At 45.0% G+C, this 57,671-nt stretch carries 50 protein-coding genes and 1 tRNA gene (1 of these 51 running past the window's edge); 27 read left to right on the top strand and 24 right to left on the bottom strand.

What is annotated here, in order from left to right; all coding sequences use genetic code 11:
* Positions 1 to 846, top strand: partial view of a response regulator gene (locus ACX5J7_RS12225; RefSeq protein WP_498707289.1) — the 3' portion only. It extends 777 nt beyond the left edge of the window; only the last 846 of its 1,623 coding nucleotides appear in the window; the start codon falls outside the window, past its left edge; its stop codon occupies positions 844 to 846.
* A 45-nt stretch (positions 847 to 891) separates the two neighbouring features.
* Here ACX5J7_RS12225 and ACX5J7_RS12220 read toward each other — a convergent pair whose 3' ends face one another.
* Both ACX5J7_RS12220 and moaA read right to left on the bottom strand, forming a co-directional pair.
* Entirely contained in the window at positions 892 to 1,419 is a 528-nt protein-coding gene (locus ACX5J7_RS12220; RefSeq protein ID WP_020744717.1) for a GNAT family N-acetyltransferase, read from the bottom strand.
* A gap of 130 nt (positions 1,420 to 1,549) precedes the next feature.
* Positions 1,550 to 2,518, bottom strand: coding sequence for a GTP 3',8-cyclase MoaA (gene moaA / locus ACX5J7_RS12215; protein WP_278385302.1), 969 nt, complete (start codon positions 2,516 to 2,518; stop codon positions 1,550 to 1,552).
* A 381-nt stretch (positions 2,519 to 2,899) separates the two neighbouring features.
* On the opposite strand from moaA, the gene ACX5J7_RS12210 reads away from it, so the two are divergent.
* The 3 genes from ACX5J7_RS12210 (at position 2,900) to ACX5J7_RS12200 (ending at position 5,332) form a co-directional block, all read left to right on the top strand.
* Complete coding sequence (locus tag ACX5J7_RS12210; protein ID WP_141153654.1) at positions 2,900 to 4,708, top strand: ABCB family ABC transporter ATP-binding protein/permease; 1,809 nt, start codon at positions 2,900 to 2,902, stop codon at positions 4,706 to 4,708.
* Between the two features lie 16 nt (positions 4,709 to 4,724).
* Positions 4,725 to 4,940 (top strand): DUF3820 family protein, encoded by a 216-nt coding sequence (locus tag ACX5J7_RS12205; RefSeq protein ID WP_012517945.1) that lies wholly within the window; start codon positions 4,725 to 4,727, stop codon positions 4,938 to 4,940.
* Between the two features lie 68 nt (positions 4,941 to 5,008).
* Positions 5,009 to 5,332 carry an O-fucosyltransferase family protein gene (locus ACX5J7_RS12200; protein ID WP_020743221.1) on the top strand — a complete coding sequence of 108 codons (324 nt, stop codon included), beginning with the start codon at positions 5,009 to 5,011 and terminating at the stop codon, positions 5,330 to 5,332.
* Positions 5,333 to 5,455: 123 nt separating this feature from the next.
* Here the strand turns inward: ACX5J7_RS12200 and ACX5J7_RS12195 are convergent, their stop codons facing one another.
* From ACX5J7_RS12195 to ACX5J7_RS12180, 4 genes are all read right to left on the bottom strand, one after another.
* Positions 5,456 to 6,799, bottom strand: coding sequence for a class II 3-deoxy-7-phosphoheptulonate synthase (locus tag ACX5J7_RS12195; RefSeq protein WP_498707288.1), 1,344 nt, complete (start codon positions 6,797 to 6,799; stop codon positions 5,456 to 5,458).
* A gap of 170 nt (positions 6,800 to 6,969) precedes the next feature.
* The gene (locus ACX5J7_RS12190; protein ID WP_498707287.1) at positions 6,970 to 7,905 is read right to left on the bottom strand and encodes an ABC transporter ATP-binding protein; all 936 of its coding nucleotides are present in this window, start codon (positions 7,903 to 7,905) and stop codon (positions 6,970 to 6,972) included.
* A gap of 4 nt (positions 7,906 to 7,909) precedes the next feature.
* Complete coding sequence (locus ACX5J7_RS12185) at positions 7,910 to 8,881, bottom strand: FecCD family ABC transporter permease (RefSeq protein ID WP_498707286.1); 972 nt, start codon at positions 8,879 to 8,881, stop codon at positions 7,910 to 7,912.
* Positions 8,882 to 8,896: 15 nt separating this feature from the next.
* Complete coding sequence (locus ACX5J7_RS12180) at positions 8,897 to 9,370, bottom strand: low molecular weight protein-tyrosine-phosphatase (RefSeq protein ID WP_498707285.1); 474 nt, start codon at positions 9,368 to 9,370, stop codon at positions 8,897 to 8,899.
* A gap of 93 nt (positions 9,371 to 9,463) precedes the next feature.
* Here ACX5J7_RS12180 and pepE point away from each other — a divergent pair, with 93 nt between their 5' ends.
* Positions 9,464 to 10,186, top strand: coding sequence for a dipeptidase PepE (gene pepE, locus ACX5J7_RS12175; protein WP_020745655.1), 723 nt, complete (start codon positions 9,464 to 9,466; stop codon positions 10,184 to 10,186).
* Here the strand turns inward: pepE and bioD are convergent.
* From bioD to bioB, 4 genes are read right to left on the bottom strand one after another with little or no spacing between them, the layout of a single operon-like run.
* Positions 10,157 to 10,858, bottom strand: a complete 702-nt coding sequence (gene bioD / locus ACX5J7_RS12170) for a dethiobiotin synthase (RefSeq protein WP_278385277.1) — start codon at positions 10,856 to 10,858, stop codon at positions 10,157 to 10,159. The genes pepE and bioD overlap by 30 nt on opposite strands.
* A complete protein-coding gene (locus ACX5J7_RS12165; protein ID WP_498707284.1) occupies positions 10,855 to 11,832 on the bottom strand; it encodes a methyltransferase domain-containing protein in 978 nt (325 codons plus the stop codon). The genes bioD and ACX5J7_RS12165 overlap by 4 nt, the downstream gene beginning before the upstream one ends.
* Complete coding sequence (locus ACX5J7_RS12160; RefSeq protein WP_462835158.1) at positions 11,832 to 13,232, bottom strand: aminotransferase class I/II-fold pyridoxal phosphate-dependent enzyme; 1,401 nt, start codon at positions 13,230 to 13,232, stop codon at positions 11,832 to 11,834. Before ACX5J7_RS12160 ends, ACX5J7_RS12165 begins: the two co-directional genes overlap by 1 nt.
* The gene (gene bioB / locus ACX5J7_RS12155) at positions 13,232 to 14,356 is read right to left on the bottom strand and encodes a biotin synthase BioB (protein ID WP_071951143.1); all 1,125 of its coding nucleotides are present in this window, start codon (positions 14,354 to 14,356) and stop codon (positions 13,232 to 13,234) included. The genes ACX5J7_RS12160 and bioB overlap by 1 nt, the downstream gene beginning before the upstream one ends.
* A gap of 98 nt (positions 14,357 to 14,454) precedes the next feature.
* On the opposite strand from bioB, the gene bioA reads away from it, so the two are divergent.
* From bioA to ACX5J7_RS12140, 3 genes are all read left to right on the top strand, one after another.
* Entirely contained in the window at positions 14,455 to 15,720 is a 1,266-nt protein-coding gene (gene bioA / locus ACX5J7_RS12150) for an adenosylmethionine--8-amino-7-oxononanoate transaminase (protein WP_498707290.1), read from the top strand.
* A gap of 118 nt (positions 15,721 to 15,838) precedes the next feature.
* A complete protein-coding gene (locus tag ACX5J7_RS12145) occupies positions 15,839 to 16,360 on the top strand; it encodes a DUF2937 family protein (protein WP_012517933.1) in 522 nt (173 codons plus the stop codon).
* 369 nt (positions 16,361 to 16,729) lie between these two features.
* Positions 16,730 to 17,011: a hypothetical protein gene (locus ACX5J7_RS12140; protein ID WP_015066735.1), complete on the top strand. Its 282-nt coding sequence runs from the start codon at positions 16,730 to 16,732 to the stop codon at positions 17,009 to 17,011.
* Between the two features lie 43 nt (positions 17,012 to 17,054).
* Here ACX5J7_RS12140 and ACX5J7_RS12135 read toward each other — a convergent pair whose 3' ends face one another.
* Both ACX5J7_RS12135 and ACX5J7_RS12130 read right to left on the bottom strand, forming a co-directional pair.
* Positions 17,055 to 18,344: a GNAT family N-acetyltransferase/peptidase C39 family protein gene (locus tag ACX5J7_RS12135; RefSeq protein ID WP_278385265.1), complete on the bottom strand. Its 1,290-nt coding sequence runs from the start codon at positions 18,342 to 18,344 to the stop codon at positions 17,055 to 17,057.
* Entirely contained in the window at positions 18,341 to 19,828 is a 1,488-nt protein-coding gene (locus ACX5J7_RS12130) for a RimK family ATP-grasp domain-containing protein (RefSeq protein ID WP_278385264.1), read from the bottom strand. Before ACX5J7_RS12130 ends, ACX5J7_RS12135 begins: the two co-directional genes overlap by 4 nt.
* Before the next feature lie 251 nt (positions 19,829 to 20,079).
* Here ACX5J7_RS12130 and ACX5J7_RS12125 point away from each other — a divergent pair, with 251 nt between their 5' ends.
* Positions 20,080 to 21,048 (top strand): calcium/sodium antiporter, encoded by a 969-nt coding sequence (locus ACX5J7_RS12125; protein WP_015066732.1) that lies wholly within the window; start codon positions 20,080 to 20,082, stop codon positions 21,046 to 21,048.
* 124 nt (positions 21,049 to 21,172) lie between these two features.
* On the opposite strand, the gene ACX5J7_RS12120 is transcribed toward ACX5J7_RS12125, so the two are convergent.
* Positions 21,173 to 21,661, bottom strand: a complete 489-nt coding sequence (locus tag ACX5J7_RS12120; RefSeq protein ID WP_023559606.1) for a hypothetical protein — start codon at positions 21,659 to 21,661, stop codon at positions 21,173 to 21,175.
* 334 nt (positions 21,662 to 21,995) lie between these two features.
* Here ACX5J7_RS12120 and asnS point away from each other — a divergent pair, with 334 nt between their 5' ends.
* Positions 21,996 to 23,393 carry an asparagine--tRNA ligase gene (gene asnS, locus ACX5J7_RS12115; protein WP_071958878.1) on the top strand — a complete coding sequence of 466 codons (1,398 nt, stop codon included), beginning with the start codon at positions 21,996 to 21,998 and terminating at the stop codon, positions 23,391 to 23,393.
* A gap of 129 nt (positions 23,394 to 23,522) precedes the next feature.
* Positions 23,523 to 23,894 (top strand): SDR family NAD(P)-dependent oxidoreductase, encoded by a 372-nt coding sequence (locus tag ACX5J7_RS12110; RefSeq protein ID WP_015066729.1) that lies wholly within the window; start codon positions 23,523 to 23,525, stop codon positions 23,892 to 23,894.
* Between the two features lie 50 nt (positions 23,895 to 23,944).
* On the opposite strand, the gene ACX5J7_RS12105 is transcribed toward ACX5J7_RS12110, so the two are convergent.
* Positions 23,945 to 24,991 (bottom strand): hypothetical protein, encoded by a 1,047-nt coding sequence (locus tag ACX5J7_RS12105; protein WP_232363027.1) that lies wholly within the window; start codon positions 24,989 to 24,991, stop codon positions 23,945 to 23,947.
* A 151-nt stretch (positions 24,992 to 25,142) separates the two neighbouring features.
* Here ACX5J7_RS12105 and ACX5J7_RS12100 point away from each other — a divergent pair, with 151 nt between their 5' ends.
* The 7 genes from ACX5J7_RS12100 (at position 25,143) to ACX5J7_RS12070 (ending at position 34,927) form a co-directional block, all read left to right on the top strand.
* Positions 25,143 to 26,285 (top strand): paraquat-inducible protein A, encoded by a 1,143-nt coding sequence (locus ACX5J7_RS12100; RefSeq protein WP_015066727.1) that lies wholly within the window; start codon positions 25,143 to 25,145, stop codon positions 26,283 to 26,285.
* A complete protein-coding gene (pqiB, locus tag ACX5J7_RS12095) occupies positions 26,282 to 27,934 on the top strand; it encodes an intermembrane transport protein PqiB (protein WP_015066726.1) in 1,653 nt (550 codons plus the stop codon). The genes ACX5J7_RS12100 and pqiB overlap by 4 nt, the downstream gene beginning before the upstream one ends.
* A 176-nt stretch (positions 27,935 to 28,110) precedes the next feature.
* A complete protein-coding gene (locus ACX5J7_RS12090) occupies positions 28,111 to 28,722 on the top strand; it encodes a PqiC family protein (RefSeq protein ID WP_015066725.1) in 612 nt (203 codons plus the stop codon).
* A gap of 2 nt (positions 28,723 to 28,724) precedes the next feature.
* Complete coding sequence (locus tag ACX5J7_RS12085) at positions 28,725 to 29,825, top strand: sensor domain-containing diguanylate cyclase (protein ID WP_024016011.1); 1,101 nt, start codon at positions 28,725 to 28,727, stop codon at positions 29,823 to 29,825.
* Between the two features lie 152 nt (positions 29,826 to 29,977).
* The gene (locus ACX5J7_RS12080) at positions 29,978 to 31,126 is read left to right on the top strand and encodes an efflux RND transporter periplasmic adaptor subunit (protein ID WP_348681438.1); all 1,149 of its coding nucleotides are present in this window, start codon (positions 29,978 to 29,980) and stop codon (positions 31,124 to 31,126) included.
* Positions 31,127 to 31,135: 9 nt separating this feature from the next.
* Complete coding sequence (locus ACX5J7_RS12075) at positions 31,136 to 34,315, top strand: efflux RND transporter permease subunit (RefSeq protein ID WP_348681439.1); 3,180 nt, start codon at positions 31,136 to 31,138, stop codon at positions 34,313 to 34,315.
* A 123-nt stretch (positions 34,316 to 34,438) separates the two neighbouring features.
* The gene (locus ACX5J7_RS12070) at positions 34,439 to 34,927 is read left to right on the top strand and encodes a GNAT family N-acetyltransferase (protein ID WP_348681440.1); all 489 of its coding nucleotides are present in this window, start codon (positions 34,439 to 34,441) and stop codon (positions 34,925 to 34,927) included.
* Positions 34,928 to 35,312: 385 nt separating this feature from the next.
* Here the strand turns inward: ACX5J7_RS12070 and ACX5J7_RS12065 are convergent, their stop codons facing one another.
* Entirely contained in the window at positions 35,313 to 37,433 is a 2,121-nt protein-coding gene (locus ACX5J7_RS12065) for a TonB-dependent receptor (RefSeq protein ID WP_498707283.1), read from the bottom strand.
* 522 nt (positions 37,434 to 37,955) lie between these two features.
* A complete protein-coding gene (locus ACX5J7_RS12060) occupies positions 37,956 to 38,570 on the bottom strand; it encodes a TetR/AcrR family transcriptional regulator (RefSeq protein WP_071958867.1) in 615 nt (204 codons plus the stop codon).
* A gap of 138 nt (positions 38,571 to 38,708) precedes the next feature.
* On the opposite strand from ACX5J7_RS12060, the gene ACX5J7_RS12055 reads away from it, so the two are divergent.
* Together ACX5J7_RS12055 and ACX5J7_RS12050 are read left to right on the top strand one after the other, a co-directional pair.
* Positions 38,709 to 39,848 (top strand): efflux RND transporter periplasmic adaptor subunit, encoded by a 1,140-nt coding sequence (locus tag ACX5J7_RS12055; protein ID WP_023559597.1) that lies wholly within the window; start codon positions 38,709 to 38,711, stop codon positions 39,846 to 39,848.
* A gap of 3 nt (positions 39,849 to 39,851) precedes the next feature.
* Complete coding sequence (locus tag ACX5J7_RS12050; RefSeq protein ID WP_498707282.1) at positions 39,852 to 42,893, top strand: efflux RND transporter permease subunit; 3,042 nt, start codon at positions 39,852 to 39,854, stop codon at positions 42,891 to 42,893.
* A 103-nt stretch (positions 42,894 to 42,996) separates the two neighbouring features.
* On the opposite strand, the gene ACX5J7_RS12045 is transcribed toward ACX5J7_RS12050, so the two are convergent.
* Together ACX5J7_RS12045 and ACX5J7_RS12040 are read right to left on the bottom strand one after the other, a co-directional pair.
* Positions 42,997 to 43,416, bottom strand: coding sequence for a CBS domain-containing protein (locus ACX5J7_RS12045; protein WP_015066716.1), 420 nt, complete (start codon positions 43,414 to 43,416; stop codon positions 42,997 to 42,999).
* A gap of 130 nt (positions 43,417 to 43,546) precedes the next feature.
* A complete protein-coding gene (locus tag ACX5J7_RS12040; protein WP_278385245.1) occupies positions 43,547 to 44,044 on the bottom strand; it encodes a M48 metallopeptidase family protein in 498 nt (165 codons plus the stop codon).
* Positions 44,045 to 44,187: 143 nt separating this feature from the next.
* On the opposite strand from ACX5J7_RS12040, the gene ACX5J7_RS12035 reads away from it, so the two are divergent.
* The 4 genes from ACX5J7_RS12035 to ACX5J7_RS12020 all read left to right on the top strand — a co-directional run bounded on the left by ACX5J7_RS12035 (position 44,188) and on the right by ACX5J7_RS12020 (position 48,561).
* A complete protein-coding gene (locus tag ACX5J7_RS12035; RefSeq protein WP_278385243.1) occupies positions 44,188 to 45,102 on the top strand; it encodes a LysR family transcriptional regulator in 915 nt (304 codons plus the stop codon).
* Positions 45,103 to 45,275: 173 nt separating this feature from the next.
* The gene (locus ACX5J7_RS12030; protein WP_498707281.1) at positions 45,276 to 46,520 is read left to right on the top strand and encodes a hypothetical protein; all 1,245 of its coding nucleotides are present in this window, start codon (positions 45,276 to 45,278) and stop codon (positions 46,518 to 46,520) included.
* Between the two features lie 9 nt (positions 46,521 to 46,529).
* Positions 46,530 to 46,973 (top strand): type 2 periplasmic-binding domain-containing protein, encoded by a 444-nt coding sequence (locus ACX5J7_RS12025; RefSeq protein WP_015066712.1) that lies wholly within the window; start codon positions 46,530 to 46,532, stop codon positions 46,971 to 46,973.
* The gene (locus ACX5J7_RS12020) at positions 46,966 to 48,561 is read left to right on the top strand and encodes a sensor domain-containing diguanylate cyclase (RefSeq protein ID WP_348681787.1); all 1,596 of its coding nucleotides are present in this window, start codon (positions 46,966 to 46,968) and stop codon (positions 48,559 to 48,561) included. The genes ACX5J7_RS12025 and ACX5J7_RS12020 overlap by 8 nt, the downstream gene beginning before the upstream one ends.
* A gap of 151 nt (positions 48,562 to 48,712) precedes the next feature.
* Here the strand turns inward: ACX5J7_RS12020 and ACX5J7_RS12015 are convergent, their stop codons facing one another.
* Together ACX5J7_RS12015 and ACX5J7_RS12010 are read right to left on the bottom strand one after the other, a co-directional pair.
* Entirely contained in the window at positions 48,713 to 49,279 is a 567-nt protein-coding gene (locus ACX5J7_RS12015; RefSeq protein WP_498707280.1) for a cytochrome b, read from the bottom strand.
* Positions 49,280 to 49,632: 353 nt separating this feature from the next.
* On the bottom strand, positions 49,633 to 49,881 hold the full coding sequence (locus ACX5J7_RS12010; protein ID WP_483379845.1) for an SDR family NAD(P)-dependent oxidoreductase: 249 nt from the start codon (positions 49,879 to 49,881) through the stop codon (positions 49,633 to 49,635).
* A gap of 415 nt (positions 49,882 to 50,296) precedes the next feature.
* On the opposite strand from ACX5J7_RS12010, the gene asd reads away from it, so the two are divergent.
* Positions 50,297 to 51,421: an aspartate-semialdehyde dehydrogenase gene (gene asd, locus ACX5J7_RS12005; protein ID WP_020743195.1), complete on the top strand. Its 1,125-nt coding sequence runs from the start codon at positions 50,297 to 50,299 to the stop codon at positions 51,419 to 51,421.
* 107 nt (positions 51,422 to 51,528) lie between these two features.
* Here asd and ACX5J7_RS12000 read toward each other — a convergent pair whose 3' ends face one another.
* Together ACX5J7_RS12000 and ACX5J7_RS11995 are read right to left on the bottom strand one after the other, a co-directional pair.
* Positions 51,529 to 52,659, bottom strand: coding sequence for an OprO/OprP family phosphate-selective porin (locus ACX5J7_RS12000; RefSeq protein ID WP_498707279.1), 1,131 nt, complete (start codon positions 52,657 to 52,659; stop codon positions 51,529 to 51,531).
* A gap of 203 nt (positions 52,660 to 52,862) precedes the next feature.
* A complete protein-coding gene (locus ACX5J7_RS11995) occupies positions 52,863 to 53,882 on the bottom strand; it encodes a 2-dehydropantoate 2-reductase (RefSeq protein ID WP_498707278.1) in 1,020 nt (339 codons plus the stop codon).
* Positions 53,883 to 54,244: 362 nt separating this feature from the next.
* Between ACX5J7_RS11995 and ACX5J7_RS11990 the strand changes: the two genes are divergently transcribed.
* Both ACX5J7_RS11990 and ACX5J7_RS11985 read left to right on the top strand, forming a co-directional pair.
* On the top strand, positions 54,245 to 55,387 hold the full coding sequence (locus ACX5J7_RS11990) for a patatin-like phospholipase family protein (RefSeq protein ID WP_278385234.1): 1,143 nt from the start codon (positions 54,245 to 54,247) through the stop codon (positions 55,385 to 55,387).
* 191 nt (positions 55,388 to 55,578) lie between these two features.
* The gene (locus ACX5J7_RS11985) at positions 55,579 to 56,013 is read left to right on the top strand and encodes a hypothetical protein (RefSeq protein ID WP_015066702.1); all 435 of its coding nucleotides are present in this window, start codon (positions 55,579 to 55,581) and stop codon (positions 56,011 to 56,013) included.
* Positions 56,014 to 56,125: 112 nt separating this feature from the next.
* Here ACX5J7_RS11985 and ACX5J7_RS11980 read toward each other — a convergent pair.
* Together ACX5J7_RS11980 and nadA are read right to left on the bottom strand one after the other, a co-directional pair.
* Positions 56,126 to 56,216 (bottom strand) — tRNA-Ser (locus ACX5J7_RS11980).
* A gap of 121 nt (positions 56,217 to 56,337) precedes the next feature.
* Positions 56,338 to 57,393 (bottom strand): quinolinate synthase NadA, encoded by a 1,056-nt coding sequence (gene nadA / locus ACX5J7_RS11975; RefSeq protein ID WP_015066697.1) that lies wholly within the window; start codon positions 57,391 to 57,393, stop codon positions 56,338 to 56,340.
* Positions 57,394 to 57,671: the final 278 nt, after the last annotated feature.

The following is a 57,671-nucleotide window of genomic DNA, read 5'->3' as shown; positions in this document are numbered from 1 at the left end:
CTGGCTTGCACTATGTCTCCGCGCAATATTCCTCGCTATCAACAAGCGGTAAGCTTGGCGAGAATAACCCATGATTATGAGACCCAGTTTAACAGCGCAAAGAAAGCGGTACGTTACGCCCAAGGATCAATTCATGACAAGCCCGATATTTACTTAACCGCTGCCCGAGCCGGCGTTGATTTTGCCATGACATCTGAACCAGAACACGTAAATAACATTGTGAAACAAACCAATGAATATCTGCGCCAAATGAAAAAAGCGCATCCAAGAGCTGCGTTAAACGATGAGCTAGCCGTCATCGATGCGAGACTACACTACTTAAAAGATGACACAGCAAGAGCCCAGACGTTACTGTCAGAGTTTCACACCGACCACGCTCAGCTCCATTCAACTGAAGCATTGCTAGATAGGGCAAAAGCCCTGCATGAAGTGGGAATGAAAAAAGAGTCTATTGCTATTTTAGATGCGATTTCGTCGAGAGAAGAAGAATCCCCAGGTGAAGTGAATTTAATGGCCGCGTATTTAAAGCAGGAAAAGGCAGAAAAAGAAGCCATCTCACTAAGCCCAAAAACATTGAACAATACTGCGGTTGCACAATACAAACGCGGCAATTTAGAGCAATCCTATAGCACTTTTGCGCAAGCATTTCGGGTAATGCCGAAAAACCCATCGATTGCCCTTAACTACCTTCAAGCCATTGTAAGAGCAAGGAAATCGAATACACCTATGCCCGCTGACACCCTATCTGAAATAAAGAAATGTCGAGAAACATTAGAAAGTGCAACCCTGTCAGACGAAAAACAATCTCGCTATGACAATGTAAAAAATATTTTAAAAGGCGAGTAAAGGCTTCATTAAGATTACGCCACTTCGTCTCTTGTTAGGTAAAAACTAGCTTGAATACACAACTACCGTTTCGTGAAATAGTTTATCTTTGTACTCTTGTTCATGACTAAAGGTCATACCGAGCTTTTTCATTATATTGATAGACGCGTTGTTTTGGGGGTTGGCAATGGCAGAAAACTTCTCTATCCCAATATCGTAAAGCGCTTCTTTTACTGCTTTAGCCGCTTCAGTGGCGTAACCTTTTCCCCATGTATGACGCTTAAAACGCCACCCTAACTCCATGTTGTCACTTTCGGGGTGTTGAGTAAAAAAACCAAAAGGACGAACTAGAATCCACCCAATACTTTCTTTTTCGGCTAACGTTTCAACACGCCATAGTCCCCACCCTAAGGCAGGATTAGAATAGGCTTGAAAACGGGGAACGAAAATATCTCGTATTTCTTCTTTTGAAGACTTTTTGCCACCGTTGATATATTTCATGACGAGCTCGTCTTGATCCAGCTCCCATAAAAAATCAGCGTCTTTTTCGGTGACGTAGTGATAGGAAAGACGCGCACTGTCCATGATATGCATAAACTTCCTTTATAGTTATTATTTTAATTATACTAACACCGCTGAATATAGCTTATTTTTACAACAAACCAAACAAATTCCCCATTTTTTTGTTCGTCTTCATTACCCACTATCGAACAGCGCACTTGGCCTAACCACCTAGCATTGCAAGGTGCTTAGTGGCACCGGTTTTCCCTTCGTGCAAGTAATGTGTTTCGTGTTTTTGCCCCAGTACATTCTGCAGAAAAGTAACAACGTCATCTACATTGCCCTTTGCCAACAAATGTCTCATATCTATGCCGTTTTCGCTAAACAGGCACAGGTGTAATTTGCCCGGCGCTGAAACGCGAAGGCGATTACACGTTTTACAGAAATCCTTACTGTAAGGCATGATCAAACCAATTTTACCTGCGTAGTCAGGGTGATAAAACTCCTGCGCCGGGCCTGCATCTTTTCTACGCAACAACGGCTGCCACCCCATTTCTAGCAAGGTACTTTTTAGTGGAGACCCACTTTGGTGCTGTTGATTGAAAAATTGATTTAAATCACCGGTTTCCATTAACTCGATAAAGCGAAGGGTTACAGGCATATCTTTAAGCCAAGCGAGAAACCGATGTAGACGACTGTCAGAAAAGTCGTTTAGCAATACAGAATTCACCTTTACATCAAGACCTGCATCAATGGCTGAATCTAAACCGCGCAGTACAGCTTTAAGTTTATCTTGCCCAGTTATTGCAGCGAACTGGCGTGGATCTAAACTATCAATACTGACATTCACCTGGTGGAGTCCTGCGTCTTTCCATTGATGAGCTAATTTTTCCATTCGTGCGCCATGAGTGGTCATAGCAACACGTTTTATGCCAGGGGTGTTACTTGTTAAGTGCAGAATATCGAGGAAGTCTCTTCGCAGCGTAGGCTCACCGCCGGTTAAACGCACTTTAGACGTGCCTAATTTGGCAAAAGCGTTAAGCAGAGTATCTATTTCATTGAGCGACATAAACTGGTCGCTTGATGGGCCTTCATACCCATCAGGCAAACAATACTGGCACCGAAAGTTGCACGCTTCGGTCACTGACAAACGCAAATAGTGAAACTGTCTACCGAAACTATCTTCTAACAAACTAACTCCTTAACTTTTATGCGCGCAGCTTTTACCTTGTGCACGTCGTTGCCATCGCTTGAAGGCCGATAAATTATACGGTTCTAACAAGGTAACTAAATTAAACTACCTGTTAGTGTACGCGCCGTAAAACGAAAATTAAACACATTCATCGCTATAAATAAGACCATTTTAATCTCTAGCCTATTTCAAAACGTACACTAAAGACGAGAAATCAAGCTACTATAACTAACTGCACTATATTTAAAGGCTCGATAATTAAGTACCCTAAATTATTGCCGTAGGGTCAAACATTCTACACAGCGTTCTAATCCAATACGCTATCTATGTAACGACTACTCATTGAATTACTATGAATCTAACAATAAAGCACACTTTAAAATGAGAAAAAACCGTTTTCCCACTAATCTCGACGAACCTGTTAAATGGCACGTCCTCTCACAACTTTGGCCCTACTTACTTGAATTTAAACAACGGGTTTTTCTAGCGCTCTTGTGCTTGGTTGCAGCTAAGCTAGCCAGTATCGGCCTGCCCTATGTACTTAAATACACGGTGGATAGTTTAAATGGCGACGTTACCACATTGGCCCTTGCCGTCCCCGTTAGCCTTATCGTTGCCTACGGCACCTTACGGTTACTCAACGTTTTATTAGGCGAAGTACGCGACACCCTATTTGGCCGGGTTACGGAGCGTGCCATGCGCCGGCTTGGCTTGAAAGTATTCAAGCACTTGCATAACCTAGATTTGGGCTTTCACTTAAACCGGCGAACTGGAGGTCTTTCTCGTGATATAGAAAGAGGAACTAATGGGGTTAGCTTCCTTATGCGGTTTATGGTGTTCAATATCGTGCCTACCCTTCTAGAAATTGCACTGGTTGTAGGGCTGCTTCTATTCCAATTCGGTGTGTCATTTGCGCTCATTATCGTATGCAGTGTCATTGCTTACATTGGCTTTTCCATGAAAGCCACCGACTGGCGAACCCGGTTTGTTACTCAAATGAATGAAGCCGACTCAACCACCAACTCACGGGCAGTCGACAGCCTGCTTAACTTTGAAACCGTTAAGTATTTTAACAACGAGCGTTTTGAAGCTAACCGCTACGACACCGACCTCGCTAAATGGGAAAAGGCGCGAAGAAAAAATCGTTTATCGTTGTTTGCGCTTAACGGCGGCCAAGCGGCGATCATAGCAATAGCCATGACGTCTATGATGGCAAACGCCGCCTTTGGCGTAATGGACGGCGAAATGACGATAGGCGATTTCGTGCTAATAAACGCATTTACTATGCAAATATTTATGCCGCTGAATTTCTTAGGGTTTGTGTATCGAGAAATTCGCGGAAGCCTTGCTAATATCGATAAGTTATTTGACCTACTCGCTCAAACACCTGCAATTAGCGACGATGAAAATGCTATCGAGTTAAAGTGCGCCAACCCCGCACTGCGTTTTAACGATGTACATTTTGCTTACACCGAAAACCGCCCAATACTGAAAGGATTGAGTTTTGATGTGCCGCCAGGTGCCAAAGTAGCCGTGGTAGGAGAAAGCGGCGCAGGCAAATCAACGTTGATGAAACTTCTGTTCCGATTTTATGAGCCTAATAAAGGTAAGATAACTATCGACGGCAAAGATATCACATCGCTAACCCAACAAAGCCTGCGCGGCCACATAGGTATAGTGCCCCAAGACACGGTGCTGTTTAACACCACCTTGCTTGAAAATATTCGTTATGGGAACCCAGACGCTACCGATGATGATATAAACAGTGTGCTAAAACTCGCCCACCTGCAGGCCTTCGTAGAAAGTTTACCTGAAAAGTTAGACACAACCGTTGGTGAGCGCGGGCTAAAATTATCGGGAGGTGAAAAACAGCGGGTAGCGATTGCTCGCGCATTGCTTAAAGGCGCACCTATTATGATTTTTGATGAAGCCACAAGCTCACTCGATAGTACCTCAGAACAAGCCATCCTTTCTGCGCTGCGTGACGCTGCGAAGGGCCACACAAGCTTAGTCATAGCTCATAGACTATCAACCATTGTGGATGCCGATAAAATATTAGTACTAAAAAACGGTACAATAGTAGAGGAAGGGACACACACTTCCTTACTGGAACGACAAGGTGAATACGCGACGCTATGGCAAACTCAACAGCGCGATAGTGAAGACAAAGTCAATGAAAGAACAACGTAGTAGAGGCCAACAGTAGATGGACCCAGCGCTTATAAAAGCAGCCGTTAACCAAGTTATGCCTTTCGGAAAATATGCAGGCAGACGTTTATTTCACTTACCTGAGCCATACTTGGTGTGGTTTCACAAACAAGGTTTTCCAAACAATAAACTTGGCGAGCAGCTCGCTTTAATGTACGAAATAAAGCTGAACGGATTAGAGTCGGTTGTAGCGCCACTGTTAGATGATGATTAAAAACCGTCCTGATAACAAAAAAGCATCAAACACTCTATGTACAAACACCGTTAACTTAAAGAAGAGTTATGTTTGCAAGACCAAGAAAACAGCGTCGAAGTGAAGTAAACGAACGTATCAAGAACATTCACAGCGCCATTGCTGACAAGCTGTTGTCACACCCTGAGCTTTTTGACCTGGCTGAACAAACCTTGGAGCAGCGCTATCAAAGTAAAATGATGCGTTACGGCAGCTACCTATTGTGGAAAGGGATTCTTGAAGCTCGCGATGAGCCTGCCGTATTTAAAACGCTATTATTGGCTGACGACGAACGAACCGCCAATTTAAGAAGGGAAACTATCTTCACCGGTATTTTAAGTGAAGAAGAAAGAAGTCACGTAATGAAGAACTAGCTCAGTATATTACTGGTGCTCCGCTATATGTAGGCTTAAACGCCATACAGCTTTGCTATTCTTAAACGAAGCGGCACCGCATTGGTGCCGCTTTTTACCATGTCTTATACACTGATATTCGTGCTATGCGTTGCGCAAATGATCAGCAACCAAGAATGCCATTTCAAGCACCTGATCAGCATTTAAGCGCGGGTCACATTGTGTTTTGTACGCTTGCGCTAAATCGTCGTCACTGATTTGATATGCGCCACCGGTACATTCTGTAACGTGTTGACCGGTCATTTCAAGGTGAATACCACCGGCATGCGTGCCTTCCGCTTTATGAGCTTGGAAGAACTGTTTTATTTCGCGCAGAATCGAATCGAAGTTACGCGTTTTATAGCCGCTAGAAGCCGAGAAGGTATTACCGTGCATTGGATCAGAGCTCCATACCACATGGCGTCCTTCCGCTTTCACTTTGCGCAATAAGCGCGGCAGGTTGTCTGCCAAGTTATCAGCCCCCATACGCGTGATAAGCGTTAAGCGACCTGGGTCGTTTAATGGGTTTAGCGCATCAATCAAACGAATCAGTTCGTCTTCTTGCATGCTAGGACCCACTTTCACGCCAATAGGGTTATGGATCCCACGGAAAAACTCAACGTGTGCATGGTCTAGTTGACGGGTACGTTCACCAATCCACACCATGTGCGCCGAGCAGTCGTAAGGCTTTCCCGTTAGCGTGTCTACACGCGTTAACGCTTGCTCGTAGTTAAGCAGCAAAGCTTCATGCGATGTAAATAGCGATGTTTCATGTAACGTCGAGCTTGTCTGCGCATTAATGCCAATCACATCCATAAACTCAAGGGTATCTTGAATGCGATTGGCCATATCTGAATAGCGATCTTTAAGCGGATTGTTTTCTACAAACGCCATGTTCCAGCGGTTCACTTCGTGAAGGTCTGCCAAACCGCCCTGCGCAAACGCACGCAGCAAGTTCAAGGTAGATGCGCTGCGGTGGTACGCTTCTAACAAACGCTCGGGGTCTGGACGGCGAGCCGCTTCGGTGAACTCAAAGTTATTAATGATATCGCCCCGGTAGCTTGGCAACTTAACGCCATCACGGGTTTCAAAATCCGATGAGCGAGGTTTGGCATATTGACCCGCCATACGCGCAACTTTAGTAACCGGACAGCGGCCTGCAAACGTAAGCACAATCGCCATTTGCAGAATTACTTTGAAGGTATCGCGAATTTTTGGTGCGTTAAACTCGTCAAACGACTCGGCGCAATCACCGCCTTGCAAAAGAAACCCTTTACCTAAGCTGACTTCACCAAGCTGACGTCTAAGCTCACGGGCTTCGGCAGCGAATACCAGCGGAGGATATGAACTGAGTGTTTGCTCTACTTCTTTTAAACGTACTTTGTCTTCGTACTCTGGTTGTTGAAGAATAGGTTTATTTCTCCAACTGTCTACTTGCCAATTACTCAACGGTGTTCTCCTGATTAAAATAACGTAGGGCAAACGTTTTACTAAAAAAGGTTTATCTGTATAAAAATAGACTGTAACGCACTGAACTAAAAGTTCTACAGCGCGCTTTATTCTTCAGCCTAATGAAAAAATGGAGCTAAATAAATGCTGACAGCACTTTATCACATTTACTAAAGGGAAATAGGTGCGCAAACTTGAATTTCTAGAAAATTATCGTGCTTGCTTATAGCAAAATGACATTCAAAGACTTTTTCCAGATTTTTTTGTGTGGCTACCGTTCTCGGCTCACCTGCAGCGAACACCTCACCTTTGCGCATAATCCATAAGCTATCGCTATAATTAGCACTCAATGCGATATCATGGGATGTCATTAATATTGTGTTTCCTTTAACGCACAGTGCTTTTACAAGGCTAGCAAGTGCGTACTGGTGTCGAATATCAAGCCCTTGTAAGGGCTCATCTAGCAGTACTATTCCCTCACCGCGCTCTAGCTGCGGCCAAATTTGTAGTAATGCACGACAAATCTCTACGCGCTGACGCTCGCCCCCAGATAGCCGGGTGAGTATCTTATCGAGAAACCCTGATACCTCTAGCGCTTTCTCTAAAAGCGCAGGAACGAATGGGCGTTGCTGAATAACAGTATAAAAGCTCAAATACTCTTTTACCGTTAAATGAAAGCTGCTTTCACTGTGCTGTGCCAATACCGTGCGCACACTAGAAAGGCTCGCTAGCGTCCAATGGCTCATTGGCTTGTTGTAAAGGGAAACCTCACCAGCATCGGGGTTGATTAAACCTGCCAGTGTAAGTAGAAGCGTAGACTTACCCGCCCCGTTAGGACCTATAATATGAATGCATTCGCCTTTACGGGCTTCAAGCTTCTTGACGAAAAGACGTGCAGCCACATTTACATTGGTAACACTTAACACGTGTTCACATCGTTCTTCGGTGCTATTTTTCAACCCATTTTCTGAAAGGTAACTAAAACCACTAGCATTAGGGCCATTAGCTTCACTAGCGTTATCGTCGTAAGCGCTGACTTGCGCGCTGTTTCGATCATGTTGGCCTTTGGGCAGCAGGTTTTTTGATGGCGTATTTCGTGTAGTCATCCTCTCACCCTTTAATTTGACCTTTTGCCAACGCCCAAATGAGTAAAGGGCCGCCCAGTGACGCAGTTACCATCGACACTGGTAAGGTTATCGCCCGTGTCATTTCAGAGCTAAATGCAACCAGCATAAGAAGACTTGCGCCACTTAGTGCACTAAGTGGAAGGAGGTAACGATTATTGTGCCCTATAACTAAGCGCAGAATATGAGGTATTAGTAAGCCAACAAACGCTATCGAACCTGCCATTGAAACAGCACTGCCCACTGCAATAGCGCACGCTATTAGGGCGCGCTCGGTAAGCTTTGCTACATCTACGCCACTGCTTTTCGCCGCAAGCTCACCTGCGTAGAGTTTATTAAGGTCGCCCGCGAAATAAAGCTGTAGCCCAACGGAAACAACAATTAACGGACCGCCTACGCAGAGTATTAGCCAATTAGTTTGATACAAACTGCCCATCAGCCAAAAGGTCAAATTGCGCAGCGCATTCGCATCGCTAAACATGTAGAGCCAGGCAATAATAGCGCCGCTTAAGGTAGATATAGCGATACCAGCCAGAATAATTGCTGTGGAAGACCCTAGTAGTTTTCTGGCTAACCGATAGATGATAAAGGTAGTAAACAGCGCACCAACAAAACACCCCAAAGGTAAAAGGTAGTGTAGGTAGGGTGCTGCCCACGCGGGTGTTAACAACAGCAAAAGTGCCGCGACTAAACTGGCGCCGCTTGTGATACCAATGATGCCTGGATCGGCAAGAGGGTTTCGAAGCACGACTTGTAGCGTGGCGCCACTTACTGAAAGCGCCGCCCCAACTAAGCCCGCAGTTAAGATAAGCGGTATTTGCAGCTGTATGATGATATGACGTTTAAGTTCAACAGTAGTATCAGACAAGCCCGGCACGCCAATAATACCCGCTACACTAATCACGAGGGCAATAAGTACCGTGCTAAGTACTAATGTGACGGCGGTGCGTCTATTCAACGTATTTCCCGCCCGTTAAGATTGCGTTTGTTTTAAATGGGCAATTAACCCGTCTGACGCTTCTTCAATAAGATCTAGCACCAATTCAAAGCCCCTTTTCCCGCCGTAATAAGGGTCAGGCACTTCTTGCTCTTCTACGTCGGCAAAGTCTAGGAATAGTTTTATTTTATGGTGATACTGGCTTGGCGACATACCGTGTAAATTGGAAAGATTGCTGTTGTCCATCGCTAAAATATAGTCGAATCGTTCGAAATCGCTTTCGTCCACGCGGCGGCATTTTAAACCTTTAAAGCTGTAGCGCCGCTCAACACCCGCAGCTTGAGAGCGTTTATCTGCTGGCTTACCGATATGATATCCGTGGGTCCCCGCTGAGTCGATGTAAATATTTAAACCCGACTCGGCAGCTTTTTGTCTAAACACCGCTTCAGCTGAGGGTGAACGGCATATATTCCCTAAGCATACGAATAACACCGATGTAGTTTGTTTCATTCAATGTCCTATTTTAACGCAGTGACGGGGCGCGACTAAACTTTATGGTTAGTTTCACGTATGATACGCCGTCAGAAAAATTGTGGAGTTAGTATGACCGCACATGTACTTATGTTAAGTAGTTCTCGTCAAGGTGACGAGGCCTATCTAGAACACGCTAGAGCGCTTATTTTTGCACACTTAGGCGACGTACGCGACCTTCTATTTGTTCCTTATGCCGCTGTAACACAATCTTACGATGAATATGTAGATGCTGTGTCAAAAGCGCTGCCAGAATGCAATGTTACTGGGTTGCACACAGTAGAAGACCCTGCCACGGCTGTTAATAATGCGAAGAAAAACGGCCAGGCCATTGTGGTGGGTGGGGGCAATACCTTTCATCTGTTGTCGACGCTTTATGCCAACGCTCTGATAGTGCCGTTAAAGCACGCCATAGCAGACTGCACGCCTTATATTGGTTGGAGCGCAGGCTCTAATATTTGTGGCCAATCAATTAGAACCACCAACGATATGCCGATTATCGAACCACCGAGTTTTGATGCACTGGATATTGTGCCGTTTCAATTAAACCCTCACTACACTGATTATCAACCTCCGGGCCACAACGGTGAAACTCGCGATCAGCGCTTAGCTGAATTTACCACGCTAAACCCAACGACCCCGGTTGTTGCCATTCGCGAAGGGACAGCGTTACGTCTTACCGACAACCAACTTACCTTAGTTGGCGAAAAAGACGGCTTTGTCTTTGTTGGCAAAGAGAAAAAGCCTATTCACGCGGGCGATGACTTAACCAAGCTGCTCAATAGCGCTGAGTAAAGTACCGGCTTCAATGCCAGTTTGATAGGGGATTTCCGCCAATAGCGGTTCAGGTAACATGGCTTTAAGTGAACGCAAGTTTTCTTGGTATCGTGTCATGTTGCCTGTGATATCGTTTGCTACCCAGCCTTTAATGATTAAGCCGTCGGCACGAATGGCCTCGGCAGTCAAAAGCGCGTGGTTCAAACACCCTAAACGCATACCTACCACCATTATCACGTCCATTTTTAGCGCTTTTACTACATCAGAAAGGTAATGCGTTGGCGTGTTATCGCTTCCTATTGTAAGTGGCAATCGCCAGCCTCCTGCGCCTTCCATCAGAAGAATGTCAGGCCGGTATGCTGCCAATGCATTAAGCCCTTCAGCTATCTTTTCATGGGTTAAAGCAACCCCTTCTTCATGGGCTGCGATATGCGGTGCAATAGGCGGTGTTAACGCAATAGGGTTTATTTCATTAATTGGAAGTGTCTGTCCATTAGCGCATGCACTCGCCTGTTGAATATTGAGCGCGTCTTCATTTACCCACTCGCCATTCACCAACTCGCAGCCTGCGGCAATGGGCTTGTACCCTATGGCGGTAAGCGACGCGTTATTTGCAGCGCGAAGTAATTGACAGGTAACGTAGGTTTTCCCCACTTCAGTGTCTGTCCCGGTAACGAAATATTGCTTCATCGTTTTTCCAATCTGAAATGACTAACGCGGTAGGTAAGCGGTAACTTACTGCCTACCCCAGTAATATTACTATAGGCCATGGCCAGTTTCTTAATGTCTCGGCGAGTTAACGGGGGCTGCTTTTGCCCGGTTTCACCCGCGCCTACGCCTTTTACCGAATGCAGTAAAGCCATTATGTCGCTATGACTATCGATATAATCCTTGGTAATTACCCGCTGCAAATCAAGGCCTGACTGCTTGAACCCGTTTAACCAATGGGATGTTGTTGGCATAAAGGTGTCTGCTTGCGAGAGTTGCGCCACTTTACGCGCGGTTCTCAGTTCATTAAACGAGCCAGCCACCATAATGGCAAGGTCAGCAACACCGCCTCTTTTAAGCACCCGCGCTATCTCGTTGGCTACAAGATGTGTATCGCTCACCCACTGAAGCGCCATAGACGAAAACACCGTTGAAAACGCACTATCAACAAACGGTAAATCAACGGCACTCCCCTGAACAAAAATGGGGTCAGAGTACATTTTTCGAGCCTGCGCTAACATGCCTTTGGCGATGTCTACACCGGTTGCCGTTGCACCTTTTTTCACCAACGCTTGTGTATGAATGCCCGTCCCACAGCCTATATCGAGGGCCTCGCCCTGCAAGGCCTTTGGCAAGTTTGCTAACGCTTGCTCGGCAATAACACGCTGAATAGATGCAATACTGTTGTACTTGTCTGCTGCTTTTGAGAAGCGATGTGCAACGTTCTGCTCATTAATTGCGGGAGTAGTACTAGCCTCTTCGGCTTTGAAAGTGCCTTTAGCGTTAACAGAACCCTCAGCTTGAACTGCAACGCCAGCGTCGGAAGTCCTGTCAGCTACAAAAGCGCCTTCATTATTTAAATGTACTCCTGCTGTAGTACTTAATGCTTTACTTTCAGGTGCTTTGAATGGCTCTGCCAACACAGGCGATTTTTCAGCGGGAATTGCTGGCATCATTACATCTCGCTCTTGTTGACGGAATCTGGGTCGCTTACGGCACTCACTGCGCTTTCCTCTGTTCTCTTTGCAGCTAGCCCACTTAACGCCAGACTATTCAGTGAAAGTTCAAAGGCATCAAGCAATACATTAATATCTTGGGTCGTGTGATTGGCCGTTAAGGTAATCCGCAGTCTGTCTTGGTTTTTCGGTACGGTAGGCTGCCTGATAGCCGTCGCCCAAATACCCCGTTGTTTTAACCCTTCACTTAGCGCAACTGCGCGTTGTGAGCTGCCTACCATGATTGGCTGAATTGCGCTTTGCGACGAGCCCAAAGCAATTTCACTTGATGAGGCGTTTTTCGCGCCTACTTTAAGTGTCTGTCCAAAACGTTTGTGGAACGATTCTCTGAAGTAGGCAATATTATTATTTAGCGTCTGGCGACGAGCGGTATCGCTGGCAATATGAGTGAGTGAATATAAGGTTGCCACAGCTTGTGCTGGCGGCATTGCAGTGGAATACACATAGTGCTTGGAAAAGTTTACCAGATAATCAATCAAGGTTTGGCTTCCCGCAATAAATGCACCAGCCGTACCCACCGCTTTACCGAATGTTCCCATAACGACAGGAACCTGTTGTTGGCTTAAGTTAAGTGCTTCCACAGTACCAAAACCGTTATCGCCCAATACACCCATACCGTGTGCATCATCTAGCATAAACCACGCGTTATATTTAGCGGCGATTTCAGCCATGTCTTTGCAAGGCGCAACGTCACCGTCCATGCTAAACACACCTTCGCTAGCGATAAGAATATCTTGCTGAGTTGATAAGATATTGGCACTCGCAGCAGAATCAGCCCCTTCGTTCTTACTCTCAATGGGGCCTGGTTTATGGCAAACTGTCGATAGCACACTCTCTAAATGACTAAGATCATTATGCTTAAAACGGCGAAGCTTAGCCCTTTCAGATACACACTGCGCCCCTTCTAAAAACGACGCATGCATTAGCTTATCAGCAACGATATGCCCATTTATTACGGCCTTAGGTGAAGGTGAGAGGTGTGGAAAAAGTGCCATACACAAAGCTTGGTTTGCTGCAAATCCAGAGTTGAACAACAACGCCGCTTCCCGCTTCAAACCATCGGCAATATAAGCTTCGAGCGCTAAATGGGCCTGCGTATGCCCCGTAACTAGAGGCGAGGCACCGCTTCCGCCGCCAAACTGCGCCAAGCCCTCAACCCAACTTTGCAATACGCCTTCGTGCTGGCGCATGCCCAAGTAGTCGTTGCTGGAAAAATTCAGGTAGTGCTCATTGTTAATACAAATGATGCTGTCTTTTTCGTATTGCTGGCAATGGCGCTGGCGCAGCAAGCCTTGTTGGGCCCGCGCGCTCAGTGAATCTTCTAACCAATTAAAAGCCATTAAGCCTCCGTAGCGTGTTGTTGCTTTGCCGCTACCTTAGGCTTGGTTGCATCAATAAACAAGTCGTTACTGCCTTCGGCCTGCTCTTGCTGTTGAGCAATTTCTTCCTCAAGCACTTGCTGGTGCGCTTCATCAGAATAATCGCGGGTGCGCTCTGTGTTGATACCAAGTTTTTTAAACAGCATTACATCTTCATGAGTGTCGGGGTTAGAGGTGGTTAACAGCTTACAACCATAGAAAATCGAGTTTGCCCCCGCCATAAAACACATTGCCTGCATTTGCTCATTCATCGCCTCGCGCCCTGCTGATAATCGAACATGGGACTTAGGCATCATTATGCGGGCAACCGCAATCGTGCGAATAAACTCAAAATAATCGAGGTCTTCAACGCTGTCTAACGGTGTCCCTTTTACCTTTACCAGCATATTAATGGGTACGCTTTGTGGCTGCTCGGGAAGGTTTGCTAGCTGTACTAACATACTGGCGCGATCACTGACCGTTTCCCCCATACCCACAATGCCCCCTGAACATACATTCATGCCAGCGGCGCGCACGTTTTCTAAGGTATTTAAGCGGTCTTCATAGGTGCGGGTTGTGATAATGTCGCCATAGTATTCAGGCGAGGTATCAAGGTTATGATTATAATAATCAAGCCCTGCCTGCTTTAGTGCCACGGCTTGATCTCGGGTTAACATACCTAGCGTCATACAGGTTTCTAGGCCTAAGCTTTTCACCTCTTCCACCATTTTTAAAATATAAGGCATGTCTCTATCGCGAGGGTTTCGCCACGCCGCGCCCATGCAAAAGCGGGTTGAGCCAACTTGCTTTGCTTCTTTTGCGCGCTGAATAACTTTTTCAATTTCCAGCAAGCGCTCTTTTTCAAGGCCCGTATCGTAACGCGCACTTTGCGGGCAATATTTACAGTCTTCTGGGCATGCGCCTGTCTTAATCGATAAAAGCGTACTTACCTGAACTTCATTCGGGTTAAAATGTTGTCTATGCACCACTTGGGCATTAAACAGCAAGTCATTAAATGGCATAGCAAACAAAGCCTCTACTTCGGCTTTGCTCCAATCGTTTCGAATAGTTGTCGTTTGCGCTGTAGGCGCATAAGCCAGTGTCATTGACTGTCCTTTACTAATGATTATTGCTGGCTTAGTCTATGCCCCAATATCGAGTTGTCAACTCTGACCAATTGCAAACCTTTACCAGTGGTTATTTTGTGAACAATATAGAATTTGATAAACAACACATTTGGCACCCTTACACCAGTGCAGTTAACCCCCTTCCCTGCTATGAAGTAGTTGGTGCAGAAGGCGTTGAACTTACTTTAGCGAGCTCTGAAGTACTGATTGACGGCATGTCTAGCTGGTGGGCGGCTATTCACGGTTACAATCACCCCGTATTAAACAACGCGGCGCATAAACAAATAGAGGCGTTTTCTCACGTTATGTTCGGCGGCATTACCCACCAGCCGGCAGTAGATCTCTGTAAAACCTTACTTAACATGGTGCCAGCTGGCCTAGAGCGCGTATTCTTAGCCGACTCGGGCTCAGTGTCGGTAGAAGTTGCCATTAAAATGGCTATTCAGTATTGGGCATGCCAAGGGCGACCTGAAAAATCGCGCATTGTATCGCCGCGCAATGGCTATCACGGCGATACCTTTGCCGCCATGAGCGTTTGCGACCCCGTGAATGGCATGCACAGCTTGTTTGAAGGCGTGTTGAGTAAACAAATATTTGCGCCTGCCCCACAAACGCGTTTCGGGCAAACCTTTAGCGAAGATGACATTTTGCCTTTAGAGGAAATTTTTGAAAAGCATCATCACACCATGACAGCCTTGATACTAGAACCTGTTGTGCAAGGTGCAGGCGGCATGCGTATTTACCACCCTGAGTATTTAAAGCGCTGTAGGCAGCTTTGCGATACGTATGATGTACTGTTAATTTGTGATGAAATTGCTACCGGCTTCGGCCGTACCGGCAAGCTCTTCGCTTGTGAGCATGCCGGTATCTCGCCGGATATTTTGTGTTTAGGTAAAGCGATTACCGGCGGGTATATGACGTTAGCCGCGACCTTGTGCACAGAAGATGTTGCGTTAGGCGTTTGCCAAGGCGAGCCCGGCGTATTTATGCACGGCCCTACGTATATGGGTAACCCACTAGCCTGTGCAGTAGCCAATGCTAGTCTTTCACTTATTAATGAAAACCATTGGCAGCAACAAATTCCCGCTATTGAGAAACAATTACAAACCGAGTTGGAAAAATGTGCAGACTTGCCGCGAGTTGCTGATGTAAGAGTATTGGGTGCCATTGGCGTTGTTGAAACGGTAAATCCCGTTAACGTTGCCGAAATTCAACGTCACTTCGTGAAGCAGGGTGTTTGGATAAGGCCGTTTGGTAAATTGGTATACATTATGCCTCCCTATGTTATATCCGCGGAGCAGTTAAGCAAGTTAACGCATGCTATCTACACTGCCTTGAAATAGTGAAACAGTTTGCTAGGCTAGGCACGTGCTTATCGTGGCTAAGAGGCGGCTCTGGTAGCACTTGTTTTTATATTAGGCGAAACGAGTGGGTTAATTTAAATAACATAGCGAGTTTTTAATGGTAGTACGTGTTCTTGATAAGGTAGTTTTTGCAGTTTTATTTATTATTACGCTGCAGGTGCCTATATTAGCAGACCACTACCGCCAGTACTTAAACGGTTATTACGACGCATTGAGAGACGAAGTTGCAAGCTCTTCTGAGCTTGCAAAGCAGCATGGCTTCTCTTCAGTAGAAGCTATGCTTGATAGCCTTCAGAAAAACAGCGAACCCGTAGTGCGTGAAAACGCCTCAATGAAAGCCTCGCGCTTTGCGCAAATCACCACCCTTGAACAGGGCATGAGAAAGTTAGAACACGGTCACTACTTTGAACAGCTTGTGTTTATGGCCTCGCCCTCTCAGTATGGCACTCTTAACCGCGTTTTAGATAACTTTAGACCCTCGGTACCGTTAACCCCTTCATCTATTGTGTTTAGCTTGGTCACTGCTATTTTCTTAAATTTATTGATTTGGACACCGCACTTTTGCTATTGCCAAGTTAAGAAAGTTAAAAACAAGCCAAAACGTTACGCTTATAAATAAGCCTATACCACTTACTCAAGCTACGTTTAACTATCTCCCCCCAAGCGCTTAAAAACGTGCGTTCTAGTATCACTTTTTTACCTACTGGCTTGATATCGCACCTTTACTTTATATAAGCCAATGAGTGAGCGTTGCTACAACTCTGCGCTTGCGGCCTTCCCTCTTTTTTAAAGTCCAATTTCAACGTCACAGCTAACTTCTTATACCCTACGAATAAGCGAAATACCTAAGAGTTGGCACTGTTGCTGCAATACTAAACACAAGAGAAAGATTTGTAAGTGGTTAAGTTTAATTTTTATATAGCGAATTGCTAATTACTTAATCTATAACAAGCACTTACAGAAAAACTGTTATTTAGGAGAAGTTATCATGCCAACAGATGCTCAATTATTAATCGGGAAAGTGTTGCAAATAAAAGACAAAATTACCGCAAAACGCCACTGTATACCGAGTGACCTTAAAGCTGAATGGAATGAACTAGACGCACAGACAGCCTGTTTTGAAAGCGAGGCACTGTATCAAAGCGCAATTAAAGGAAAAGAAATGAATAAGCGCATTGATTATTCAGGCTCTGTAAAAGAATTGTCGCAGCTGGTCACTAAGCTAAAGACGCTTAACAAAAAAGTCAATGTCACACAAATTCAACACTAAGGCTAGCTAGTGACAACCACCTAGCAGCCTTACTGGAAACAAATTATTTTTTATTATTAAGGAGTACTAATGTTCTTACTTTACGCGTGCCATAGCTGGAAAGCCTTAGAAAATCTTCGCGAGCAACCGGAATGTGCTGATACTCAATTGGCTGGCCCTCACTTGCATCAGGGTCGTGCAGATAATAGCAGTGCACATCACAACTCGTGATCGCGACCCAGTGAGGGACCTTCTTTTTATCAAATGCATAGGTACTGATTAAACACAACACTGCGCCGCCAGCTTGCAGTGCTTGGTCAACAATATCTGTATGCCAGTCTGATATCTCAACAGGGATACCCTTTTCCTGCGCTTGCGTTAGGAATTGAGACTCCACTTTTTCGACAATGGCTTTTTTATTTGTATCGCGAACACCGTCAACGAATAACGGTATATTTTGATTAATGATTACTTGAGCAGTGAACCCCTCGCTAACAGCGGCTAACGCCAAACCAATGGGGTGGCAACCGCCATGACCTGCCATCATAAAAATGGTAGTCGCAGTGCGCCACAGCGACAGTTCTTTCTCCTGCGTCATGTTGAAGCGATTATCTAACGCACACATTGCCATCATTAGCGCCGACGGGCCGCAAGTAAAATCAGTGGTTTGCTGATACCAAGGGTAAATATCCGTTTGTGTTGATTTACTCGACGCCAATAGTTTTTGCATACGTATCGCATCGCTGTGATCTTGGTAGTAATCGGTATACATGCCGAACTGGCTAAACCCTAATTTGTTATAAAGAGCAATAGCGCCAGTATTACTCACTGCCACTTCCAGACGCATAAATCGCTTTCCCCGCTGTAGCGCCCGCTCCCCCAAGCCATTTATTAACTTTTCAGCAATGCCCAATCCTCTTGCTTGTGGAAGCACTGCTACAGAGTACAAACGCGTAAGCTGTGTTCCTCTGCGTAGCAGCAATAACCCGTACCCTAAGATGCTGGAAGTAGGCAAACAGCTTCCCCGTTCACCTTCGTTTCGCTTATCATTGGCCTTTTCTTCAGTTGACCGCTGCGCCACGATAAGCTCAGCATGCGGTGCATTAATATAAAATTTAAAGCGACTTTTGCTTAACCTATCGGTCGTGAAGCACGTTTTCTCAATATAGTGTAAGCAGTCGATATCCTGTACCGTGGCTATTCGCAGCGTTATGTCGGCCTGCAAATCACGCAAGTTTGTATTTTCGTGCCCCGCTATAAGCTCATGAGCTGATTGTGTTACCAACACCCCACCCTTACGACTAAACGCATTGTCCTTTTTCGTCTCATTCACCCGCTCAGCCGGTGTACTCATCGCCCTCTTTGCTCCAACCTGTTTGCAAATTCCTGCATAATAAGTTCATACAGCACTTTGCCTAAATATTTATCTTCAACGCCTGCGTCAATGCTGGGGTTATCATTCACTTCAATAACGTAAACGGCATTACCTACCTGTTTTATGTCTACGCCATACAAGCCGTCACCTACTGCTTTCGCTGCTTTTATCGCGGCTTGCAATACAGGTTTAGGCACTTCGAAAGTAGGCATAGTGGTAAAACCGCCAGAAGAAAATCTATCCCCGTGGTGGTTATAAATTTGCCAATGATTGCGCACCATAAAATACTGGCAGGCATAAATAGGCTTTCCACCCAACACGCCTATTCGCCAATCAAACTCTGTAAAAATGTATTCCTGAACCAAAACCAATGCAGACTCAGCCAACATTTGCTTAAGCCGTGTTTTTAACGCGTCTTTAGTTTCTGCCTTATGAACGCCTCGTGAAAACGAGCTTTCCGGTAGCTTTAATACCAAAGGCAAACCAAAGTCAGCAATGAGCTCGTCACATACGTCATCGTTGGCGCTTGCTACAAAGGTTGCTTTTGGTGCCGGTACCTTTTGGTACGCAAAGGCATCTTGTAAATATACTTTGTTACAGCAGCGCAAAATAGATTGCGTGTCATCCATTACTACAATGCCTTCGCGTTCAGCGGCCCGCGCTAGACGATATGTGTGATGATCAATCGCTGTCGTTTCTCGGATAAAAAGTGCATCGTAGTGGCCTAACTCTTCTTGCGATAACCGACTTACCACATCAGCGTGAAACCCTGCTTTTTCAGCGGCTTTTACGAAGTTTTTTATGGCACGTTCATCACTAGGAGGTGTGGTTTCTTCAGGGTTGACAAGAATGGCCATTTCCCAACGGGTTCGTTTACTTGTTTTACCCGTTCTCCACTGAATTTGGGTGTGCGCTTTTAACTGTGTAATGAAGCGGGTCTGTTGCGTTATGCTTAAGTCTTTAAACGCTTTAGCTTGGACGCTTGCAAAACCTTCAATTTGCACTTTACCCGTCGCTTTAGGCGATACTTTGATATCAGTAACCGTCGGAGTTAAAACCAAAGCTGGGTACGGATACTTTTCAAACGCTTGACGAGATAAACGTTTAAAACGCTGATCCTCCACTTCACCAAATAGTACAAACAAGGGGTCGTGGGTAATTTCAGCCGCATCTTGCTGTACCGACAGTGAAAAAACGATCCTATCAATGCTGTTCTCTTCGGCCATGCGCAAATCGTTAATGGTATTTACCGACGGCAGCACAGAGTGATTACGAGCCTGTGCTAAAAGTGAGCAGTAGTAGCCCTCGCTTAAATAGCGAGTGGTGTCGCAAATATTGATGACACGGATTTTCGGTTCGTTTAGCTTTGGAAACTCAGCAAGGTAATCTTGGAAAGTCAGCACGGTTAAAGCGGTGTTACCAAAAGGCGTAACATCATCGGTAACAATCAATGTATTGTGCATTTATATCGCTTCTAAATAGAGTGGGGTTAGTTACAATTAGATGTGTATTTGTTCAATTAACATACACCGTTTACGTGGCGCTGAGTTTACGCTTAACTTCTGTTTTGCATAGCATATTCAGGACGGCTTTTTTTCGTCGTTAAGACAACAAAAATTGATGTACAATTAAATCTATTGATAAGGCTTTTGTTTATTAATTTTGCCTATACATAAAGGTAGGCAAGAAGACACAAATGGTTTGAGGAGTACGTATGTTATTAGCCAGCCTGGCTATTTTGATCGGATTACCGGTTCTACTTTGGAGTGCAGGAAAATTTGTAGGTGGTGCCGCATCTGTTGCTAACCATTTCGGCGTTTCTCCCCTTTTAATCGGTATGCTCATTATTGGTTTTGGTACGTCTGCCCCTGAAATCATTGTTTCAATTTTTGCTGCCATTCAAGGTAATTCAGGTATTGCCTTAGGTAATGCCTATGGTTCGAATATTGCCAATATTCTCCTAATACTCGGCTTAACTGCCGTTATAAGTCCTATTGCGGTGAAATCAGAGATTATTAAAAAAGAACTGCCCGTATTGTTAGGCATTACGTTTTTCGCCGTATGGCAAGTGTGGGATTTACAGGTTTCTAAAGATGATGCATTTTCTCTTTTAGGCCTGTTCGTTTTGTTGCTGTCGTGGAGCATTTACCACGGCATGAAGGGTGGTAAAGATGCGCTCGCCGACGAGTACGATGAAGAAATTAACAGCAATGAAGGTACGGTCAAGACACACGTAATGTGGTTAATAGCAGGCTTACTTTTGCTTGTGGCCAGTTCTCGTATGCTGGTATGGGGTGCAGTTGAAGTCGCCACCTTTTTCGGCGTAAGTGACACCATTATCGGGCTTACCGTTATTGCTATCGGTACCTCGCTACCAGAACTAGCGTCTTCCCTCATGGCAGTTAAAAAAGGCGAACACGATTTAGCCATCGGTAATGTTATCGGCTCTAATATGTTTAATACTCTTACCGTTGTAGGTATTGCAGGTACTATTCAGCCTATGACAGTGGGCGCGGAATTTCTTTATCGCGACGCTATGGTGATGTTTGCATCAACGGTGGCGCTGTTTATTTTCTGTATCGGAATTAAACGCCAAGGCCGCTTGAATCGCTTTGAAGGGGGCGCATTTGTGCTCGCTTATGTTGCCTATACCTACTGGCTAGTGCAGGCCGCGTTCATTTAGGCGTATTCGTTTTATCAAAGACACGTATTAGCCCAGTATTTAAGAAATGCCTGTCGAGGCTTGCCTTACCCGCCAAGCCTCGATTATCAAACTCCCCCCCTCGAATGCTTTACACAGTTTGAAGCTATAGCCCTAATGTTGTGGCCAAGGTAATTAAACTTATCGCGGCAATAGCAAACAAGATAATGAGATTAGCGCCAAAGCTATCAGTACGTCGGCGGTTTCTTCTTGCGCGCATGACAATACTGATTAAGCTAACTATTAAGCATACCTGCAACATAATGGTCATGGCCGACAAATGGCTTTGAGACCAAGATGCATCCCCCTCAATTCCCCAGTACTGCTGAACGCCGCTAATAAAGTCTGGCCTCGCGTAATGAAACAGTATTAGCACCACAACCATGCCAACCCAACCAAAGATATTAAGGCCCAGCATGACCTTGTAGAAAGGCGTTTTAGAACGCGGCGTTGAACGGCGCTCTGCTAGTTGCTCGTAAGTCATAGCGCGCCTCTCGGTATTGCTACTGTCAGAGGAAGGCGAAGCGCGTTGCGCAGTGCTCTGAGTTTGCTGCTGGCTGTCCACTGACGTGCCCAAATCATTTTTATTTCCCATTTGTCACTCTGTTCTCTGGCATCCCGCATAAGGTTGGGTATACTAGCGTGCTATTGGATTGTATTTCATTGTTTATTATTACATCGCCATAGCAGGTAGCGATCGGTAAATCCTTTCATTCACATAGCTGGCGACATGTAATTCGCTTGAAGCGTTTTTTATAAACTTCAACAAGCGGCTTACCGATTGTAAATACTTATCGGCATAACAATCCAAAACATTGACCATAAAGCAAATTCAAGTGCACATTTTCAATCATAGTTTAATGCACTGTGTGGTCGAACTCGATGTTAAACGAGCGACAACATAAGATCAGTAAGACGGAGAAATTAACATGACGCATGCGCCCGTAGTTGACGTACTTAAAGGTAAGTACGCCGTAGGCGAATCGGTAACCGTAAAGGGTTGGGTAAGAACACGCCGCGACTCTAAAGCGGGGTTATCATTTATTGCACTACACGATGGTAGTTGCTTCGATCCTGTACAAGTTATTGCACTAAATTCTCTGTCAAATTATGCCGATATCCAGCGCCTTACTGCAGGTTGTTCATTATCGGTAACCGGTACAGTAAAAGAATCGCAAGGCCAAGGGCAAGCACTAGAAATTGATGCTACCGAGGTAGACATCGTCGGTTTGGTGGAAAATCCAGACACCTATCCTATGGCAGCAAAGCGCCACAGTATTGAATACCTTCGTGAATACGCACATTTGCGCCCTCGCACTAATGTTATCGGTGCGGTTACACGAGTGCGTAACTGTTTATCACAGGCCATTCACCGCTTTTTCCATGAAAAAGGCTACTACTGGATCTCTACCCCAATTTTAACGGCTAGCGATACAGAAGGCGCGGGTGAAATGTTCCGCGTATCAACACTTGATATGATGAACCTTCCGCTAGACGACAAAGGCAACGTTGATTACTCAGAAGATTTCTTCGGTAAAGAAACCTACCTAACGGTATCGGGTCAGCTTAACGTTGAAACATACTGTACGGCTATGTCTAAGGTTTATACCTTTGGGCCAACGTTCCGCGCTGAAAACTCAAATACGTCTCGCCACCTTGCAGAATTCTGGATGATCGAGCCTGAAGTGGCTTTTGCTGAATTGAAAGATGTCGCGCAGCTTGCTGAAGACATGTTGAAGTATGTGTGTAAAGCGGTGCTAGAAGAGTTACCTGATGATATGGCATTCTTCGCCCAGCGCATTAAGAAAGATGCGGTTGAGCGTTTAGAAAAGCTCGTTAGCTCTGACTTTGTTCGCATGGATTACACTGACGCTATTGAAATTCTTCAAAATTGCGGCAAGAAATTCGAATTCCCTGTTGAATGGGGTATTGATTTGTCTTCTGAGCATGAGCGTTACCTTGCCGAAGAGCATGTTGGTGCACCAATCATCATGCAGAACTATCCGAAGGATATTAAAGCCTTCTACATGCGCATTAACGACGACGGCAAAACCGTTGCAGCAATGGACGTTCTAGCGCCAGGCATCGGCGAAATTATCGGTGGTTCACAGCGTGAAGAACGTTTAGATGTATTCGACGCTCGTCTTGAAGAAATGGGACTATCGAAAGAAGACTACGCATGGTATCGCGACCTACGCCGCTACGGCACTGTGCCTCACTCAGGTTTCGGTCTAGGTTTCGAACGTCTTGTTGCATACGTAACCGGCATGCAAAACGTACGTGACGTGATCCCATTCCCACGTACACCAGGTAACGCTAGCTTCTAAGCAGTGTAGTTGCACTAATGAAATGAAAGCTCGCTACAGTTTGCTGTCGCGAGCTTTTTTATTTCTCTATCGCTTATGTGCTTTAATTCAGAAACTCATACGGTATATAGCCAAAGTAAGTTAGCAAAGATGATGTTTGCATACGAGCTTCAAGACAAAGTAAAAGCACATAACAAGCAAGTAAAGGTGTTTGTGTGTCACCCCGGAGCGTCTAACACCACCCTTAAACGAGAAAGTGCTAGCTTTTTAACCCGTATATCGTGGACCTTTATGGTGAAAATTGGCTTAGCCCAGTCTGCTGAAAAAGGCGCATACCCCGAAGTCATTTGTGCGACGGAAGAAAACCTTAAGCAGCTTGCCTACTATGGACCAACAGGACTGATGAACTTCGGCGGCCCAGTAGGAGAATGTAAGTTAGAGGACTTTGCTGTAGACAAAAAAGTACTAACAAAGCTTTGGGCCGTGTCAGAAGAAGCAACAGAATTTTCATGGCAGCTTTAAATACAACGGCGGCAGGCGTAAAAGCGTATTGGGTGGTGCACCTTGAATTATCAATATCCATTTGGAACTACGGAAGACGTATTGCTTAAACCAATCGCAGCGGAGCGGCACGGCTCAACCGAGTAAACAAAGCCCTCATCGTTATCTGATGTTTTTTCAATTTGCAAAATTTCATAGTCATTTAACTCAATCACACGCGTCCCCGCAGGGTGCGCGCAACGTGAACGTGAGTCTGCTTCATACTCATAGATAAAGCTGGCTAACGCCTGGCGTTGTGTGGCTTTGTAGCTGATACTTTTTTGCTTTGCGTTGGTTAAAATCGTTGTTAAATCTTTTTCTAACTCAGAAACCTCTTCCGTTTCCTTATTAGGTTGTTGTGCTTCGCCTTCATTAAGGTTAACTGTTTCGGCTTCTTCTATAGTTATTAACGCGTTGGCGCTGTCACTGCTAAATTCAGAAAGTAGCCCCACCTGCCCTGCCAATACGCCAAGTTGCAGCGACACGCCCAGTGTCCATACAAAGCGCGCTATGGCGGTGGATAATACATAACGGTAGCCCTGTTGATGCCAAAGCCGCTGCACGCCGAAGGGCTTTAGCAGCAATAAGAAAAACAAGTAAGCAAAAATTAACAGCATGCCGCCAACGAGCGCCATCAACGTGGTAACAAAGAACCAACTGGGCACCATGAGTATAAGCGCGAAATTGTGGCTATAGGGTAAGGCGCTTGCAGAAACGCCAGTTATGCTGTTAACCAGGCCGCTAGCAGAGGCAAGCGCAAAGTTCGCGATAATTGCATAGATGAACAAGATCACCGCTTTACCAGGTAAACTGTTCCATAGCGTCATAAACTTTGGCCAGACTTCGCTGATAATGCCTGCAAGGGCAAAACCAAACATAATCGCTTCAAACAGGCTACTTTCGATAGTCAAAAATAGTTGTAACACAAGCATGCTGGTTGCCAAAAAATAGCAACGCTGGGCGAACGTGATGCTCAGCCAAAAGCGCAAAAAACCAATACGTCTTTTCTGAAGTAAGCGCCTTACCGGCTTCTTTATCTTTTCATACACACTGCGAATCTCGTTAGTTACTTGCATCATTTCATCGTCAATAATTATTGTTATATTTCTAAATACGACTGGCTTTACTTCCCGACGTGCTCGCAATGCGCTATTCTGTTGATTCTAAAAAATCAACAGGTTATATCTATTGGCTGCTTTTTAGCAAACTAAAAGTAGCGCGCAAAACCTTATGGCTGAATCTAATACGTTATCTATAGTTTGTGAGCAATGCCATACCAAGGTGAACATACCTGCCCTAGCGCACAGGCAACGGGCTGTTTGCCCTGTATGTAACCATACGCTCATATCTCACCGCGACGGCGCCAGTGAAAAGCTATTGGCATTGTCATTCAGCGCATTGATTTTTTTACTTCTTTCACTGCCTTTTAATTTCCTTACCTTTAAAGCAAGTGGGCAAAAACATAGTATCGACTTACCTACTGGCATCACAGTACTGATTGAACACGACTACCTATCGCTTGCGATAATAACTAGCCTAGCTACGCTTTTATTGCCCGGCATGGTATTGGCTGGTTTAGTGCTTTTATGTTTAGCTCAATTGCAAGGACGCCGGCCTTTTTATCTTCCTAGATTGTTTACACTGGTAAAAGCGCTTCTACCATGGAGCATGGCCGAAATCTTTCTGGTAGGCACATTAGTCAGTCTCATTAAAATCACAGAGTTAGCCGATGTTTCTATTGGTCTGTCTTTTTATGCCTTTATTGGCTTTTCTGCATTCACCGCTTTATGTATATCCCAATTTGACCCCACGCGCTATGCAATGTGGTTAAGCCAAGGTGCGCCACCACAACCTAAACCCTTAAGCGAAGTACAGGCAAAAGTGAGCATACAGCGCACGTGGGCACTGCTTATTACGGCCTGTATCTTATATATCCCTGCTAACCTACTTCCCATAATGTATACTGAATTTTTTGGTCGAGAAACACCGAATACGATTATCGGTGGTGTTATCTCGCTGTGGGAGTCTGGCTCATACCCAGTGGCAATTATTATTCTCGTGGCTAGTGTTATTGTACCGGTGGCAAAAATCATAATTCTCGCTTGGCTAAACTTTTCTGTTCAAAGAGAAAAAACCACATCCAAGCAATTGCGTATACGTTACTACCGAATTACAGAGGCAATTGGGCGCTGGTCAATGATTGACGTTTTCGTCGTTGCCGTGCTTGTTTCACTAATTCAGATGGGTAACACCATGTCTATTTATCCAGGCCAAGCGGCACTTGCCTTTTGTGCCGTTGTATTTGTAACAATGATAGCCGCGATGACTTTTGATTCGAGGCTAATTTGGCAGCAGTGGAAGCAATTACCATGACCGCAAATGACCCCAATGTAAACGAAGCGAAGGTCAAACCAACTTCATCTATTTCCCGCATATGGATTATCCCCATCCTTGTTATCGTGATTGGTGGTTGGATGGTGTATTACCAGTGGAAAAATCAAGGCCCGCTTATCACCATTGAACTTCACTCCGCTGCGGGCATTGAAATCAATAAAACGCCGATCAAAGTGCGTGACTTAGATGTGGGGCAAGTTAAAAAAATAACCCTTAAGCCCGATTTAGACGGAGTACTTGTTACTGCCAGAATCGATGCCAGCGCAGCCCATTTGCTTAACGAAAATGCGAAATTTTGGGTCGTTGCTCCGCGAATTAGTTTCTCGGAAGTCTCTGGGCTTAATACGCTGTTATCGGGTAGCTATATTGCGATGTCAGCGAACGATAAGGGAAAGGAGAAACTGCACTTTACCGCCCTTGAGCGCCCGCCTGTAACACCGCCTGGGACACCTGGTCTACACGTTATGCTAAAAAGTGACGACGAGTTTGCCTATAAACCCGGCGACCCCATTATTTATAAAGGCTTTAAGGTAGGCGAATTTGAAGACGCGACCTTCAACATTGAAGAGCGCGTGGTGTATTACGACGCATTTATTGAAGCCCCTTATCACAAGCTCATTACTAACACGACGCGCTTTTGGGATGTCAGTGGCGTTAAACTGCTGCTTGAGTCTAACGGTGTCAGTGTTGAAACAGGCAGCTTAGAAACCTTATTAGCCAATGGCATTACCTTTGGCATTCCCGAAGGCGTCCCGAAAGGCGAGCAAGTGCTCGATAATGCGTTTTTTACTATTTATGGCGACAGCACTTCCGCGTCTGACGCACGATATAAGGTGGCGGCGGAATACTTGCTGCTAATTGACGAAAGTGTTCGCGGCCTTACGGTTGGCGCGCCTGTAGAGTATAGAGGAATTGAAATTGGTAATGTAACGGCAATTAATTCCTTTCCCGCCGTTGAAGGAAATATTCTTGAGCGCGACTACCCTATTCCAGTCCATATTAACATCTACCCGGGTAAAGCGCGACAACCGGATACGGATGAAGGGCTAAGCGCAATAAAACAAACCATAAGAAACTGGCTTCACCGAGATCTTAGGGCCTCGTTACGCATGGGTAATATTCTAACTGGTGGTTTGTATGTTGATTTACAACACGTACCCGACGCCGACGGCAGTGGCAAAATTGAAGTCATTAATGGTTATGAAGTTATTCCAACCGTAAGTAATGAGTTTACCCAGCTAACGCAAAAAGCCGACGCCATTCTAGATAAAATAAACCAGCTACCACTTAAAGAAATGGTAGAGAACGTGCAACTAGCCGTTGATGACATGCGCCTTGCGGCTGAATCGGTAGAAACGGCAAGTGACGATTTTGACGTGCTGATTGGTGACATTGACGCTAAAGCATTAAATAGCAACCTTAATCAGGTATTGGTAAGCCTTGATGGTTTACTCAAAAATTACAGCGAAGGTGGCTTTAATCAGTCGGAAATAAAAGAGACCGTAGATGCACTGCAAGAAACCATGCGCAACATGCAGCCGTTACTCTTGAAATTAAATCAGTCGCCTAATAGTTTAATTTTTTCACAGGGCAGCGAGTCAGAAATTCAACCCAAAGCTAAGAATTAAACGCCAGGTACTACCCGCCAACCTAAATATTACTTGTTTAGGTTGGCGTGAATAATGAATAGCTTTTTTCTACTAATTGAGCATATACGCTATATTTTAGTTTTGAGAAAATCCCACCACGCTGCGAAGTATTATTATTGGAACATCCACGAACAGGGATGAAAGGATCGAATGTTATGATGATGCAGTTTAAGGCTACTTCTTCTTTTACAAAACGTAAAACCATCTACATCAGCACCTTAGCTTTCTTATTTTGTTTTTTATCCGCGTGTAGCAGCGCACCAACGGGGTTAACGTACTACCTTCTTCACGCAACTGGTGATGTGTCGTATATACAGGGGGATGCTAAACAGACTATCGTTTTAGACAAGATAACCCTCCCTGAATATTTGAAGCACAGAGGGTTGGTATACCAAACTAGTGACACTAACCTCCACATATCTACCAGCCACTTATGGGCGGAGCCTGTCGATGAAGGCTTGACCAAGTCGCTAACAGGTGCACTGGCAGTAAAACGTGTTTCGCTTGTTCGCCCCGATCATTACGCCAGCGAAGAGTCTGTTCATATGACGCTGCACATAGACGACTTTGTTAGCACCTATGAAGGTGAAGTTGTATTTTCGGGGCAGTTTGTCATAACGAGCGCATCAGGTGAAAATACGCCACATTCGTTCGTGTTTACCTCCCCTTTAGCTAACGACGGCTTTTCTTCAAGCGTTAAAGCAATGCGAGATGCTATTGAAAAGCTCGCTGTTGATATATCAAAAGCAGCTGTCTCCGCCGGTTAATTATGCTTGGGCCGATAAAGCAATACGTATTAAGTGGCGTAAACCGCCGCTACAAAGATGAAACCAACCGCCGCATTATGGTTGTTAACCTGTTTGCAGCGGTGGGGATGTCTATTACGTTTTTGCTTGGCTCTCGTGCTTTTATTGACGGCGAGTACTTCCTATCGACTATTCTTTTTAGCGCCAGTGTAATATTTGCTCTTTCGCAGCGTTTACAGGTGCGCGTTGCTACTGCAAAGGCGCGCACCTGGTCTATTACGCTATTAATTTTTTGCCTGATGGCTCTCACGCTTCTACTAGTGATAACTGGGGGCAAAGATAATACGGGCCCGCTTTGGATATACCTTGTCCCCCCTGTCACTATGTTTTTTGCCGGTTTTATTCGAGGGTTGCTCGCGCTTGTCGCCTATACTATCGCGTGCACAATCGTGCTATTTGGGTTCAACGAGGCCGATTTTGTGGCCAACTATAGCTATGCGTTTAAAACGCGCCTACTCTATTCATTTGCTACAGTTACGTTCCTGTCAGCGTTTTACGAATACAGCAGACAAAAAAGTTACGACACCGCACTTTACTTAAGTGAGCAGTTTGAACGCCAAGCCAAACACGACCACCTTACTCAACTTTTAAATCGCCGTGGAGCACAGCAGTGTCTTGAACGCGAATATGCCAGAATGCAACGTAATAAGCGTCATTTTTCTATAGCCATTGCTGATATAGACAGATTTAAGAGTATTAATGACTCCCTCGGACACGAGCAAGGTGATGAGGTATTAAGGCAAATATCTAACATTTTCAAAACCCGCTCGCGGGGTCAAGACGTCTTGGCCCGCTGGGGCGGTGAAGAGTTTATGTTCATCTTTAACGATACGGATGAAGCTGGCGCGGTAAAAGCATTAGAACAAATAAGAGCGACCTTAAATAACGCCCCTCTCAATATCAATGGCAATGAAATCTATATTACAAGCAGCTTTGGTGTATGCGAAGTAACGCCGAACATTGACATATCAAGTGCTATCCGCCTTGCCGATAAGGCGTTATACCATGCAAAAGACCACGGCCGAAACCATGTTTGCGCCGCCTCTACACTTCCTTGTCGCTAAATCTTTATTAGTTATCAACGCGAATAATTTTAACTCTGCAAGAAAATGTAATTTACACAAAATTGACTCACGTTTAGTTACATTTGCGCTGTATTACTGAAACACTTTAGCGCTACACTATAAGCAGTTTTCGATATTAAGTAGATTTGGCTATGAAATGGATGAAGTTTGCACTACCTATTGGTGTTTTGATAGTAGGCTATATTGGGATGAAAGGAATCGAAGCCTCTGCCTCTGACTCAGTAATTACCGAAGATGTTGACACTCGCCCCACAGTAACTATTGAGGCGTTAGTCCCTGAAGATGTTCGGGTGCAGTTAACCTCTTACGGTGAAATCACGCCTTTAGAAACCACTAACCTCGCAGCGCAGGTATCGGGAGAGGTTCAACAATGGAACCCCAAATTTGTCAGCGGTGGTTTAGTAAGGCGAGGTGAAACACTTTTTGAAATAGAAGCCGATGCTTATGAAGCTGCGCTATTAATGGCCGAGGCAAACCTTGCCAGCGCTGAAGCGCAGCTTATTCAAGAGCAAGCACAGGCCGACGTTGCGGCGCGAGAAGCGAAAACCATGCCCAATGCTCGCGTCACTGACCTATACCTTCGTAAGCCTCAAGTAATGAGTGCGAAAGCAGCGCTAAAGTCGGCACAAGCCCAGCTTAAAATAGCGAAACGGGATCTTGAAAACTGCAAAGTTAAAGCCCCTTATGACGCGTTAGTTGTTTCAAGGGGTATTAGTACCGGTGACTATGTTACTCAAGGTACGCCCGTTGCCGTAATTAATAACATTGAGTACGCAGAAGTAACCTTCCCCGTGGCTGGCTTTGACCGCGTTTTTCTTGCTGACAACACCATTGGCAGTGAAATCGCTATTGAAGTTGATGACATTCAAGGTGCTACGGTTAAAGGCACTATTCACAGAGATACAGGGGTTATAGACAACAATACGCGTATGAGCTATTTCGTCGCGCGAATTGAAGACCCTTATGCCATCAACTCATCTAAGCCAATTATAAAGTTTGGTTCTTACAGCACCATTGCGTTTGAAGGTAAAACGTTAAGTGACGTGTACCGCGTACCTCAAGAGCTAATTACCAATCGTCTTTTATGGACACTGGATGACGAAGATAGGTTAACGTCACAAAAAGTTACCGTGGTTCGTGAAGAAAATGGCGACTTTTTAATTCAGGGAGACTTTAACGCGAATAAGGTTGTAATGAGCCTTCCAGAGTACCCGCAAAACGGGATGCCCGTGAAGGTGATTGAGACCACTACCGACCTTGTGACAGCAAGCGCTAACTAAGGAGCTGTCATGAATAACCAAAACAACACGCAAAGCGGCATCATTGCTTGGTTTGCTCGAAATTCTGTAGCGGCGAACCTTCTCATGTTCTTTATTATTATCATGGGTATAGCGAGCTACTTCACTATTCAGCGCCAGATGTTCCCCAACATCGAAATAAACTATATCACTATAGAAGCAACGTACCCGGGCGCCTCGCCACAAGAAATTGAAGAAAGTATTTTCATTAAAGTGGAGGAAGCGGTTAAAGATATTACTGAAATAAAGCGCACAGTCTCTCGTGCATTTAGAGGTGGCGGCGCTGTAACGTTAGAAATCGACACCAAGGCCGAGCTTACTGACGTGCTAGATAAGGTAAAGCTTCGCGTAGACAGCATTGCCACTTTCCCCGCTGGCATGGAGCCAGTAAACGTATCGCAAGTTGAGTTTCAACAGCAAGTTATTGAAATGCCCCTAGTGGGCGACTTACCGCTTTCCGAGTTAAAAGTTCTCGCAAAAGAAGTTGAAGATGAACTTTTACAGTTAGGCTCTATTTCCCTTGTTGAGGCTAGTACGCCAGATGATGAGATTGCTGTTGAAGTTAAACCCGATACGCTTAGAAAGTACGGGCTAACGATTGGTGATATTACCCAAGCCATTAACAGCTACTCGGCGAATATCTCGGCGGGTCAATTAAGAACAAACTCGGGCATCGTCTCTGTTCGTGTAGAAAACCAATACTACAGCGGTGATGAGTTTAAGCAAATTCCAATTAAAATTGGTGCTGGCGGTGCAAAGGTTACGTTAGGCGATGTAGCCTACATCAATGATGGTTTTGAAGAGGGTGAGCGTTACTTCAAATACAATGGCATGAACGCTATCTACATCGCAGTGAAAGCCACAAAAACGCAAAATACCATTCCCGTTGCAGAGACGGTAAAAGCCTATATTGATCAGAAAAACGAAACCTTGCCTCAGGGTATAAGTTTACAGGTACTGGTCGATATGACCTACTACCTAAATGCGCGCCTAGACATGATGCTGTCAAACCTCATTCAGGGGTCGATTTTAGTGGCACTTATGCTAACCCTGTTTTTGCGATTCAGATTGGCAGTATGGGTAATGGTTGGCCTCCCCGTCTGCTTCCTAGGTGCAATGATGCTAATGCCCGTCTTTGGCGTCAGCATTAACATTCTATCGCTCTTTGCGTTCATTATGGTGCTGGGTATTGTAGTAGACGACGCTATCGTAATTGGCGAAAGTGCTTATACTGAAATTGAAAGCAAAGGCGGCGGGGTAGATAACGTTGTTCGCGGTGCTAAGCGCGTAGCGACCCCTGCTACATTTGGGGTATTAACCACCATTGCTGTATTCGCCCCATTTACGTTAAGCAGCGGGCCAGAAGGTGCATTTTTCTATAACATCGCTGTGGTAGTTATCTTGTGCTTGGTATTTAGTTTAATTGAGTCGAAGCTTATCCTGCCCGCTCACCTCGCTCACACTAAATTTTCTCCGGTAAAGCAAGACAGCTGGCGTGCTCGCTTTAATAAACGCTTCTTTGCATTTGTAAACGGCCCTTATAAACGCACCGTTACCAAAGCTATTGAGTGGCGCTGGGCAGTGCTGATGATGTTTGTAGCAATGTTTATGCTAAGCCTCGGGCTTATAGGCGCAAACTATGTACGTATGGTGCCAAACCCCAAAGTGCCTCACGACTTCCCCAGCGTAAAAATAGAGATGAATGAAAACGTTTCAGACATGACTACCATCAACGCGCTTAAAATAGTTGAGCAGACCATTTTAGACGTAGAAGAACAAATTATTGATGAGTTTGGCCAAGGTATGATTCGAGACCGCCTTGCGTTTAATGAAGACAGAACCGAAGGGCGTATATTAACGCCGCTAGTTAATGAAGAAGACCGCCCTATTGACACCTTCGAACTAGCGCGTCGCTGGCGCGAAGCCATTCCTGAAATCACCGGCATGAAGTCTTTTACCGTGATTGACGATGTGAACGGCGATGGTGATGATGGTGAGTTTGGCTATCTACTTTTCGGCCCTGATATCGACACCCTTAACGCCGCAGGTCTTAAGTTTATTGAAATGCTTCAGCAGCAAGAAGGCCTGTTCGATGTAAGCTCTACTATCGACCCGCCAAGCAAAGAAGTGCAGATGACATTACTTCCGGTGGCTTACGACTTAGGCCTCACGCTTTCGAATATCGCATCTCAAGTGGGTGCAGGCTTCTACGGTGGCGAAGCACAGCGCGTCATCCGTAATGGCGAAGAAGTGAAAGTAATGGTGCGTTACCCTGAGCTTACTCGTGAGCGTTTTGCAGACTTAAAATACTCACTTATCACTACGCCAAGCGGACAAGAAGTTATGCTAGGTGACGTGGTAGCCCTAGAAGAAAAACCCGGCATTAGCTACATTCGCCGCGAAGGTGGCTACCGCAGCGTATACATTTGGGGCAACATTGATGAGGAAAAAGTTGAGCCGAATGAAGTGGTGACTGAAATTCAGGATAAACTTCTGCCTCAGCTTAAAGAGTTATTCCCATCGGTAATGACCGAGTTAGGTGGGGATATTGAAGAGCAGCAAGCCCAGCAAAACGAGCAAATTCTGTTTTTCTTAGCCGCGATGATCATGGTGTATATCCTACTCGCCGTGCCGCTCAAAAGTTATGGGCAGCCGTTAATTATTATGTCGGTGATCCCATTTAGCTTTACGGGAGCAGTGTTTGGTCACTTTGTACTAGGGCTAGACTTATCTATGATGTCGAACTTTGGCCTTATTGCTGCTGCGGGTGTTGTGATAAACGACTCGCTGGTAATGACTGATTTTGTAAATCAGCGCCGCGCTCAAGGGTACAGCATTAAAGAAGCGGTTACCGAAGCAGGTACTGCCCGCTTTAGAGCAATCACTCTCACCTCTATCACTACGTTTGTAGGCGTATTGCCAATAATGTTCGAAACCAGCTTACAGGCAGCATTCGTTGTACCCATGGCCGCGGCATTGGGCTTTGCGGTGCTTTATGCCACCCTTGTCACGCTTATTTTGGTACCATGCTTGTACCTGATACTGCTTGATTTACGTGGGCCGTTCTCGTTCATCAAAAACAAAATCGTGCGAAGAAAGTCTGATAATCGTAATGTTGATAATAGTGCGACCCCTGACTATTCGCCTGCATCAAGTGGGGCCAGCGATTAACGTTTTGAGAAACACCTAACGGGATAAAGTACACTTAAACAATACGTGTTATATACACAAGTAACGCTAAAGAAAATGAGCCTTATTAGGCTCATTTTTTCATGGTTTTGAAAGGAAAATAAAATGAGCCAAGCAATTTCAATTAGACCTGCAACACCTGACGATACCTCGCAAATTCGCCAATTCGTTTTAGAGCTTGCGATATACGAAAAAGCAGAACACGAAGTCGAAGCATCGGAAGATGACCTTCATAAAACACTATTTGGCGAGGGCGCAACAGCCCACTGTGTGATTTGCGAACATAACAATGCTGCTATTGGCTTCGCCGTTTACTTCTTTAATTACTCTACGTGGCAAGGGCGCAACGGGCTTTATTTAGAAGACTTGTATGTATCGCCAGCGTCACGTGGTTTAGGTGCTGGAAAAGCACTGTTACAACATTTAGCCAAAACAGCGGTAGATAACGACTGCGGCCGCTTTGAATGGAGCGTATTAGATTGGAACAAGCCCGCTATCGACTTTTATGAATCACTCGGCGCTAAACCCAAAAGTGAATGGCTAGGCTACCGCATGGATGGACAGACACTTATCGACTTCGCAAAACAAGGGTAACGTATCGGTGGACAGACACTTATCGACTTTACCAAGTGAGATTAACATTGCCGGAATGCTAGGTAGACGTTTCGGTGGACAGACACTTATCAACTTTGCCAAGCAAGGTTAACATTGCCGGTATGCTAGGTGGATTGCTGATTGGCTGATTGGCTGATTGGCTGATTGGCTGATTGGCTGATTGGCTGATTGGCTGATTGGCTGATTGGCTGATTGGCTGATTGGCTGATTGGCTGATTGGCTGATTTATATAGTGTGAAGGAAAATTGGTAGTCCCTGTAAATACTCTCGGCCTTTAAGAGGGTTTATTTCCGCCCCCTAAAGTAAAAAAGCCATTTGCTTTCGCGAATGGCTTTTTATTAATCACTCATTGCTAAGGCTTTATTTAGAAAGAACCAATCAGTGATAAGCGGGCATTAATGGGCGCACCTACTGTTACCTGATGCGTGGAATGCGCATTAGGGAAGTAAAGCGTATCAGTTAAGTTTTCTACGTTTAGCTGAAGACGTGTCTTGTCGCTAAGTGTGTAGTACGCAGATGCGTCAACACGGGTATAGCTTGGCAGTACAGGTGACGTAGCACTTGTCGATACCTTACTTTCGTCTTGGTATGTTGCGCCAATGCCGAAGCCAAATACTTCATTCACTTCATAAGTTGTCCATACTGACATGGTGTTTTCAGGTAGCTCACGAAGCTCCACACCGCTTGCACTTTCGCCATCAAGGTTGCTGTAGTTAGCAGTAACGTACCACTTATCAGTGATATAACCTTGAAGCTGAAGCTCAAAACCCGATACGTCTGAGTCAACTTCTACAAAGCTTTCTGCATCGTTAGGGTCGTTATCAAGTGACGTTTGCTCATTTTCAAAGATAGCGGCGGTAAAGCTCATGCTGTCACTGAAGTCCCACTTAATACCAATTTCTTGGTTAGTGAAAGTATCTGGGTCAAGTGCGTCTGCATCACCGTTGATATTCGCATACTGCTCGCCACTGCGTGGTAGGAATGACTCGCTGTAGCTTGCATAGATAGAGATATTCTCTTGCGGCTTATAAACAAGGCCCGCACGCGGTGATACTTCTTCGTCTTTTCTGCTGCGCGTTTCAGCTGCTTTAACGTTAAACACCTCAATATCGAAACTATCGAAGCGCGCACCTAGCACTAGGTCGAAGTTTTCTGATAGTGCAATTTCGTCTTGCACGTAGAAAGAGTAAACGTCCAAGTCTACATGGGTGTCATCGTTTAATGTGTTGTCCTCACCATTATAGAATGTAGCAGTAACTGCATTACCTGCACTGTTTACACCGCTCAGTCCTCTAAAATTAAGAGGACGAGAAACATTAAACATCTCCTGATCGTTTCGCAGCGTACCTTCAGGGTCATTAGCACCTACACGAGAATCGAATTCTGGGTTATAGCGGTCTTGATTCGACTTGGTATTAATAACCTCACCACCAAAGATAACCGTATGCTCAATGCCGCCCGTTGCAAACTCGCCTACTAAGTTTGAAGACAAGATAAGGTTTTCACGCTGCGTAGTATCTACATAACCGTCAAGGGTTACTACTTCAGCGTCGGCGTCATAAGCCGCGGCGTAAAAGTTTGAGTAAACTTTGTCGTAGTCACCGTAAAACGCGTTAAAGTTACCTTTTAGGTTGTCAGAGAACGTATGTTGTACATTGGCACGAAATACATCTGCGCCTAATGTCTGATAGTTGTTGTCTGGGTCGCCAAATACAATCTCTTCAAACGCTTCAACTGGCTCACCATTAGCCGTTGGCACACCGCGGTCAATAAAACGCTCGTGATCGATGTATTCATAAGATACGTCAACAGTAGTGTCATCGCTTACTTCAAAGCGCGCGGTAGGGTTAAAGCCGTAGCGATCGCCATAGAAAAAGTCGCGGTGGTTATCTAGGCTCTCGTACATTGCGTTAATGCGAAGGGCTGACTTGTCGCCCGTATCTACGTTTGTATCCAACTGAAGGTTGTATGCGCCAAAGGTGTTGGCAGATACATTGTAGTTTACAAACTTCTCACCCGTTTTCGCTTTCTTAGATACGCGGTTTAAAATACCGCCTGTACCACCTCGGCCAAATAAGAGTGCGTTTGGACCACGAAGAATTTCAACTTGCTCTACATTGTAAAGCGCACGGTAGTATTGAACGTCGTCGCGGTTGCCGTCTAAGTAGAAGTCAGCCGTTGAACGCACACCGCGAAATACAACGGAATCGCGGTGACCTTCACCTTGAGAAGTATTCACACCTGGCGTGTAATCGATAATTTGGCCCACGCTAGTAATACCACGAGCCGTAATTTCTTCCGCCGTCATAATCGACAAGCTTTGTGGCACATCTATGATTGGCGTTGGGCTTTTAATTGAATTTGACTGATTTACTGAAAGGTATTTACCTTCAACCGTTAGTCTTTCAATATCTTCCATATCAGCAGCGAACGCAGCAGGGCTTAAAATTATCGCAGTAGCAATACTCGTAAGTCTAAATTTCACAATTGCTCTCCAAGTGTTCTTCAAAGTGTTGTGTGTTTCTTAATAACCGTTAAACCTATTATTTTGACAACGCTTTTAGCAGCGCTTTGCAATTGCAAATAATAATAGTTGTTATTTGTGGTCTGGATAATATAGAAAAATTTCTGCAATGACGAGCCCTAAACAAGCAAAATTTTAAAACTCTTTATAAATTTTCTTAATATTGTGGAAAAGTATTGACACGACACGTCAAAAAAACGCGCAAAGAACACGCTAGTAAAAGCTTTTTGGCGATAAAACGCGCACTGATATTTTTTTAACGGAAGAAGGCTAACTTAGGAAAATGCGGGTTCGGAATAAATAAGCGGCAGCGAACGGTTTAAAATAAACAATAGGTGGGTGTATAAAATGTAGTAGCTTGGTCGCGTCTGCCGCCGCAGGTACTGGCTGGGCACGCACACGTACAGGATATTTAAGACATATGCTTTAAACCTGAAATCGCAAGATTCCACCCTAAGGGGCTAGTTGTTCGCAGAAAAGATCTTAGGTTACCGCGTAACGCCCTAATATTAGGGCAACGGTATTTTTAGCTACGTTGTGCTTATCTTGATTGCTAAGTACATCTTCTATTTTGAAAAGCTGGGGCCAAAAGCACTGGCCCTTCACTAGGCTGTCAATTTCATCAACAACACGGCTTAAGTCATCGAAATCAATCTTATTATCTGCTTTTGCTGCTTTTAACCAGCGATGCAATGCTGTCTCTTGCGCTTTTAATTGCGCCACTTCATCTTTAAGCTTTTCAGGTTCGTAGAAGAAATGCCCAATGGCAACCCGTGCAATATCAAGGTGCTCTTCGGTAACAGTAAACTCAATATCTTGAAAAATTAGCTCACACAGCTGTTCGGATAAATCACGGGCTGGGTCGTACACTACCGTTACGCTTAGCTTGGCGTCCTCAAATTGCTTAGTCACCAAATGCATTACCAAGTCTTCTTTCGTAGCAAAATGGTTGTATACCGTGCGCTTAGATACGTTAGCCAATTCAGCTAGCTTATCCATACTGGTGCCGTTAACCCCGTATTCCTGAAACGCCTGAGTTGCAGCTTGGATAATAGCTTCGCGCTTTGCATCACTTCGCGTACGTGTGTTGCCCGTCATAACATTGTTCTCATATTAATATGCTTCCATTCTACACCGTACAGTTTACTTTTCAATGTAACCGCACTAAAATGCACTCACCAGTTTACTTTAAGTTAAATTCGTCCATTTCTGCCTTTGTGAAGTAACGAAGACTTAATGTACACACGTCTATACATTATTTACCCTGACATTGGATTACACGCACTTATGCCTATAATGCGATTTACTCACCTATTATTTTTAAGCATATTGTCGGTTTCTGCCCTTACGGCTTGTTCTTCTGAAGAGCCAGTAAAGGAGCAATCACAGGCCTCTCCTCGCTATGTTAAGTTAGCCACGGTCAGTAATATTCCTGACTACGATGAATTTACCTTTCCCGCTGTGGTATCGGCGGTAAAAACTGTCGACCTGAGTTTTGAAGTATCAGGTAGGCTTATACAAACCGACCTTGTAACAGGCAGTGATATCAGTAAAGGAAAGCTGCTGGCGACAATCGACCGAAAGCCTTTTGAACGCCGTGTAGATGAGTCAAAGACGCGACTGGAACAAGCCAAACGTGAGCTCGACCGAATTGAAAAAATGTTCGCGCAAAAATTGGTGGCACAAAGTTCGTTAGACTCGGCAAAGACGTCCTATGAGCTTGCCGTTATCGACTTAAAAAATGCTGAGCAAGATTTAAGCTACACGCAACTTTACGCGCCTTTCGATGCAAAAGTATCGCAGCGTCTTGTTGAAAACAACAGCTTTGTCGCTGCGGGCACTCCTATTGCTCGCCTTCAAGATGTGTCAAAAATCTACTTTAATATCAATGTGCCTGAACGCCTGCTAACGGCTAATATTGGTCGTGGTATCAAGCAAGCCAGCGCAACGTTAGCCACTAACCGCAGTCAGTGGTATCCAGTGAATTACGTAGAGCACTCCACGCAACCCGACCCCGTTTCGCAAACCTATGAAGTGGTATTTGCTATGGAGCCTCGTGAAGAACTGCCGCTTACACCCGGCGCCCGTGCTGTGGTTAAAGTAAGCTTACAAGGTAGCTTATACCCTGAAGGCTTAGTTGTTCCGGTAAGGTCACTTGTGGGCAATGCCGATGCGGGTTTCTCGGTTTGGGTATACAACGAAGCGTCTAACTCGGTAACCAAACAAACGGTCGAAGTTAAGCACATTGAAGACGAACTAGCGATCATAGAAAGCAATGGCCAAAGCAACCTGACTCTAGGACAAAAAGTAGTCGCCGCCGGTGCCACACAAATGCGTGCAAATATGAAAGTGCTTCCTTATCAAGGAGAGAAGTAGTTTATGGATATCGCACGCTATTCAATAGACAAACCGGTTAACGTTTGGTTAATGGTCGTCATACTTTTATTAGGCGGCGTATTAGCCATGAGCAAGATTGGCCGCTTAGAAGACCCTGCCTTTACCATTAAACAAGTAAAGGTATACACCAATTACCCAGGGGCAAGTGCTGAGAAAGTAGAGCGTGAAGTGACTGAGCGCTTAGAGATTGCTATTCAACAAATGCCGCAGTTAAAGGAGGTGACTTCTGTCTCTTCTCCGGGATTGTCTGAAATTACGGTTGAAGTGAAAAGCACGTACGATAGTAACCTGCTGCCACAAATTTGGGATGAATTAAGAAAGCGCCTTCGAGACACCGCCAGTTCACTGCCCGCCGGTACACAAGACCCCATAGTGTTCGACGATTTTGGCGATGTATACGGCCTTTATTACGCGCTAAGTGCGCCGGATTTTGACACACGAGAACTTCGCGAGTTTGCCCGCATTATACGCCGTGACCTGCTTACTACAGAGGGCGTAGCTAAGGTTAATGTAACAGGCGTTCAAAAAGAGCAAATTGTGGCGTACATCAACCCCTACCAACTCGCTGGCCTAGGTATTTCTTTTCCTGATCTTGCCGCGCTTTTCGAGGATAACTTGCGCCCCTTTAACGGCGGTCGTATTAAAGTAGACGAAAAAAACGTACGGCTAATTGTAGAGCGCGCCCCTGACAGACTTGAGGAAATATCGAATTTATCAGTGGTTGTTCCGGGCACAAACCGTTCGCTGCGCGTTGCAGACATTGCGACACTAAAACTTGAGCCTGCCGACATTCAGCCAGTTCACGTGCGCTATAACGGTGAAGAAGCCCTTACCCTGTCGGTGTCGGCACTCACCGACGTTAATATTGTAGACGTAGGCGCACGCGTAAACGCGAAAGTAGAAAAGCTGCTGCAAGAGCTGCCCGTCGGTATTACGTTAACCCCTATTTACGATCAAGCCTCGGTAGTTGATGAGTCTGTAACTGGTTTTATTAATAATCTGGTTATGTCTGTGGCGGTTGTTACCCTTACCTTGTGTTTATTTATGGGCTGGCGCTCTGGCGTTGTAGTAGGTGCCGTACTGTTGGTTACCGTACTTGGCACTATTCTCATCATGTGGCTCATGGATATTCAGCTACAACGCATATCCCTTGGGGCTATGGTTATTGCTATGGGGATGTTAGTAGACAACGCTATTGTAGTAGCCGAAGGCATGATGCTTCGCATGGCAACCGGGTCCACCGCAAAAGAATCTGCCAGCTTTATCGTGAAACGCACCCAATGGCCGCTTTTAGGCGCTACGGTAATTGGTATTGCCGCGTTTTCGGGCATTGGTCTCTCTAACGATGCTACCGGTGAATTCCTGTATTCCTTGTTCGCCGTAGTACTGGTATCTTTAATGATAAGTTGGGTACTTGCGGTGACGTTAGTGCCTGTACTTGGTTCATACTTCTACCGTAAAGGCATCAATCAGACAAACAACAATGAGCCCTCGGCCATGCAAAAATGGTTCAAAGGTACGTTGTTAAGTGCGCTGCGGCTACGTTGGATAACCATTGGTGCGTTGTTTGTCATTACTATTGTGGCCTACGGCAGCTTTGGCATGGTTAAGCAAGGGTTCTTCCCGCCGTCTAATGCCCCACTCTTCTTTGTCCATTACTGGGGCCCTCAAGACCGTGATATTCGCGCCACTGAAGAGGTTGCTAAGGAAGCAGAGAAACGCATATTGGAAATGGAAAACGTAACGGCGGTGACCACCTTCATTGGGCAAGGTGCCGATCGTTTTACTCTAACGTATGCGCCTAAAAGTGCTAATGAAAACTACGCATTTTTCATGGTACGGGCTAATGAACTTGAAAATATTCCGGCTATTCAATCGGCGCTTGCAGACAAACTTACCCACCTAGATTTCGATGCAAGCTTTTACATGGAACGCATGCAGTTTGGCCCGGGTTCCGGCGCTAAATTAGAAGCCCGTTTTTCTGGCCCGGATGCCGACGTTCTGCGACAGCTTGCAGAAGAAGCAAAAGCCCGGCTTTTTGAAGATGGACAGGTTAAAGATATACGCCATAACTGGCGCGAAAAAGGCTTTGCCATTAATACGCAATACGACAACTACAATGCAGGAATTGCTGGGGTTTCCCATAGCGACTTCAGCCAAACCATTCAGTACGCAAGTAGCGGCGTTCAGCTAGGTACGGTGCAAGACGGCGACTATGCCTATAGCATTGTTGCGAAAATGGGTAAGGCCGAAGACACCGAATTGCAGTCTATCCGCGAATCGCAAGTGTGGAGCACCCAACAGCGCCAGTACGTGCCTTTTACACAGGTTTCGCAAGGTTTAGAGCTGATGACGGAAGAAATGCGCATTCACCGCCGCGACCGCGTTCGCACTATCACTGTTGAGGCAGAGCCTGGCGATGATGAAACTGCAGCCAAAGCGCTGGCTCGCATTCGTCCAGTAATTGAAGACATCGACCTTCCGCAGGGCTATTCACTTGAATGGGGCGGCGAATTTGAAAGCTCAAGCGATGCGCAAAAGGCCCTCGGTGCTGGCCTACCTGCAGGGTTCTTAGTCATGTTTATTATTTCCGTGCTCTTATTCGGACACGCCCGTCAGCCGCTTATTATTTGGCTTGTGGTGCCTATGGCGATAGTGGGTGTGGTTACCGGTTTGCTAGCCACCGATATGCCGTTTGGCTTTATGTCGCTGTTAGGCTTCTTAAGTTTATTTGGTATGTTGATCAAAAACGCCATAGTACTAATTGAAGAAATTGACCTTCAAATAGAAGAAGGCTTAGCGATACGACAAGCCATTGTTGAAGCGACGATAAGCCGTGTACGCCCGGTTTCACTAGCGGCGGTGACGACTATTTTAGGAATGGCGCCGCTATTATTCGACGCCTTCTTTGCTGATATGGCGGTGACGATCATGGGCGGCTTAGCGTTTGCTACTGTGCTTACCCTTATCGCGGTGCCCGTGCTTTACAGCCTGCTGTTTAAAGTAAGTTATCGCAAAAGCTAGCGTTTGCACAGAACGGCCCTCTCTGCTGGAATTTCCATAAACTCTTGCAGGGAGGCTGCTACCGTTATAGGGCGTTCCCCATATTTGATTGGCGTGTACTTACCTAGCGCTTAGCCTCTACCCTACTTTGCATAAACTTCATCACATCGCGCCATGACACCATGCCTACTGGGTGACTATCTCCATCGATGATGGGAATACAGGAAATTTTGTGATTGTTAAAAAGCGTAATGGCCGCAAACACGGAATCACTTGGGTTAAGCGTTATCACCTCTCGCGTCATTATTTGATGTGCCCGCTTATCTAATGTTGCTCGGTCAAGTAAGCGCTCGCTAAGCGTATCGACAAAAGGGCTAATCGACTTCATCAGGTCTCTATCAGAGATAATACCCTGTAGTTTATTGTCGTGAACTACCACAAGGTGATGAAAACCTGTCGCAGCAAATAGCTCCCTTAGCGACTGTAAACTATCATCCATGTGAACACTGACAACCCGTGTAGACATGATATTCGCTATGCCCATCGATACTCCTTGTTTAGTTGAAACCAATAATATGGTGCGACTTCCACAATGACTACAGGTAGCTCATTCGTGAGCGCTATCTTATTTTTAACCCACGTACAAATATAACCGCTTTACTTATCTTAGGCCATTATGTATACGGGTTTTCGCCCAATGAAACAGCGACGCAAAATAACCTTAAATCCAATTCTAGCTGATGGTAATAGGGTTCCATGTAACAGCAGAGTTTATAGAATGCTTTGTTGTGCTCTTTTTCTTTAAAATGCGCTAATTCGTGAACGACAAGTGCTTTTAGTAATGGCTCGGGCGCGCACAACAAGTCACTATTAATGGCTAAATCATGCTTACGCGTTTTGCCCTGCATACGATACGTGTGCGTGCCTAACGCGTTAGTTACCATATCACCTTGCTTTTTAAACGCGGCCCGTCCAAACGGTGGAGCGTTTTTTAAATACCGCTTTTTAACATCGGTGGCATACTGATAAAGCAGCTTATCAGTCGTAATAGCATGGGCTTCTGGGTACTTTTTTAATAGGTAATGTTTAAGCTGACTGTTCTCAATAAGCTTAAGCGCTTGTTCTACAATAGTTGAAGGGTAGCCATTAAAATACCGCGCATATTCGTTCACATTTGTTTCTCCTTTGCACAGAGAATTATAAAGCATTTAGTCGTTATGGATAGGGCTCGCTGTTTTAACTGGCACTTTTCAACTGGCGCTTTTCAAATGGGATTATAAAAGCAAACAGTTTTTAGATTTTATTGATAATTGCGATGAATATAGAACATCTTAAGCTTTTCGTGCGTATTGCTAGCACTGCGAATATCAGCCTTGCAGGGCGAGAGCTCAACATATCTCCTGCCGTGGCAAGTGCCCACATTGGCAAACTTGAAGACACCTTGGGTGTTCGGCTTATTCATCGTACGACACGAAAAGTATCGCTTACCGACGAAGGCAAACAATTTTTGCCCCACGCACAAGAAGTGCTAGATAGTATTGAAACGGCCCAAGCGGCGGTTGGTAGCGGAGCGCAAACCCCGCAAGGTACGTTGCGGGTAACCGCGCCAGCGTCGTTTGGTCGTATGCATTTAGTGCCTGCCATCAACGAATTTTTGGAACAATACCCAAAACTGAACATCGACTTCCGATTTAGCGATAGCATTTTAGATGTGGTAGAAGGCGGGTTTGATGTGGCGATTCGCGATGCAGAGCTAAAAGACTCGAATTTACATGCAAAGAAACTCGCCGATGACAAGCGTATTATCGTTGCTTCTAAAAGCTATATAGAAAAAAACGACGCGCCACAAACGCCGGCCGATCTTAAAAATCATAAAATCGTAAATCTTACCGGCTTAGAAGTGTGGGACTTTAAAGGAAGCCACGGCACTATCTCAATTAAAACACCTAATCACCTGCGAATGGACAATGGAGAAGCCGTACGCGACGCCTGTATTCAAGGCTGCGGTTTAACACTAACCGCCACTTGGTGCAGCTACCCGTATCTAGAAAATGGCGAGCTTGTACAAGTGTTACATGACTACCCGCTTGCCACCGACTGTGCCCTGTGGGCTGTTTACCCCACTAACCGTTTGCTAGCACCAAAGGTACGCGCATTTATTGATTATCTAGCCGAACGCTTTAGTGGCACACCATACTGGGATGAAAAACTCAGTGGAATTGTAGCGTAGAACACGCCACCATTTTAATTGCGTTATTTCATGTATCTCGTCGGTTTTTAAAACAAAAATAGGAAATTTTTAATGTGTTCTTGCGTTTCTTTACTATGCTTGAAATAGCTAAAATTCTTACAACGATGAAATTGTTAGCGATAGTAGAAACAACCATCAAACTGGGAAAAAAGATGATAAATAAGCCGTTCACTTTCATTGCGGCCGCAGTAAGTATACTCGTTGCGCAATGCGTTTCAGCAGATCAAGAAAAGCTGAAAGTTAGCGGGTTTGGTACCCTAGCATCTGCCACTGCCGATACCCGAATTTACCAGTTTCGCAACGACCGTTCACAAGCAGAATATGCAAAAAAAGACGGCTTTGCGTTTAAACCACTAAGTTTAATCGGCGTACAGCTCGATTACAGCGTTTCAGATGACCTAGATTTCGTAGGGCAATTTGTTTATCGAGAGCAAGATGAGCAGAACATAGACTCTATCACCCAAATGGCTTTTTTACGCTACGACATTACTCCATCCTGGCAGGTAAGAGCGGGAAGGCTAGCAGCAGATATCTTCCATTTCAGTGACACCAGAGACGTTTCCATTGCCTACCCTTGGGTAAAAGTCCCGACTGAAGTTTACGGTATTGTTCCAGCGCGAAGTTTTGATGGGGCTGATATAAGCTATTTAAGGCGTTATCGCGATTTTAATCTCTCGGTAAAAGGTTTTTGGGGCGAAGGAGAAAGCGACTTTTCTAGCAATACCTTTGAGCCTATTACTTTTGAGAACCTGCGCTCTCTTGGGATTGAGTTAACGGCGTTTGATTGGAGTGTCGCGTTAAAACACACGCGAACTGAAGCTGAAAGTGACAATTTTGACACCGTCTTTGTGGCAGAAAACGTAGCCCAATTGCAGCCGTTTTGGAGTGGCGCTGTCGATTTTTCAAATTCACTAAAATTGCGCAACGCTACTATTCAATATACCTCACTTTATGCCAATCGCTATTTGGGTGACTGGGAGGTGTCTGGCGAGCTGTCTCATATTGACTCGCAGTCTGTAGCGCTAAGACCCTCTTTTAATGGCTTTCTAAATGTTAGTTATCTTTATGGTGCGCACACCTTTTACGGCCTCTTTTCATTCGCAAAAACAGACACCTATTTCCTAAGCGAAGAGCAGCCTAATTTCCCTATCATCCCCGCTACTGCTGAACTAGCCATATTTGTTGAAGAGGTGGCAAGCTCACTGGCTCACAATCAACAAACCATATCGGTTGGCTGGCGCTGGGACTTACGCGAGAATTTAGCGTTCAAAGCCCAAGTCGAACGAACGGATATAGATGCACGGGGGACGGGTCTTAGAGCCAGAAATGGACTCATTGTTGATGATGAAGAAGGCGTAGCGCACACCCTCTTCCTTGCTTTAAGCTTTAGCTTTTAAGGGGGCATCATGAAATTTTTTAGCCGCTCCCCCTTGATCGTTACAGTAGTGCTTTTATTTACTAGCTTTTCTTGTGCAGCACAGGTATCAGACACAATTGTGGTTGTTACTAATCAAAAGAATGACGTGCAGATATTAGATAAGAAAGGCTTAATTGACCTTTTTATGGGCAAGTATTCAGCGTTTCCTAACGGGAAGCAAGCAACCCCCATTGATGTTGAATTAGATGCAAAGCTAAAAGCTCAATTTTACCAAGCATTAGTTGGGTTACCGCTGGCCCGTGTTAACGCCTATTGGTCTAGATTAAAGTTTTCCGGGCGAGTGAAACCTCCTGCAGTTGAACAGACACTAGATGATGTTAGACAGCGTCTTGAAGCTGATGAGTCGGCCCTAGCCTATGTTTATGAGTCGTCTGTTACCGACAAAATGAAGGTAGTATATCGTTTTGATTAATGTTCAGGGTTTAGGCTTTCGTTTCGCACTTTTTTTGGTGATTGCTGCGATGCTAGTGGTGCTGACCACCGCAGAGTTTTTTTATCGCGCCACCTACAAACATGAAATTAGTGAAGCGAACCAAGATATCGAAGAGCTTTACCGAACTGTTGGTGCAACCGCATCGATAGCGGCTTTCTTAGAAGATGAAGACCTGGCTAAAGAGGCGATTAATGGTTTAGTTAAGAGTGATAAAATTTTAGCGGCGTCTATTAAAAGTGACGCCCTTTATTATCAATTCAATGTAACAGAGGCAATTAACTTAAATTCTGAGCCTCGGGTATTTTTAGTACGGCATCCGTTTATACCTGAAGAAACATTAGCGGAAGTAAACATATACCCAAACTTTGATCATATTATCCGCCAAGCTGAGACAATCAGTACCGACAATAGCTATTCGCTATACGTGGAAGCACTTGTCGTAGGTATTGTTGCGTTAATTATCGCCTACTATATCATAATTTTACCTATGCTCCGCGTTAGCCGCTCCTTGCACGAAATTACCCCCGGCACAACACAGCGCATTGCTGTGCCAGATTATCACGCCCGCAGTGAGATAGGCGTATTAGTCGATGATACCAACCAGCTATTAAGCAAAGTGGAGGAGCAGTTCTCTCAAGAGCGGCAGCTAAGAGAAGAAATCGAATTTTTGGAAAAGCGGTTTAGGATGCTTTTCGAAAATGCCAAAACTGCAACCGTTTTAATGACGGAAAACGGGGTTATCGAGCTTAGAAACCAGGCATTCAATGACTTGGTAGAAAAGGTTGGCCTTGGAATTAAGCAAGGCTATGGCGAACTACTCGAAGAGTTATTTGAAAACGCAACGTTGATGAAAGCCTCACTCAAAGAGGCCTTTGCACGAAATGAATTCGCTACCGGCGAGTATAAACTCGTATCTGCGGTTAGCGATAACGTCACGTGGGTGCAATTAATCGCAAGCCCGCTGCTGACCGACGAAGGCGAGCGTTACTACCAGCTTACGTTAAATGACATTTCAAGCCGAAAACAAGAGCTTCAAAAGCTAGCGCTGCAAGCGGACTTCGATGCTTTAACTGGCATTTATAACCGAAATGGTGGTGAAAAGCTTATTGCTAAGTTGATGAGAAAAGAGCATCACTTTGCGTTAGCGCTTATAGACTTAAACGGGTTCAAAGCGGTTAATGACATTTACGGCCACGACGCAGGCGATGAAGTACTTATTTTCGTTGCTGAACAGTTGAAAGAAAATATACGCAAAAATGACGTAGCAATACGATGGGGTGGCGATGAGTTTGTTCTGTTACTTCAAGCGGAAGATGAGACGTCAGTGCAAAAAGTCATAGAAAAGGTGAACAACGGGGTAAAGCAGCCCTTCTACTTTAATAATGATACCAAGCCTACCGTAATTTCTATGAGCGTGGGCGTTGCTTTCTACCCGCAAACAAGTAGTAACACCCATGCGCTCATAAAACTGGCGGATATTGCTATGTATAAAGCGAAACAAAATAAGATAGCGGCTCCAGAGGACTACCTTATCTTTGCTCATTCAGAAAAACCAAAAGCCGAGTAGATTCAACTCGGCTCTCAGTATTAGCGCATACATAAATGTGCATTAATGCTTTGGGATTTTAGGTTATTGAGTGCTTGGCGTCTAATAGGCCACAGCTGTTCCATCGTCTTGATGCTACAAAGCTTCAACCCAAGTTACACCAACATAGCGCCTACTCGCTAATCGTTTTACCTAACATACGTTTAAGCGTACCATCTTTATCAACAAGATGGTGCTTTAATGCGCCAGCGATGTGTAGCAATAAAGCGACAATCACGGTATAACCTAAGTAAAAGTGGATAGCTGCGCCCGCTTTTGAAAGCTCATAATTTATGGGTAGTGTTTTTTCTGGGTCATCAACACTAAAGTTAGGAGCAAATACCTCTACACCGAAAACAGATAAACCATGACCACCCAATACAGAAGCCATTAGCCCCGAAATTGGCATTAGAAGCGTTAATAAAATCAGTACCCAGTGCACGACGGTAGCAAGCTTGTGCTCTAAGGGTTTGTAGTTCGCCACAGCGGATGGCCAGCCGTTTTTCATACGCCAAACCACGCGGGCTAACGCTACGAACAACAATAAGAAGCCTATGGCTTTATGCCAAGGATAAAGCGTGTATACACCGTTTTCCGCCATATAAATGCCCGTTGCGAGCATTCCAATAATGGTTAGTCCAACTAACCAATGTAAAAATACAGTTGTGGTAGCAAGTTTCGTGTGACTATCGTACTGCATGCTTTCCTCACTTTAACAATATTTGTTAAGAACTACGTTTTCCGTAAAGCGTATCTCAACAAGTGCTGATTCCCCCACACATTGTGAGGGAAACGGTAAAAGTTAAAAAGCAATTTTTAGGCCGTTTATATAATAAAGTTCGCAAATACTAGAAATGAGACGGCTATCCAACGTTTTATTCTTTTCTATCAAAAATAGAATTGATGAGAGCCGATATTAATGCGCAGAAATGATCGCCTCCATCTCTTCGATAAGCTTAGTTACGTGTGCGGGGTCATTCGCGAAGAGACTGTAACTGAGCAAAAGTATTGTGATCGTTATCAAAATATTCACCAGAAACTTCAGCAAAGCGTTCAGAATAAATGTTTATATTTTGCTTTCACCTCAACAGCAAGTTGCTTTACGTCATCAAACAATGAAAGGTCTGCTTGAACAGCGGCAAATGTACTTCCTGGGTATTGGGCTTCTAGCGCGCCTTTAATGTTGTCTAGCTTCGCTTTACTCCTGCCGTGAATAATAATGTTGTGACCTTCTTTACCCAACATCTTCACGGTTTCTAACCCTATTCCATCTGTCGCGCCCGTTATTAATACTGTTTTCATTGTCTTTTCTCTATCGCTTATACTGTGTTCGAAACATGGCATGTTGCTCATATACATCAACAGCCTTTTCGTTAGGTTACCAATCAAGCTTCCCTGCGATAATAGTGAATTTAGTTAAAGCAGCTTCAATCAAATCTATATAATACTTACTTTCAATTGCACCGTTTTCAACATGCTTATATCGCCAACAGATTATTTATAAAAAACCATCTAGCCAGCGCGATAAATAACACTTAGACTGCGGGGACAAAAATAAAAACGACAGGTATTACGCCCTCTATTGGTAGCGGCGTTCGCCATTGTTTGGGTGCTGAGCAATTAAAAGTCATTACCATGCTTAAACTGGTGAAGCTGGCTTAATAAGCACGCAAACAATGAGGTACTTTTCAATTTAGTAACAAGGGTTCTCAATTTAATGTCACAACAAAAAGTAGGTTTAGTGGGCTGGCGCGGTATGGTTGGCTCAGTATTAATGCAGCGCATGCAAGAAGAGCAAGATTTCGCGCACATTGAGCCCACCTTTTTCACTACCTCTCAAAAGGGTATTGCAGCACCAAATTTTGCTGGCAAAGATGCAGGTGTTTTAGAAGATGCGCATGATATCGAGGCGCTCTCTAAACAAGATATTATTATTACTTGCCAAGGCGGCGACTATACCAAAGCGGTTTACGACGACTTGCGGGCATCAGGCTGGAAGGGCTACTGGATTGACGCTGCATCAGCACTACGCATGAAAGACGATGCAGTCATTGTACTAGACCCAGTGAACCGCAAAGAAATTGATAGTGGCATTGAAAAGGGCATTCGCACTTATGTAGGCGGTAACTGTACCGTGTCACTTATGCTATTGGCACTAGGCGGCTTATTCGAGCAAGACTTGGTTGAGTGGGCATCGCCAATGACCTACCAAGCGGCGTCGGGCTCTGGTGCTAAACACATGCGTGAATTAATTAGTCAAATGGGGGCCATTCACGCTAATGTAAAAGACAAAGTGGAAGATCCGGCTACCGCTATATTGGATATCGATCAACAAGTATCTGAATTTATTCGAAGCGCAGAATACCCAAGCGAGCAGTTCGGTGTACCACTTGCCGGAAGCTTAATTCCGTATATCGATTCTCAGCTTCCTTCAGGCCAAAGCCGTGAAGAATGGAAAGCCCAAGCAGAAGCCAATAAAATTTTAGGTATCCAAGGCAGTGAAGTACCTATTGATGGTATTTGCGTGCGTGTAGGTGCTATGCGCTGTCACAGCCAGGCAATTACGCTTAAGCTAAAGAAAGACTTACCCGTTAGCGAGATTGAAAGCATTCTTGCAAAGCACAACGATTGGGTAAAAGTTATTCCTGATGACCGTGATGCTACCATGCGGGAACTTACGCCAGCGAAAGTTACCGGTACCCTGTCTATTCCAGTAGGCCGTATTCGTAAGCTCAACATGGGGCCAGAATATATTTCTGCGTTCACCGTGGGCGACCAGCTGTTATGGGGCGCTGCAGAGCCACTTCGCAGAATGCTGCGTATTGTCCTTGAGCAAAACTAAAACTTAATTTTACTCAGTAAAACCTAAAACGCCTTACCATTAACTGGTAAGGCGTTTTTTATAAGAAGTAGTGTGCGTATTAAAAGACGACAACGGGAAATTATAAGCTAAAAGCTCACATCCCACTGCAGTGAATAGATTGTGCTATCGCCGACTTCATTGTCGAACTGATCGAGAGAGATTCTGCTTACCTGCGCAGTAAGTTTGTTGTCGTGACCTTTAAAAAACCAATTAAAGGCCAATGATTTTTCGTAAAATTCTTCGTCTTTCTCACTAGTATTAGGTGAATAGGTAGCATAGCGCACAGCAATTTCTAAAGGCTTGGGCCACCACTTTAATGACTCATTTAAAAAGTAGCCTGCTTGAATATAGTATCCACGCAACGTTGTTTCGATATTATCATTAGCCACATCAACAATGTTTTTCTCGTGGTATTCCGCTTGGGCACTAAAGCCTTTGTAAAAGTAAGCGCCGTCAATCACAAATTGTCGAATATCGTACTGCCCTTCAACCTCACCTTCATCAAAGTTGGTCAAATTACCTGCTCCAGATGAAGAGAAACGCGTGAATTGACTTTTAAACTCAGCCCCTGCGATAGCTATCGCGGCTTTCGGAGTAGATGAACGTGCAATGTCACTATTCTTAAAACCGACTTCTTTACCTAAAAAATTCCACTGCAGACGACCCGAATACATGGCCTCACCATCATGATTACTATAGTCACCACGACCTGAACCATTAAACATACCTGCCCAGTAATTGAAATTAGCAGCACCACCGTTATCGATATGACCGTAAATAGAAGCGCCCATTTGTCTGTCTAGCGTGAATATCCTATTGATTATCGAGCGGTCCATCATTTGTTGACCTCCGCTACTTACGCTTCGTTCTCTTGAGTATTCGACTTTCCATTGACCAAGCTTTGCGCTTAGCGAGTCATACTTTTCAAACGCCACAGTGGCATTCAATGTTCTTTGATCGGCGGCGTCATATTCGATACTGTAAGTGAACCAAGGTTTGCCGATATGGCCGTCTACCTTAATACGCGCTCGGTTAACACCGAATTGATTTCCACCAACGTGGTCGAAATCACTGGGCTGCGTAGGTTGACCAGCCCCTGGATTGGCGTAGCGAAACTGGATACGCCCGCGAACGCGTAAAGAAAACTGCTGGTTGTCACTTTTATAGCTAAGGCCATTGCCTGTATACGCCGAAGGTACAACATCTGAGATTGCCAACTCTTCAGAGGCTACACCTTTAATCGGTAGACACCACGTGAAGAAAAGCCCTAAAAAAAGAGATAATGAAAATTGAGATTTGAAACGCAAAACATACTGAGAATACGGAAATTTGCGCGCAGGATATAGATTTTAGTATAAGATTCAAGAGCGCTGACACAAAAATGACATAAAAATGTAATATTTAATGTTGAACCGCTAGTTTATTGGCCTAAAAGCGCGTTAGCCGCTAAGTGGGGGCTTCCCGATTTGGCGTGCTCTGACTGTTTTACCAAAGATACTATATGGCGATTAACAGGAGTAGGAATCTTAGTTTTCTCCCCTAGCCTCACAATTTCACCATTCAGATAATCCACTTCAGTTCGTCTTCCTAGCAGTAAATCCTCATACATGGATGAGCGAGCTTCGGGGTCTATCTTGAGCGTCGATGCCGCTACAATGTTGAATAGAAAATTGGGCAGTTTCATGATTGTCGGCATTAGTTGAGGGATGACCTTTCCGGTTCTTGCAGGGGTAATGCCTTCAGCGTTAAGTACCTCTAACGCTTCACTTAGTACCTGTGCCATAACCCGCCGGTATTGCCTGTCGCCTAATTGTTTTTTCAAGGGGACGCCCGATAAGGCATTCACCGCGTTATTCAAATTCATAATAAACTTGCCATATTGCACGGCGACAATATCCTCATAAACCGTTACCGGCAACGATGCGTTTTCTAAACCACTAATTAGCGGTTTGCACAGCCCTTGCGGATCTTCGAGTGCCAAGTTTCCTTCCGTACCGCAATGAAAGTGCCCCTGCCCTTTGTAGAACACATTGAAAGGAACCATGCCTGCAATAACCTCCTGCGATAGATACTTTCGAAGCCGGCTTGGGTTAGAAACTCCGTTTTGCAAGCTAATAACAATCGCACTTGGTTTGGCCCACTGCTTGATCATTTTTGCAGCATGGGCGGTATCTTGGCTTTTTACGCACAGTAAAATGTAGTCAGCGTCTTCTAGGCTTTTATTATCCAAAGCGAAAGTGACGTGTTCAGGGTTTACAATTTGCTTGCGCCCTTGCCAGTCAGTCACTTTAATTCCGTTCTTGGCAATATCTTGCTGTAACCGTTCACGCCCGATAAGCGTTATGCTATTGACGTAACTAGGTACAGCGCCCGACGACAGCAGGCATCCAGCAACATAACAGCCAATACTGCCTGCCCCTAACACAGTTACCTTTGTCATCTTCACTTCCTATAGTCGTCTTTTGTCGAAATAATACGCGCTTTACTGAACCCGCTATGCCTAAGTGCATTTCACTAAGTGCTAATACCTGGATGACACTCGCATCTCATCGAGCTTTTGATAAATTTAGATCACGCTTATGGGATTAGCATGTTGTCTTAGGCCCTCGCGCTAGCTATCACGTAACGTAGCGCGAAGCTGATCGTAATGTAAACAAAAAAGCCACAAATAAATAACAAAAACGCATTCAAATCAGTTATTTCCTATCACACCGATTCGTTCTTTCAATTTTAATAGTCAGGTTGATCTCTCTACAATTAGACCAAGTAGTCAATTAACATATGGTCGAATAGAGGCTTACCATGTTGTGTCAACAACCTGCATCTGAATCTACCTATACTCGTAACGCTCAAGACACTGTAAGTGGCAAAGTTGCCCTGGTAGCGGAAGGTGGCGGCCAACGGGGAATTTTTACGGCAGGGGTACTTGATGCATGGCTAGACGCTGGCCACGACCCTTTCGATATTTTAATTGGCACGTCGGCAGGCTCGCAAAACTTAACAAGCTTTGTAGCCCGTCAGAAGGGCTATGCCAAGCGACTTATTCGAGGATTAACGCGACACAAGCGGTTTTTCCAGATGGGACGCGGCTTAGTGGGCAAGCACATTGTCGATTTAGACTGGTACTTTCAAAAAACCCAAGAAGCGAATCGTTTGCTTGACCTAGATACGGCAAAAAGTAATGTGGCCAACAGAGAAATTCTGTTTACAGCAACTAATGCGCGAGATAGAAAAGCCTACTTTTTGAACCCGATGAAAAGTCAAAATAACTGGGTTGACCTAATCAAAGCGTCAAGTGCTTTACCATTACTTTATAAGCAAGGCGTACCGCTGCATACCGAAATCGAAGCGAAGAAAGCAGCTAACACCGATTTTTACTTAGACGGCGGCCTAGCTGCACCTTTGCCAGTTACCGAAGCCTACCAACGAGGGGCGACTAAAATTGTCGTGATTCGTACGGTAGATGAAGGGTTTCAAGCACAGTCGCCATGGCTACAAAAAATAAGCGCGGTTATGTGCGCAACGGGGACATGCCCGAAGACCATTGATTACCTTCTGCAGCATGAGCACGCCTATCAAAAAGAGTTGGCGTTTATTGAAAATCCACCTGAGGGTGTAGAAGTCATTCAAATTTTTGCACCTAAGAAACTGCAAAGCAAACTTCTTGGCAGCAGTGATGCACAGCTTCGCCACGACTATAAACTTGGCCAGTACGCCGGTGCGGCTTTCTTAGAAGCAGAGGGTAAGGCACAAACGCATTACGAAAGCGTAGCGGCATTTACAAAAGCAAAACTAGCAAAAGAAGCAAACGAGGACAGTATTCGTATTGCAGCAAGGCTTAACAATACGCTAAGTGAAAACGCTCAGGCGAAGCGCTCTGCTTTCACACTGCCCCTACCTGCTCAGGCAAAGGCAGACAAAAACGAAAGCAGAATGTCTGCCTAGCACAATAGCTACCCGCTAAATGTAAGTAGAGTGCTGTAAAAATACAACAAGCACTTAATGGCTATCAAGCGTTAAACCATTAAGTGCCGAAAACGTAATGTATTGATAGTTAAAGCAAAAAAATCAGCCACCTTGACAGCAAATAGAAAAGTATTTATAAAACGCCTTTTCACTATTTCATCAAGTAAAAAATGTCAGAATTATCAACACCTGTAAAACAAACTGAAGCGCACAAACTTATTGAAGGTCTATTGAAATCTAGCGATCCAACTGCTGAGCTAGATAAGATTTCACAAGAGTACAACATTGCGAATTGGGGCCAATCGAACGCGGTTTCAGCAGACCTTTATGACGCAGTACGTGACCTACTTGGCAAAGGCGTAGTAACAGGCAACGACCTTGTTGCAGGTAAAGACACGATGGACCCGATTGTTCATAAGGTACAAGCGGAAACAGAAACGCTTATCGCTAACCCTAGCGAAGCAGACGCTGACCGTGTTCAAACCTTCGTACTTGGTTTCTTACGTACTTTCGTAAGCCAACTACTTCACCCAGGTACAAAGAAAGCGATTTACGCGAAAAAGCTTCCTGACCTAATCAAAGTCCATCAGCAAGTTGCGAAGTAACTTATTTACAGCGCTATTATTACCAAAAGAAACTCACTTCACGTGAGTTTCTTTTTTTTTTGCCCTGCGAAGCTGGCACAAAAAAACCGGCGTAAAGCCGGTTCTTTGCATTTGGCGGAGAGAGAGGGATTCGAACCCTCGATACGCTATAAACGTATACACACTTTCCAGGCGTGCGCCTTCAGCCACTCAGCCATCTCTCCAAATTTTGTATCAAGAAGATTTCAACTACGAAAATCCTTGAGCGCGCGTATAGTAGGTAAAGCCGCGCGCTTAATCAAGAACTTGCTGGAAATTATTCAACAAGTGCTTATAAAACGTGCGCTAAAGGCCGCCTTTTGCTTTTAACTCGGCCGAGAAGTTAAGCATGCGATCAAGGGGAATCAATGCACCTTTACGCAACGCATCATCGACGAATATTTCATGGCCATCACTTTCGCCCGTTAAAGACGCCTTAATCGCTTCTAAGCCGTTCATTGCCATCCAAGGACAGTGAGCACAGCTTTTACACGTAGCGCCGTTACCACCCGTTGGAGCCTCTATAAACGTCTTCTCTGGGGTCAGTTGTTGCATCTTATAAAAGATGCCCTTGTCGGTGGCAACAATAAAGGTATCGTTATCCATGGTTTGCGACGCTTTAATCAACTGACTGGTCGAGCCAACCGCATCGGCCATATCTACCACGCTGGCTGGTGATTCTGGGTGAACCAGTACGGCCGCGTTTGGATACAAGGCTTTCATATCAGCAAGCTTCTGCGCAGAGAACTCATCGTGAACGATACACTCGCCCTGCCACATTAACATGTCGGCACCGGTTTGTTTTGCAATGTACGAGCCTAGGTGTCTGTCAGGACCCCAAATGATCTTCTTGCCCTGGCTGTCTAAGTGCTCAACAATTTCCAAGGCTATGCTTGACGTTACTACCCAATCAGCGCGCGCTTTTACCGCCGCCGACGTATTCGCGTAAACCACAACAGTGTGATCAGGGTGTTGATCACAGAACTCACTGAACTCTTTTACCGGGCAACCAATATCAAGGGAACAGGTCGCTTCAAGTGTAGGCATTAGCACGGTTTTTTCAGGGCTAAGAATTTTTGCTGTTTCGCCCATAAAGCGAACGCCAGCAACAATTAATGTTTGCTCTTCTACATCTCTACCAAAGCGGGCCATTTCCAACGAGTCAGCTACGCAGCCGCCAGTCTCTTCAGCGAGTGCTTGAATTTCATGATCGGTGTAATAGTGCGCCACAAGCACAGCGTTACGGGCCTTTAGCAAGGCTTTAATCTCTGCCTTTAACTCAGCTTTGCGTGCTTCTGATAATGGCTGTGGTTTTGCTGGGAACGGGTACTCTACCTGATCCACTCGAAATGCTACTGACATTAACCTACATCTCTGTTGCGACAAGGGTGCGGATTATACCCAACTGTCATAAAAATTACACACTACCTAATCAACATTAGCGTAATTAAATAGTCATATTTGTGCTTACCTGTTCTACTACATGGGGTTGCGTAAACCAGATCAAAGACCAATGAGATGAATTGCAGTACTTAATTAGAAAGCTTTAAAGATAGAAAAGAAACTGATAAGTGATGTGTTATAAGTGCGGCTCTTCATCATTAACGGGGGACATCCGCATTCATTAAACTGATTTTGCG

This window comes from Alteromonas infernus, assembly GCF_902705815.1.
Note: the sequence above shows the minus strand (reverse complement) of the source record. Positions and strands in the feature narration are given on the sequence as shown.

Bases quoted from the DNA above. Each gene is read 5' to 3' on its own strand.
- ACX5J7_RS12160 (WP_462835158.1), bottom strand. From the start codon at position 13,232: ATGGCTTTTAATTGGTTAGAAGATTCACTGAGCGCGCGGGCCCAACAA.
- ACX5J7_RS12110 (WP_015066729.1), top strand. From the start codon at position 23,523: ATGATGTTTGCATACGAGCTTCAAGACAAAGTAAAAGCACATAACAAG.
- ACX5J7_RS12045 (WP_015066716.1), bottom strand. From the start codon at position 43,416: ATGGGCATAGCGAATATCATGTCTACACGGGTTGTCAGTGTTCACATG.
- ACX5J7_RS12035 (WP_278385243.1), top strand. From the start codon at position 44,188: ATGAATATAGAACATCTTAAGCTTTTCGTGCGTATTGCTAGCACTGCG.
- ACX5J7_RS11985 (WP_015066702.1), top strand. From the start codon at position 55,579: ATGTCAGAATTATCAACACCTGTAAAACAAACTGAAGCGCACAAACTT.
- ACX5J7_RS12130 (WP_278385264.1), bottom strand. From the start codon at position 19,828: ATGCACAATACATTGATTGTTACCGATGATGTTACGCCTTTTGGTAAC.
- ACX5J7_RS12090 (WP_015066725.1), top strand. From the start codon at position 28,111: ATGATGATGCAGTTTAAGGCTACTTCTTCTTTTACAAAACGTAAAACC.
- ACX5J7_RS12165 (WP_498707284.1), bottom strand. From the start codon at position 11,832: ATGATGCCAGCAATTCCCGCTGAAAAATCGCCTGTGTTGGCAGAGCCA.
- ACX5J7_RS12080 (WP_348681438.1), top strand. From the start codon at position 29,978: ATGAAATGGATGAAGTTTGCACTACCTATTGGTGTTTTGATAGTAGGC.
- ACX5J7_RS12190 (WP_498707287.1), bottom strand. From the start codon at position 7,905: ATGACTACACGAAATACGCCATCAAAAAACCTGCTGCCCAAAGGCCAA.
- ACX5J7_RS12025 (WP_015066712.1), top strand. From the start codon at position 46,530: ATGAAATTTTTTAGCCGCTCCCCCTTGATCGTTACAGTAGTGCTTTTA.
- ACX5J7_RS12200 (WP_020743221.1), top strand. From the start codon at position 5,009: ATGTTTGCAAGACCAAGAAAACAGCGTCGAAGTGAAGTAAACGAACGT.
- ACX5J7_RS12125 (WP_015066732.1), top strand. From the start codon at position 20,080: ATGTTATTAGCCAGCCTGGCTATTTTGATCGGATTACCGGTTCTACTT.
- ACX5J7_RS12205 (WP_012517945.1), top strand. From the start codon at position 4,725: ATGGACCCAGCGCTTATAAAAGCAGCCGTTAACCAAGTTATGCCTTTC.
- ACX5J7_RS12180 (WP_498707285.1), bottom strand. From the start codon at position 9,370: ATGAAACAAACTACATCGGTGTTATTCGTATGCTTAGGGAATATATGC.
- ACX5J7_RS11990 (WP_278385234.1), top strand. From the start codon at position 54,245: ATGTTGTGTCAACAACCTGCATCTGAATCTACCTATACTCGTAACGCT.
- ACX5J7_RS12105 (WP_232363027.1), bottom strand. From the start codon at position 24,991: ATGATGCAAGTAACTAACGAGATTCGCAGTGTGTATGAAAAGATAAAG.
- ACX5J7_RS12085 (WP_024016011.1), top strand. From the start codon at position 28,725: ATGCTTGGGCCGATAAAGCAATACGTATTAAGTGGCGTAAACCGCCGC.
- ACX5J7_RS12100 (WP_015066727.1), top strand. From the start codon at position 25,143: ATGGCTGAATCTAATACGTTATCTATAGTTTGTGAGCAATGCCATACC.
- ACX5J7_RS12140 (WP_015066735.1), top strand. From the start codon at position 16,730: ATGCCAACAGATGCTCAATTATTAATCGGGAAAGTGTTGCAAATAAAA.
- ACX5J7_RS12220 (WP_020744717.1), bottom strand. From the start codon at position 1,419: ATGCATATCATGGACAGTGCGCGTCTTTCCTATCACTACGTCACCGAA.
- ACX5J7_RS12030 (WP_498707281.1), top strand. From the start codon at position 45,276: ATGATAAATAAGCCGTTCACTTTCATTGCGGCCGCAGTAAGTATACTC.
- pepE (WP_020745655.1), top strand. From the start codon at position 9,464: ATGACCGCACATGTACTTATGTTAAGTAGTTCTCGTCAAGGTGACGAG.
- pqiB (WP_015066726.1), top strand. From the start codon at position 26,282: ATGACCGCAAATGACCCCAATGTAAACGAAGCGAAGGTCAAACCAACT.
- ACX5J7_RS12120 (WP_023559606.1), bottom strand. From the start codon at position 21,661: ATGGGAAATAAAAATGATTTGGGCACGTCAGTGGACAGCCAGCAGCAA.
- asd (WP_020743195.1), top strand. From the start codon at position 50,297: ATGTCACAACAAAAAGTAGGTTTAGTGGGCTGGCGCGGTATGGTTGGC.
- ACX5J7_RS12055 (WP_023559597.1), top strand. From the start codon at position 38,709: ATGTACACACGTCTATACATTATTTACCCTGACATTGGATTACACGCA.
- ACX5J7_RS12145 (WP_012517933.1), top strand. From the start codon at position 15,839: ATGGTAGTACGTGTTCTTGATAAGGTAGTTTTTGCAGTTTTATTTATT.
- bioB (WP_071951143.1), bottom strand. From the start codon at position 14,356: ATGACACTGGCTTATGCGCCTACAGCGCAAACGACAACTATTCGAAAC.
- ACX5J7_RS11995 (WP_498707278.1), bottom strand. From the start codon at position 53,882: ATGACAAAGGTAACTGTGTTAGGGGCAGGCAGTATTGGCTGTTATGTT.
- asnS (WP_071958878.1), top strand. From the start codon at position 21,996: ATGACGCATGCGCCCGTAGTTGACGTACTTAAAGGTAAGTACGCCGTA.
- ACX5J7_RS12015 (WP_498707280.1), bottom strand. From the start codon at position 49,279: ATGCAGTACGATAGTCACACGAAACTTGCTACCACAACTGTATTTTTA.
- ACX5J7_RS12075 (WP_348681439.1), top strand. From the start codon at position 31,136: ATGAATAACCAAAACAACACGCAAAGCGGCATCATTGCTTGGTTTGCT.
- bioD (WP_278385277.1), bottom strand. From the start codon at position 10,858: ATGAAGCAATATTTCGTTACCGGGACAGACACTGAAGTGGGGAAAACC.
- ACX5J7_RS12135 (WP_278385265.1), bottom strand. From the start codon at position 18,344: ATGAGTACACCGGCTGAGCGGGTGAATGAGACGAAAAAGGACAATGCG.
- nadA (WP_015066697.1), bottom strand. From the start codon at position 57,393: ATGTCAGTAGCATTTCGAGTGGATCAGGTAGAGTACCCGTTCCCAGCA.
- ACX5J7_RS12050 (WP_498707282.1), top strand. From the start codon at position 39,852: ATGGATATCGCACGCTATTCAATAGACAAACCGGTTAACGTTTGGTTA.
- ACX5J7_RS12010 (WP_483379845.1), bottom strand. From the start codon at position 49,881: ATGAAAACAGTATTAATAACGGGCGCGACAGATGGAATAGGGTTAGAA.
- ACX5J7_RS12070 (WP_348681440.1), top strand. From the start codon at position 34,439: ATGAGCCAAGCAATTTCAATTAGACCTGCAACACCTGACGATACCTCG.
- ACX5J7_RS12060 (WP_071958867.1), bottom strand. From the start codon at position 38,570: ATGACGGGCAACACACGTACGCGAAGTGATGCAAAGCGCGAAGCTATT.
- ACX5J7_RS12210 (WP_141153654.1), top strand. From the start codon at position 2,900: ATGAGAAAAAACCGTTTTCCCACTAATCTCGACGAACCTGTTAAATGG.